Genomic DNA, 57671 nt, shown 5'->3' with positions numbered 1-57671 from the left:
AAATCTTTCTCGTAAAATAATTTCCTTTAATTCCATCTGACACATCGTATAGAAAATGATCATATCTACGATTATGACCATAATCATCAGATAACTGTTGATCAGAATTTTTACGGCCCTTTCTGATATGATATCTGCTTTTGCACTCTCCGAATCATAATGAAATCTTACGGTAGAATCATAGTTTCCTATATATTGGTGTGCCTCTTCTTTCTTTTCCAGTAACTGGTCTATCCGTTCCAGCATCTTATTTCTATTATTTATTCCTGATTTTACAGATATCAACACCAGTTTTGTCGGCCCCTGGATCATCGTTGCTTCTCCGTAATAGCTCTTTGCATCTTCGGCTAGAATTCCCCAGATTGCATCTGTTTTTTTCCATTCTTTTTCTGCCTTTTCAAAGTATTTATCCGAAAATACAACGATGTTCTCACTTTTTTCTGTACTATAGCATCCGGTCAGACTCCCTATTTCTTCTCCGGTTACCACTCTTTCTATATAAGTATTTTTCCTGTTTCCCCAGTCATACCCTGCGGCTGGTACACCTATGTGAAGATTTGGCCGGGATTTTCCATAAAACCAGTCCATCGGCTGTGCTTTTACGGAACGATCCTGCTGGTGTACCAGGTAAACCTTTTTTCCTTCTGCGTCCAGATCCATCTTTTTGGCTTTATAATCTTTATGGACTGCTTTTTTTAACCTGTGATATGTCGTCTCTGAAATTCCAATCTCCTGTCCCTGAATCCGTTGTTCCGCTCCCCTTTCGTCACGTTCTGTTTTATCTGCCGTTGCAACACGCACCATCGGATATTCCTCAATATGGATATCTGACTTATATGTTTCTTTCAAATTCTTTAAAAGCTTTTCATCCTTATCATCTGCAATACACATAAACTCATATGGATATAATGATGAGACCGGCTCTGCGGTAGCCGTACTGATTACCTGGAATCCAAAATAAAAACAGACCAGAAAATTCAGTATAAAGAACAAGACTCCATATCTTACAACCGTTTTAGACCGGTAATACAATTTATTGCGTTGCAGCAGATGACGGTAGTAGTTTCTTTCCTGCTTGTTCCGTATATAACTTAATATCAATGCCATACCACTTCGCAATATCAGATATGTTCCGGCAAAGAACAGACCAAGCAAATATACACTTTCATGATTATAAATTTTTCCATATTGTACTACGGCATAACTACAGCAACAGATTCCTATTACCAGTTTTCCACCCGTAAACTTTCCGGTCAGCTTTTCTTTTCTTACACTTTCCTGTGTACTGGTTATGATTCTAAAATCTGCTTCCAGTTCTTTCATAAGTAAAAAACTCAGTCCGTAAATTCCAAGAGCGAACAGACAGATTACCGGAAACGTAAGCTTTGAATAACTGCCGGTCTTTCCTTCTATACCGACCGTATCTGTAATAAATTTCCGGAATATCAGGAACATCCCTTTTCCAACAAAGAAACCAATGAACGTTGCAGCCACATAGCAGATACCTGCTTCTGTCCAGATCATCTTCCTGGTATCTGACATTGATATTCCCATTCTTTTTAATAGCATATACTGTGGAATACGTTTTCCAAGATAAGAAACCATTACCGTAATGATCAGAACGATAGCACAGAATAATAGCAACATTCCCGCATAGACAAATTGACGGCTGATTCCATCTTCCTGTAGAAGCAATACCTCACTGGAATGCTTCGCCGAAAGGATCTGATAACACATACTTCCGGAATATGCAATTGCAACGATCAGCATCTCACAGATAATTAACAATATTGTTTCTTTTCTGTTATACAGCATGTTTTTCCAAATGACTGTCTGGAATAAATTATTTTGTTTCTTTTCCGCCCGTAGATCTTTTATTCTCTGCATATTCCAATCCCCCTTGTTATTTTCTTAATGGGATTGTAAGCCTTCAAGTTGCTTGAAGGTCAATAGAATATACAGAGAATCCCGGAACAAACAATCACTGTGTCTTACTTTCTTTTATCATTTGCACAAAATATTCATGTACACTTGTGTCATCATTCAGCTCTGGATGAAATGCTGTCGCAAGCTGATTTTCCTGTCTGGCCGCTACCACTTTTCCATCTACTACGGCCAGTGTCTCTGCATTTCCATAGACATCAGCAATATATGGCGCACGGATGAATGTCATTGGAATCTTTCCAAGTCCTTTCATCTCATCTTCTGTGTAAAAACTTCCAAGCTGCCTTCCATAAGCATTTCGCTTTGCCAGAATATTCATCGTACCAAAGCATTGGACTCCATCTTCCACCTGATCTGCCAGCAGGATCAGACCGGCACAAGTTCCAAACACCGGAAGTCCGTCTTCAATCTTCTCTTTTAATATATCGTAAATATCCAGCTCAATCAGAAGCTTTCTCATAACGGTGCTTTCCCCGCCCGGAAGGATCAGTCCGTCAAAAGAACGATCCAGATCTTCTTTTTTACGGATTTCGAAATGTTCCACGCCCAGGCGGTCCAGCATCTGTCCATGTTCTAAGAATGCTCCCTCCATTGCCAAGATTGCAATCGTCATCTTATTTTCCTCTTTCTGCCATTAATAATTCAATTTCCTGTTCGTTGATTCCCACCATTGCTTCGCCAAGATCTGTTGAAAGTTCAGCGATCAGTTTGGCATCTGTGTAGTTCGTAACTGCTTTCACAATAGAAGCCGCACGCTTTGCAGGATTACCAGATTTGAAGATTCCGGAACCTACGAATACACCTTCTGCTCCAAGCTGCATCATCAGTGCCGCATCTGCCGGTGTCGCAACTCCGCCTGCTGCAAAGTTTACGACCGGAAGCTTTCCATTTTCATGAACATATTCCACAAGATCAACCGGAACCTGTAACTGTTTTGCTGCTTCGAATAATTCATCTGCTCTTAAGTTTTGGATGCGGCGGATCTCCGCATTCATGGCTCTCATATGACGTACTGCCTGTACAACATCTCCGGTTCCCGGCTCGCCTTTTGTACGGATCATGGATGCACCCTCTGCGATACGGCGGAGTGCCTCGCCGAGATCTCTTGCACCACATACAAATGGTACTTTGAACTCTTTTTTATTAATGTGGTAAATGTCATCGGCCGGTGAAAGTACTTCGCTTTCATCGATATAATCAATCTCGATTGCTTCCAGGATCTGCGCTTCTACAAAATGTCCGATTCTGCATTTTGCCATAACCGGAATGGATACCGCTTCCTGAATGCCGCGGATCATCTTCGGATCGCTCATGCGGGATACGCCGCCTGCTGCACGGATATCTGCCGGGATTCTTTCCAGTGCCATGACTGCACATGCACCTGCTTCTTCTGCGATCTTTGCCTGCTCCGGAGTTGTTACATCCATGATAACTCCGCCTTTTAACATCTGTGCCAGCTGCTTATTTAATTCATATCTGTTCTCTTTCATAATTCCTGTACCTTTCCTATCTGTTTTCTGTGAATTTTCTTTGAGTCTTATCATACGCTCATCTGGTATTTTTTAAACAGCCAGTTTTCATGCTTTTGTGCATGCCAGTTTCACATAAAAAATACAGCAGACTTTTGCCTGCTGTACATTTTCTTGTTTTTTATTCATTTACATTTACAGATCCAGCTTGCCGCACTTCTCTTCATGATTATTTACCAAATCTGCAAGTGTCACACTATCCACATACTGGTCGATTACTTTCTTAAGTCCTTCCCAGAACTCAAGTGTGGAACACTGATCCTGTCTCTCGCAGCGATTCGGCACGTCATCCAGACACGCAATCGGCGCAAGGCTTCCTTCCGTTGTACGGATAATATCTCCGGCTGTATATTCTTCCGGCTCTTTCGCCAGCATATAACCACCGTTATTGCCACGATAACTTCTTACATATCCGGCCTTTGTCAGCATCGGCATAATCTGTTCCATATATTTTAATGTAATTCCCTGTCTTGCCGATATGTCTTTCAGACGAATATATTCCCCATTTGCATTCTCTGCCAGATCAATCATAATTCTCAGTGCATATCTGCCCTTTGTTGATATCTTCATAGTACTTCACCTTTCATCCGGGTCTCTTCTCCCGGTTCATCTCCTACTTAATTACTATGATATCACATTTTTTGACAAATGCCAATCCTCCGAACCATTCGTCCGTTATCCTTTTTCGCCTTTTTTAATCCTGGAATGTCTTTAAAGCATCAATTGTTCTCTGAATCAGATCTTCCAGTGTCCATCCAAGCATATCCGCTCCGCGTTCGATGACTTCTCTGGAACATCCTGCTGCGAAATTCTTGCTCTTGTATTTTTTCTTTACAGACTTTAATGTCAGATCCTGTACACTTTTTGACGGACGCATCAATACAACAGCTCCGATCAGACCCGTCAGCTCATCAACCGCATACAATACTTTTTCCATCTCGTGCTCCGGTTTGATATCCACTGTAATCGCATAGCCGTGACTCGCCGTTGCATGGATGATCTTCTCATCGATTCCCCGTTCTTTCATGATCTCCTGCGATTTGATACAGTGTTCTTCCGGATATTTTTCAAAATCCAGATCATGTAAAAGTCCTACGATTCCCCAGAAATCTTCCTCATCCGCAAACCCGAGCTCTCTTGCAAAATAACGCATCGTATTCTCTACCGTCTGTGCGTGCTGGAGATGAAATTCATCCTGATTATATTCGGTTAATAATTCCCATGCTTCTTCTCTTGTCATATGGCAGTCCTCCGTTTATTTCATGTTATTTTTGTGTTCCTTTATTATATGAACATAGTTTTCTTTCTTTTCCTATATGTTTTATATGATATCACGGAACTGCCATTTGTCAATTCCCAGCGTGATCGATACCGGGATATTCAGGAAACTTACCACGGATACGCCTTTTCCCTGCATAATTCCCGTAAATGTCGTAAACAGCATAATCACATATACATCATCCACGGATGCTCCGACCAGAATCAACTGTGGGATTCCTTCTTATTCATCTTTTTTAAACCAGGACAAAAGATCTCTCCGCATCAGTTTCTCCATCAGATTCAGATTCGGGTCCGAATGCTCCAACTCTCTGGAATAGCGGTATACCGTATCTACCACATCTTCCATCTCCAGCATCTTCTCGTTCTTCAGCCACTGTGCCATCAGAAATTCATGGATCAAAAGTACACTGACTACGGCCATCTGTACCTTCACATATGCCTCTCCGTCATAGACTGCACCGCAGAAATAGGTACTGATGAAATATACCAGAAGCTGCTCATACCAGATCTCATAGTCCGGCATGTGTGTATTCAGCCATGTGTGGAATTCCTGCTTATTCTTTGCATACTGTTCTTTGTACTTTGTACATTGTTCTTCACTGTCGCTGCAACCAATATCTCCGTAGAGTAAACTTTCTGCCTCAAGAAGATGCGGTTCCCAGTCATCCCTTAAGCGTTCCATCAGATACTGATTCCGGAACATTTTCTTAATAAATGCATAGTTCTCATCTTCTGATAATTTTGCTTCTACAAACTGTACTGCCTTCTCTGTCTGGTATTTTTCAAATACATCATCAATTGAAAAGATATCTTCTCTCTTGATCCGCACCTGCAAGTCATGTGCAATTGCCAGTACCAGACCAACCCGCAGGTCCAGCCTCTTACTTCGATCCTGAAAAATATCGATCATCACTTTTCTTGCATCTACCAGTTTTGAATACAGAAACGGGTCAAAATCATCATATTCTTCTTCCTTGTTACTTTCATAAGTCAGAAAACGCACCGGTTCCTTTTTACCAAGCAGAATTCTTGCTACCTCCGGACAGGATACAGACAGCGTCATCTCCCGGACATCTTCGAATTCTTCTACGTGTCTCGGATACATCTTGCAGGTCCGGCACAGGCTTTTCTCTCCGAGCGCAGTATACATATCACAGAGATTCTCATCATTTAAAAAGGCACATCGCTTATTCTTGTCCTGCTTAAATGTTCCCTCTTTCCAGTTAATGGACCGTCTTAATCTTTTTCTGAATGATCCGGTTACTTTTTTATATTTTTTCAGTGCTGCTTCGTCTGCCACGATCTGCCATCCGGCACAGCAGGTATCTTCACATTCTCCTGCAATACAGGAAAATTCATGATAATAATCCGGGATTGTATATAACATTGATTCTTCCTCCAGTTTTTATACAAAATCAATTCAACTTTGAGCATTATACCACATAATTTTTTCTAAAACAGCCATTTCGTTTGAACAGGTGCAAAAAGCACAAAAAAGCCCCCGGGCACTTTAGGAGGAAAAGCCCGGGGGAATCGCATAACTTACATTAGTATATAAATGGATTCTCAAGAATTTATTTTTATTATTATCTCAGTTTATTTAATAAAACTTACATGCTTACAGATCTCTTCTGTAGCAGCATCTTTCTTCTTATTGTATTCAACCTTTCTTTCTTCAAAGAGGTTGTCTCCGTTTGCATCGATAGAAACGATCAATGGTCCGAATTCTTTTACGCGGCAGTTCCAGAGTGTCTCCGGCATACCAAGATCTCTCCACTCAGCTCTTACGATCTCTTCTACTTCTGTAGCAGCTACTACAGCGTTACCTGCAGGGAATACGCAGTGGATTGCTCCGAATTCTTTACATGCACGCTCTGTATTTTCTTTCATACCACCTTTACCGATGATCACACGTACACCAGTCTCTTTTACGAATTCATACTCGAATTTTTCCATTCTCATACTTGTTGTCGGTCCTACAGATACCATTTCGAATTTGTCATTTTCCAGTGGACGGATGATCGGTCCTGCATGAAAGATTGCGTTGTTTCTTACATCTACAGGAAGTTCTCTTCCTTCTTCTACCAGACGGCGGTGTGCAACGTCACGACATGTTGTCATGCTTCCGTTCAGATATACGATGTCACCGATCTTGATATCTTTTAAGTCTTCTGCTGAAATAGGTGTTGTTAAGATTTTTTTACCGTTCTTTACTTCTACCATTATAATTCTACCCCCGTATGTGTTGTAATTGTGTAGTTCAGGTCCTTATCAAATACAATATGTCCTCTTCTGTGGCTCCAGCATCCTACGTTAACAGCTACACCGATTGTAGATGGGTGACGTGCTGTATTCTCGATATTAACGCCCATTACAGAATATTTTCCGCCCATACCCTGTGGTCCAAGGCCAATTGCATTGATTCCGTCTTCAAGAAGGGTCTCCATCTTGGCTGCTCTTTCGTTCTCATTGTGTGATCCGATCGGACGCATCAGTGCTTTCTTAGAAAGAAGTGCTGCCGTCTCAACAGATGTTGCCACACCTACACCAACGAGAAGCGGAGGGCAGGCATTCAATCCGTATGTTGTCATAACGTCCATAACGAACTTTGTAACTCCTTCGTATCCTTCACCCGGCATCAGAACCATAGCTTTTCCAGGAAGAGTACATCCGCCCCCTGCCATGTATGTATAGATCTCACATTTGTCTGAGTTTGGAACGATATCCCAGAATACAGTCGGTGTTCCTTTTCCTACGTTCTTTCCTGTGTTGTATTCATCAAATGTCTCTACACTGTTGTGACGGAGAGGTGCTTCAAATGTTGCTTTCACAACAGCGTCTTTCAGAAGTCCTTCCAGTTCGTCGATAAGTGGGAATTTTGTTCCACATTTTACCCAGAACTGTAATACACCTGTATCCTGACAGCTTGGTCTGTTCAGTTTTACAGCAAGTTCCTGGTTCTTGAACATGGTGTCATAAATTACCTTTGAAAGCGGGCTGTCTTCTTTCTCACGCAGCTCTGTTAATTTTTCAATGACATCATCCGGCAGTTTCTTTGCGATATGTGCAATAAATTTTGCCATATAATCTGTAAGTTGTGTTACCTGTTGTTCTTTAGACATTTTCATATCCTCCTTGAAATTCTATTAAAAATTTTTAGTTCCTATCTATATTCCCACAACAGTATTGTGATGAAAGACAGCGAAAACTTTTATCACAAACTGTCATAGGATGTATGTCTGCTTTCATCTTCCGTTTTTATGGAGATTAGAGGTCAAATACTTCCTTATGTTTATGGGAAGAATGGATAGAAGATTGGAAGCAAGATCATACTTACAATAGTTGCTACTACGATCATAGGAATACCTGCTTTCGCATAATCCTTGAACGTATATCCTCCTGCCGTTACTACCATGGTGTTGGCCGGCATTCCGATTGGTGTTGCAAATGCACAGGAGCCTCCGATTACACATGCCATCAGTACGGCACTTGGATCTGCACCCATGCCCTGTGCGATGGATACTCCGATCGGAGCCATCAGTGCTGTCGTTGCTGTGTTTGACATAAAGTTTGTCATGATACAGCAGAGCATGAAGATTACAAATGTTAATATGTATGGTGAAGGGTTATCTCCCAGCATTCCGATTACTTTATCTGCGATCAGTTCTCCGGCACCGGTTGCTTCCAGTGCAGACGCAAGGGAAAGCGTACCTCCGAATAAGAAGATCGTCTTCAAGTCGATGGAAAGAAGCGCGTCTTTCTCACTGATAACGCCTGTAACGATCAGTGCAAGCGCTCCCACGCATCCTATGACACATAACTTAATACCAATCTGCTCTTCAAAGATCATTCCCAAAAGTGTTAATAACAGGATGATCAGTGAAAGGTTCTGTTTCCACTTTGGAACATTGCTGAAATCTTTTGTCTCATCGAAGATTCCCTCACTGCTTGTGTCCACTTTATCCGGCAGAAATTTGTATCCAAACAGTGCGAAGAAAATAATTCCTACGATCAAAATCGGAAGTCCTACTTTCGCATAATCGAAGAATCCGAATTTCAATCCGATCTTCTCCATAGATGACTGTGCGATCATGTTACCAGGTGCACCGATCAGTGAAAGGTTACCTCCCATGGCTGCTGCAAATACCAGCGGCATTAACAGTCTTGATCTTGAATATCCTGATTTTGCAGCAATACCGATAACTACCGGAATCAGGATCGCGGCTGTTCCTGTGTTGGAAAGGAAGCCGCTCATCACTCCGACGATCACCATGATCGCAATGATCAGCTGCCTTTCTGTCTTGGCAAAATGTGTAACCACTCCTCCGATCTTGTTCGCCATTCCCGTCTCAAACAGTGCTCCACCGACAATGAACATTGCAACAAATAAGATTACATTGCTGTCGATGAATCCCGAGAATGCAGTCTGCCAGTCCAATACCCCTGTGACTACCAGTCCCACACAGACAATCATCGAGGTTACCCCAAGCGGAATCTTTTCAAGCATGAACATGATGATTGCAAATGCCAGAAACAGTAATGTAATTGTTATCTGACTCATCTTCATTACCTCCTTGTAATTATTTCGTTCGATTTACTCTGATACAAATTTCTTTTCTTATCTGATATTTGATATGTGATTTTGTATCCAAAGCTTGATTATAAAATACTCCTTACTGAGAAAAATGTCAATAGGCTTTTTGACATTTTGGCATATGTTATAAAAGTGTTTATCTACTTTTGTTCAAAATCACAAGAGGATACTTTCATTGTATACTTTGTACGTATTTTTTCGGTTTTTGACAGCTATAATCCCGTACGAAAAAGAACAGCTCCGGCACTTTGACCTGACCTGTTCTTTTCCACGATTCCCTAATTTTCTTTTTTCCGCTTCCATCTCTCTACTGCGGTCAGAACTCCGGCCGATATACCAGACATTGCTGCCAGAACTGCAATCGGTGCTACATCTCCTGTCTTGACCGGATAGTTCCGGTAAATGGCCGTTTTTCCCGTCGGAGCTATCTCCGGCGCCTGTTCTTTTACCGAATTCGTAAATATAATCTCGTACGATTTTCCTTCTGTTCCTTCTTTTTCACCCCAAACTACTGCTTTTGGTTCTCCTGCTTCTGTACTGGTCACCCGTACCGTCACATCATATACTGCCGTATCATAAGTAACATCTGTCACATTAGCGGACTTCTGATAAATCTTATAGTGATAATCTTCCGGTTCTTCATAGCGTATCGGTCCGAAACTTTGCTTCTCGTCTTTTCCGATCTGAAGTTCTGTCCGGTCCGGCACTGGTATGCCAGCTTTCTCCGGCTCCAGCACGATTGTTCCTGCCGCACCTTGTACACTTACCGGAATCTGGATCTCCACATTCGGTGTTCCGGCATACACTGGAACTGCCATTGTACTGCCTATCCACATAAATAACATTACGCCCGCAGCTGCTATTTTCTTCACACTTCTATATCTTAGAATCTTCACTGTTTTTCTGCCACCTCCCTCTCTAATTTCCCGATCAGAACTACACGACCATTCGTCTCTGCCTCCGAGCACGTTGATAAAGCAATCAGCGAATTCTCATCCGCCACATTTACATCACGATACTGGACTGCATTCGCCTGAATATAATCAAGCAGATCCTTCAGATTCTCCTTGCGGTATCCATCCGGATGGTAAATCTTTGCATCCGCTGCAGTCACTTTCATACAGGCAAAGAACCGGATTTTCCGTGTTGCATCTGTCAGATAGAGCTTTCCTTTTTGGTGCGTTTCAAAATATTCTTTATTCGTGAAATCTGCCACATCCGCAAACATTCCACCATTTTTCATGTTGTGTCCATAGACCAGATTATATGGATCGGAGAAATCATCCTTGTTCAGGCATGACAGAAAGATTGCTCCCGACAGTTCGAATTCCCCATATACATTCTTATTAATATATTCCATATCATCCTGCCCCTGCACCACCGGATAATCGATGTTGGTCTTCGGAACCTGAATCCAGGCTTTCACATCCGGATTCAATTTTTTCAGATCTTTCAGCGTCGGGTTATCCTCTCCATCATCTGTCGGCCGAAACTTCAACAGTTCTTCATCTGCAAATGAATTGGCATAGATCTTATAAGTATCCCATAACGAATACACTCCATAAGAAAGCATCAGAAGGATCAGGATTCCTGCCATGATACTGAGTATTCGATTACCTACTCTTGCTGCCATCGCTGCCTTTTTCATTTCGCCACTTCCTCTCTAATGCTTTCTTATATCTTCTATCTGCTTTTTTCGCCCAGCCGATTAGTCAATATCCATATCTTTTGCACGTTTTCTTCTGAAGAACAGAAGGCTGGATGCAATTGCTGCACCGATCAGTGCGATATATGGAGCAACATGAAGGAAGATTCCGGTTGGAGAGTTTGTTGTTTTATCATTTACAACGGTAATGTTCTTGTCACTATTCCCTGTAATTGTTCCTGTTGTTGTCAGTGTTTCTACATTATCAATAGTTGTTTTATATCCATCATCTGCATAACTAGCCTCTGTTACCGTATATTCATCTGTCTCTGACAATCCAAAGATCTTTGCTGTCTCATTATCTTTCAATGTAATTGTCTTAGCCTCTCCCGACACCAGTGTGGTCGGAGCTTTTCCATCTGAAAATGTTACATAATACTGCTCTCCTGCTGCTCCGTCTACTTTTATAGTAAATTTAAAGTCTTTATTACGATTTCCCTGATTACCGGTAACCTCTTTCTTTACGGTCAGATCTTTCAACGTATCGTGACGACTGCTGTAATCATTCGTGAAAACTCCCCCATCCTTTGACTTCGAATCAGTCTTATCTACAAACAGATAAGAGCTGACTTCCAGATTTCCTACATCATCGGATGTTACATACACATCAAAATACTTCTGTTCTGTGGTATAAGCAACACCTTCATACGCATTTCCGTCCTTGTCCGTTGCAACCTCACTTACTACATAGCGGAAGATTCCGGGTTTTGCATCCTCTCCTTTTGTGAATACAGATTCATTAACATTAAGCTTTGTCGTTCCTACTGTAATTTTCTCATTTCCAATATCGCTGTCCGCCGGTACCGATGCAATGACATCCTTATCCAAAGTTACCCCATTTGCCGGTCCTGCATATATTGCCTCCTGATTCTCACTTGCCGGCACTGCCGTTCCTGGAGCAACGGTAAATTTAAATGTAGTCTTCGGTGCATATATATTACTTTCCTTCGTAATCTGTTTTGTGATCATCGGATTTTTCTTAACTGCTGCTTCGGCACTTGAACTTTCTGCCGCTGACACCTGCATTCCGAGCATTGCTGTCATCATTATTCCGGCAGCCGTAACAGTGGATACTTTTTTTAACATTCTTTTTTCCATCATTTCTTTTCCTTTCTTTTTCCATGTTCTGCAATCATGTTACTGATTTTACAGGTTCGATCTGCGAAGGACGGTAATCACTCTTCCCTTTATATCCTTTGCATTGACCGCACCAAAGTATCTGCTGTCTTTTGCACCTTCCCGGAAATCACACAGAATGAAATACTGGTCTTTCTTTACTTTCACCGGATAGGATATGCCATCCACATAGGCCGGTGTCTTATAAAAAATATCCGACTCATTCACAATGCTTCCGTTGATCTTCAGTTCATTTTTGTCTGTAATCTCTACCTTATCTTTCTCTCTCGCCACAATACGCCCTGTATACAATGTCCCCTCTTTTTGGAATACCACAACATCCCGGTCGGAATATTTCCGTTCCAGCCTGTAATATAAGAGCAGATCTCCGGCACATATTTTCGGGGACATATCCTGATTCTTCGCAGAAGTCATTCCAAAAATCACGCCAAACAGGACCGCTAGCATCACTGCCAGCATGAGTAAACGGGTAAAGAACAGTATGATCTCTCTTTTTTCTTTCATATATGCTCCTTGTCAGATGTTATTCTCCTGTCGGATCTCCCCATTTGCGGATTCCGTATACCAGCCCGAAAAATGCCAGCATTCCGAATGCTACCCCTGTCATGACCATATACGGAGCCGACGTCTGCCGGATTCCGGTTGCCGGCTGTACTTCTTTCGTATTCGTAAATGTCAGATCTGTATTTTCTGATAGAATATCCGAAAGTTCTTTTTTACCATTGTCCAGTTTCTGTTCCTCTTCTTCCGAAACTTTCTTTGTAATCTGCACATCATAGTCTTCCGGTTCTTCGGAAACGATATATTCTACACCATATGGCATCGTCATCTCGATTTTTTCCATATGCCTCAGCTGGAATGTATAGACTCCATTTTCTACCGCAACTGCGTTTTTTAATTCTTCCTCACTGACTGGATTGCCCTGTGCGTCATATTTCACATAGCTGATTCCACCTGTATAGGATTTCCCGTTCAGCTTTGTCTGCACCTTGAACCGAAAGGCGTGGGTACGGTCTCCCATGTTGCCGCCGACTCTCTTTGCAATCGTCAGTACGCGGTCACTCCGGATATACCGGTTGACGAATTTTGCTTCCGATGTTGTACTTCCTGCAATCTGCCCAGATATTTCCTTTGTATCCGGTGATACCGTCAGATCATATCCATCAGGTACGACATCATTTTCATTTACCTTATATGTTGTTCCCGGTGTCAGATTGGTAAATGTATATTCGTATGCGTTGTTTTCCGCATTCCATACCAGTCCGTCTGTATTCAACTTCAGTTCTTTTGTCTCTGTTTTTCCGTCTGGTTTCGTCAACTCACAGGTAAAGGACAGGTTCTGTAATACCTTCTGCAATGCTTCCTGGTTATCTTCCAATCCTGTAATGGCTTTCGAAATCTTTAAATTGCCCGGATGCACTTTTATGACTGGTTTCTTGTAATATTCTGTATAGTTCTGTTCTCCATACTTGTACATCAGTACTGCATGTTCATTTTGGTTCGAATAGAATCCGGTGCCTCCTGCATATGTTCCGGTTCCTGCATCTGCCTGATCTGTGTAGCCTGATGTTCTGTATTTTTCATATGCCGTTTCTGTCGGCTGGATCTTGGCAATGACTTCATAGGTATAGCCTTCCTGCAGTTTATAGTCTGCCGGAAATTGCATTTTAACGGATTTTGATGCAGAATCATAAGAAGCCGTGATTCCAAGATCTGCTGCATTAACCGGGTTTCCGGATGCATCAAAGATCTGTACCTGTGGTGCAAGGACATTTCCATCTGCTCCCTTCACCATCTCAACATTATCACTCAGCGGATCGGAAATCGTGACATTTGTACATGCCAGTTCTGTGATCTGTTTCTGAATGTCATCGAATGCCTTGTTCAGATTCGCCAGCGTTGTTCCGGCATAAGATGCATGTTTTCCGGCTTTGACTGCTGAATTGGCAAGGTCGGTAAGTTTTTTGTAATTCCCTGACGGTCCTACACCGACCGTGAAAAAATAATCGGTCTGCATATCAGCGACTGCATCTTTTCCTGCCTTCAGACTCTTTCCATCTTCGTCGCTGCTTCCATTGCCTTCTGTATAACCGTCTGATCTATATCGGAAGGTTGGATCTCCATCAGATACGAAGATCACTGCTGTCTTGGCATTCTGTCTTTTCCCATTCAGCAATCCTTCCGCACTTCTGATCCCGGCCTGATAATTGGTTCCGCCGTCCGATTTCGGAGAAGTCCGATTCGTGATCGCAGATGCCTGATTCGTCCAGTTTACAGCAATCTCTGCATCATTCCATGCCTCATCCCTATATCCACCAGGCCGATAGTCACTCTTATTTCCACTAAACGTCACAAGCGCAAATCTGACATCCAGATTCTCATTAGCCGCCAGTGTATTCGTCATGCTGTTAATTGCCTGACTTGCCGCAGTCCTTCTTTCCCCGTTATTTTCCCAGCTATTCTGACTGTCATGATCCATCGGATAAGCCATACTTCCGGATCTGTCCAAGACATAGATGACATCCAGCGGCGCTTTCGAAGACTCACTGTTTACTTTTCCTTTTACTGTTAATTTCAGATCGTAGGTTCCATCTGCATTCTCTGTCACCGTCTTTTCATGCTCCAGAGACATGCCCGAATCCGACGACTCTTCTCCCTCAGCATGCACCTCCCTGATACTCCCTCCCACTGGCAACAGTACCAGGATCGCAGCCGTCAGTATGGTAATGATTTTCTTTATGCTCTTCCGGCTGATAGTATGTCCCATAACGCTCCTCCATTTCTGTTTCATTTGAATGTGGCTGTTTTTCTTTACCCTCATAGTATTCTTATGTAGGAGGATGGGATTTTATTCCAGAATTTCTATTTAATGCATTAAGCCAAATCCCCGAACCGTAATAAAAGATTACAGTTCTCCATTTAATTATTATGGCATGCGAAACCGCAGGAATAAACTTACAAGGTCCTATCCTGTGCATACGGACTCATGGTTGGCAATTCTTAAGTAAAAAAGTTGACCGTTTGCTCACAAAAAATCCACTGTCTGAGACGAATGTCGAGTTTGGATTTTTTGTGAGCTTGTTTTTAGGTCAACTTTTTTGCTTTAGAATTTCCCCATGTTGGAGTCAGCACAGGATAGGACCTTGTAAGTTTATTCCGATCGGTGATAGCCGCTATAATGCATTAAATAGAAATTTTATTTATAATATGTCAGCATATCATCCCGGCTGCGCATAATATGATCGTACATTGTTTTCTGCGCAGTCTCTTTGTCATGCTTCTGGATTGCTTTCAATATCTTTCCGTGTTCTTTAATCGACACTTTCGCATAATCTTCCTCGGATACCATACTTCCCATGGACAATCCATTCCATAATTCAGAGATCATATTTTTCATCTTCTGATTACCGGCTGCAGTCCAGATCTCGCTATGGAATGCGTGGTTCAGGTCTGTGTATTGTCTTAAATTACCTTCCCGCAGAGCCTCTGCGGCTTCTTCATAAACAGATTCAATCTCAGATATATCTGCTTCCGGGTCTGCCGCCAGTGCTGCCGCTGAACTTTCCAGAATTGCGCGGAGCTGATAGTGTTCTTTTATGTATGTTTCGGTTATTCCAAGTACGACAGCTCCCTTATTCTTACGAAGCTGGATCAGTCCGTCACGCGCTAAGATCTGAAAGGCTTCCCTTACCGGCATTGCTGATACATTTAGTTGAGTGGCGACGCTGTCCAGCGAAAGAACTTCGCCTTCCTGCATCTGTCTGGACAAGATTGCCTTTCTGAGTTCCGCAGCTACTTTTTCTTTGGCAGACGGCATTTTAATCGGTTTTAATCCGTTCATTCATTCATCCCTCTCTCTTCGTTAACTGCCTTCGCCAGCAGTTTGAAATATGCATCCAGAGCTTTCTCTGCTTTCTTTAATTCCCCATTTTTCAAAAGTTCTGTCAGCTTGTTTCTTTCTTCTTTTATCTCTTCTTTATGACGTCCCGTTGATAGCGCAAAACGGATATAACTGTCACTTGCATTTCTCAAAAGTCGCTTAATATATTCATTTTCCACCAAGTCGCACATTGCTTCTGCCGGCTGCACTTCTCCCAGTAATCCCGGTGTCGTAAGCCTTTCGTACAATTCTTCCGTCTTTTTACTATGCTTGAGACTGTTCAGAGCTTTCTTTGTCATCTCTGAAATCATGCTGTAGATCAGACAAATCTGTTCTTCATCCAGTTCTGTTACGGTAATTCTTCTGGTTGCCAGACGGATAATCAGACCCTGATTCTCCAGAATCTGAAATGCTTCCCGGATCGGGATTCTGGAAGCTTCAAATGCTTCCGCCAGTTCTTCCTGTTTTAACTGGCTTCCCCCGGGAATTCTTCCAGATAAGATCTCGTCTGCAATCTGTTCCGCCATATAATCGCTTAATCTTTTTTCTGATATATCTTTCATAATTTCCCCTTTAAATTATATTCTTATAACAATAATGTATCCAAAATCACGCAAATTGTAAAGAGGTTTTTGTCTTTCTACAAATATTTTTTCATATCCTGAATCAGTTTTTCACACGTCTTTTCAAATTTTTTTGCCAGTGAAATGCTTTCTTTTTCTGCCTCCGAATAACGATTTAATTTCTCTGTAATGGATTTTATTCCCATATTGGCACCATCAATCATCATTTCTGCTATTTTCGAAGTGTCGTCATTGAACATCATCTTTACCTCGGCACTGATCCATGCAAATGTCTCTGCTGCCTTTTCTGAAAACTTTTCTTCCTGAAGCTTTCCTTCTGATAATCTTATCGATTCTCTCTCCATCTTTTCATAATCTTCTTTATATTTAGAGAATAACTCCTGCAATTCCTGGTTTTTCAGATATACTACCAGCTGCTCGATGCTGTTCACTGCCATCCTGCAGCCCGAATTACACTCTTTCAGGATCTCATATGTTGATGTGTCCATAATACTTCCTCCTTTTTCAGATAGTCTGCTATCTTTTTATAGTTTTTCTTTCTTCATTACATGATCTTTCTTTTATAGTATTTCTCAAATTTTATTTTTTATGTCTTTAGACTAAAAAAGCCCTTGCAGATATCATTTTTATATCCGCAAAGGCTTTTCTTTCTCTCATATTCTTAATTTACCATAAAATAATTCAGACTGATTTCATTTGACGCAACATCCGCAAGGTTAACACAACTGTTTCCCATACGGTCGATCAGATGCAGGATATTTGTAAATGGTGCTGTCAGGCTTGCTTTACATTTTCCTTTATTGACACGCTGTACATGCGCTTTTCTCATCTTCAGATCCAGATCCATGATCTTATCTTTCCGTTTTATCAGCTTCTCGATCTGCACTGACTCATCTCCCTGTAATGCCTTAAGTGAATCATTGAACATCTTCTCCAGTGTCTTCAGACTCTTATGCAGTTCATCCATCGCTTCCGGCGTATATTTGTACCGATTGTCTACCTTTTCCCGTACACATTTTGCAACTTCTACGCTCAGCGTTCCCATACGTTCCACATCGCTCAAGATGTACATGAGACTCGCCGTCTGTGCTGCCTGCTGCTCTGTCATTGTTCCGGCCGAGAATAGGGAGGCCAAATATTCTGTAATCTGATCCGTCAGTTTCTTTATCTGTACTCCTTTTTCCTGCAATGGTTCCAGTTCATTCATGTCTTCTGTTTTGACGATTGTGATCGTATCTGCCACAACCACTTTCACCATTTCACTCACACGAAGGATTTCCTTTGCAACCAGCTGAAGTGCTGCTGCCGGCTGGCTGATGATCTTGTCATCCAGAAATACAGGTTTTGCAGGATTCATATCGACTGCTTTTCCATCCGGAATCAACGTCATAACAATCTTTACCATCACATTGATCAGACAGACCCAGATAAGTGTCATTGTAATGTTGAATAATGTATGTGCATTTGCAATCTGTCTTGAGATCACTTCAATCTCCGGTCCTTTCGGAGAAATGTGCTGGATCAGTACTGCAAATGGTTTCACAAACCAGATAAATAACAGACATCCGGAAATGTTGAAAATACAGTGTGCAACTGCGGTACGTTTCGCATCTTTTGTCTGACCAATACTTGCCAGAAGTGCTGTAATTGTAGTACCAATATTATCTCCAAGCAGGATCGGAATTGCTCCTGCAAGTCCAAGCATACTTGTCACGCCGTCAGGTCCCGGCTGTGATGCAAAGTTCTGCAATACTGCGATCGTTGCACTACTACTCTGTACCACCAGTGTCATAAGCGTTCCGACAAATACGCCAAGTACCGGAATATGTGCTACTCTTTCGATCAGGTCCGTGAACACCGGGCTGGATGCCAGCGGTTTCATGACATCTCCCATGGTCTCGATTCCAAGGAATAACAGACCAAATGCAAAAATTGTCTGACCGATACTTTTCACTTTTTCAGATTTCGCAATAAACGAAATGATAAATCCAATAAAAATAATGATATAAATGTAATCGCTGATCTTAAATGCAATAATCTGCGCCGTCATTGTCGTACCGATATTTGCACCAAAGATGATTGAGATTGCCTGCGGCAGACTCATAAGTCCCGCACTGACAAATCCGATTGCCATAACGGTTGTCGCACTACTACTCTGTAATACCGCTGTGGTAAGTGCTCCTGCGATAACCCCAAGTACCGGGTTCTTAGTCAGAAGTGCCAGGATGCTTTTCATCTTTTCTCCTGCCGCTTTCTGCAGGCACTCACTCATCATATTCATTCCATAAATAAAGACTGCCAGGCCTCCTAAAAGCCCGAATATTATCTGCAATTTTTCATTCATAATATTTTCCCATTCTCCTTCATTCGTCTTCTGTAGAACCTGCCGCCGGCAGTTTCTTTCGAACACATGATGTTCCCTCGACGTTACGGGCTTATTGTAACGAAGGTGTATGCAGCCTATATCAAATCTATGTTAAATCTATGTAAAATTGTACCCGGAGTTTATATTACATTAAATTCTATGAAATTATTTTCGAAAAAATGTAAAGGAATCATCAAATGTATGCAAAATTATCTGAATACTTAAGATGATTCCTTTTTATTGTTTACTCCTATTGTTTCTAATATAACGGTTCATTCTCCATCAGATATTGCAAGAATGCCTCGCAGCCTTCTTTCACATCGTCATAAGTCACATCAAAATTCCCCGTGTACCACGGATCTGCAATATCTCTTGCATCTCCTGCATATTCCAGTAACAGATGTACTTTTTGCTCCGGATCTTTCCGGATGATGCGGTTGATGTTGCGAATGTTCCACTGTTCCATGCCGATCAGGTAATCGAACTCTTCATAATCTTTTCGCGTCATCTGACGTGCTCTGTGATTCCCACACGGGATTCCTTCTTCTCTTAATTTGTTCTGTGTCCCATAGTGTACCGGATTGCCATCTTCTTCGTTACTGGTTCCGGCAGAGTCGATGTAGAAAGATGACTCCAGATTCGCTTTTTTTACTAAATCTTTCATTACATATTCTGCCATGGTGGAGCGACAGATGTTGCCGTGGCAGATGAAGAGTATTTTTATCATTGTTTTATTTCTCCTTGATTTGCCCCGGAATGCCCTGTTTTCCAAGGGTTGCTGGGGTTATGGTGATATGCTCTGAAATTACAGATTGTGGCAAATCAGAGCAGAATTGAGCAAGTTGTTACTCCCTGTTAGTAGTAAAATTGGTAGTAAAACGAAGATTCTTACTACTAAGAATCAATCAGATATTTTCTTTATCCCCAACCAATTGATCAATCAAATTTTCTTTCAATTTTATTTCATGAATCTCAGGAAAAGAATAATAATAAATAGAGGCAATAATTATTTGATTTTCACTAAAATCACGCTTTAAAATATTCATCATCAAATCAATATTTTCTTGATCAATTTCCTTTCCTCTTGGAGAATCAAGAATAATTGGTAATTTTATTTGTAGATGTTTTTCAAGTTCCACAATATATGCCATCTTAAATGCAAACACCGTTTTATGAAGCACAGCTCCTGTCAGTTCTTTTAAATTCGATGTAAATAAATATTTTTTAGTAATGCTTTCTGCATCTCCAATGCCTAATTCTTTTGCATATTTCACGATTGTTTGGTAAAGGGACGAAACAACCACATTATCACTTCTTGATATTTTAGCAATCTCATCGCGAACACTTTTTAATTCTTTTTCGATTTTTTCAATTTCCTTTTTTATCACAATTTGATTCATTGGAATAGACACAATTCTTTTATCAAACGCAGCAGCAACTGACTCTGATTCAAAAAAAGAAAGTTGGCCGTTTTCTTTTTCTCGTTCTCGTAGTATTTTTTCCATTTTAGAAACCACTTCAGCCAATTCACATGATAATATTTTTTTCTTTGCTACCAATAAATCAATTGCATCATTTAAACCAACTATATTATCTTTAGTTACGGTTATGCACTGTCCTTCATCAGTTCTTACCAGTAATTTCATATCTGCAACAAATTCTTGAAATTTTTTATTTCCAGATATACTCTGATTAACTCTGCTAATTTCCCTCCTAATCGAAGACTGTTTCATTCTTAACTGTTCAAGTTCAATGTCAGTTTTTTCTTGATATGTATCATCAATCAAGCTATCTTCATTTATACTGTCCCTGTATTGCGCTATACTGAACATTTGTTTATATTTAGATAAGTCTGCTACAAGCCTTTTTTCTTTTAAAATTAACCCAGAACAATCTTTACCCGAAATTCCTCTAACAAGTTCATCTATATTAAAATGTATACTTCCAATAACTACTCCTCTATTTAATAGCGTCCACCCTTTCTCCTGATCAAAATAAAAAGTTCCTAACAAATTATTTAAAATTTCTTCATTTTCCGTATTAAATATTTTTGAATGAAGCTCCCTTATTTGTTCTGGTAATACATATATTTTTTCCTCATTATCACAAACAAACGATATAGTCGAATTACTTTCTCTGGTTAAATATACACACTTTCTATTATCAAGAACCAATTGTACTTTTACAAAACATTTCTCAAATTTTATTTTTTTTGTACTTGGTATCGAATACCCTAATGCATATAATATAAATCTTACTAAAGTAGTTTTTCCGCAACTATTTTTTTCGCTATAAATCAAATTTGCATTAGTTCCAAATGAAATATTTCGTTCAAATAAACCATCTCGAATATAAATTGATTTTATTAACACAATTTCACTCCTTTCTTGATTCGATCTATTGTAAAGCGTCTTTTTATGATATTATGTATGACAATTTTTGCAAGTGCCTCCTGTATCTCTTCTTCCACACCATCAACGGCAAATTCTGAAATATAGTCTTTCCACTGAATTTCTATAAACTCATTTAATTTTTCACTTTGCTTTTTTTCTGTCTTAAAATTGTTATAATCACTTAAAACTTTTATAAAAAACTCGCACTGCTCACAGTGTGAATTAATTACCTCAGAATACCTATTTACCACTTCTTCATACACGCCAGAATCAAACTGCTCCAGAAATGAATCTTCACATTGTTCAATTTCTGTTATTTATACAAGAATGGGCCATATAATATCTTTTTTTGTCAATTTTATAGCCGAATCTTTTTTCCCGCCATTATCAAATACTTGCCAATGCCATGTTTCTAACATCTTCCTTCCAATTCCAGAAATGCTTATATTCAAATTCCCCATAAAATTGTTTATGCATTCCATAATGACTTTATATCTTTCATTTTCGTCATCTGTTTCAAAAGGTAAAACTTGTATTTTTAATTTATCAGTATCAAGCGGTTTCTCCATTTTTGATAAATATCTGTCAACAATCTCCTTAGCCGATGGCGGTAATGTATTATAATTCCTATGTGCATGCCCGTAAAAAACATTTCTAGACTTATCATCATTGAAGGGATTGGGTGAATTAGTAATTACAATTAATTCCTTTGCATCAACCTTTTCTCCAGCCTCCGATAATGATGTGAGTGCTTTTTTTAAATTTTTTCTCACATTAGCAAAATCGGAACTCGCTTTTTCGACAGCTTTCGCTTGAGCCAATATCATCTTTCCAGAGGAAAGCTCTAATTCTATATCCTCATAATTACCTTCGAGACATATTTTTTCCACTTCTTCTATATTTTCCAAGAAAAGAACTATTGCAGCATTAACCTGAAAATCGAATCCAAAAACAACCGCATCTGCTCTACGACTCCTTTCCACCCTTCTTCACCTCCGTTTCACATTCTATTTTATATTATATCGTCATTTTCACTTCTTTTCCACAGAAAAAACGCCCCAGCCTAAGCAAGAGCGTCATCCTTCTTCCATATTATACAACTTTAAACATTTTCTGCGACATCGGTTTCTCCTTCTTCTGTTCAACTTCTGCCTGTGCTTTCCTAAACTCTTCCATCCGTTTCAATTCTTCCTCTGCATCATCGAATCCGATATGCGTGTACACATTCATTGTGACCGATATATCCGAATGCCCCATGAGGTACTGTAACGTCTTAGGATTCATTCCCGATTTTGCCATATTTGAGCAATAGGTGTGTCGGCATACATGAGGTGTGATGTTTGGCATCTGCACCCGATAGATATCATTGTATCTCCCAACCATATGATTGAATCGGTGCTGCCAATGCATTGCAACCAGTGGCATTCCATTATCATCATAGAATAGAAATCCGCTATATCCGTCTATGGATTTTTCCACTTTTGGTGCATTTCTATCCTCTATGAAAAAACAGAACAGAATGGAAAAATCGTAATCACCGCCTGTCTGGGCAAGGGCGATGTTCCGAAACTCAACCGTGGATACGGCTTGGACGGAAATGAGCTCTGGCTTTCTCTGAATAACCTGTACCAGAGTATCCGTGGAAAAGATGACTACACTGCTGCCAATGATATCATTTCTTGGTGTCAACAGTACGCACACCCCTACTATGCCTCTGAGGACATTGAAGAATATCGTTGGGATATTGAAAAGGATACGGAATACTGGGATTTTTCCACTAACATTCTTGGTAATTTCACTTTTGATGTTCACACCATGCGGAAAGATCTCGAAAGCCTGTACCGGGATACTCTTGTCATCCTGATGTTCAAAAAGTGTCTGGAACGGCTTGACGTTTCCACGGATCTTGCACAGATCACATGGACAAATGAATTTGCAGATTTTAATTCGTTTCCTATGCAGAAACATCTCGGTAAAATATCAGCTTACCTAAATAAAATGAGTGGCGTAACCATGAAGTTGGAACTGAATGAAAATGGAGAATTGAAGGTCATGCCGGATTTCCATTCTGTTTTTGATGCTGCCCGATTCGCTCTGTCGCAATATGTATCTATCCCTACAGATTACCCCATTGCTTATGCCGACCGTGTGGGCGTTGCCACCTGTGAGTGTTGCGGCCGTCTGTTCATCAAAAACGGGAACCGCCAGAAATACTGTGACAATCCAGAATGTAAAAAAGAACGAAACCGTAGAAAATCCCGCACTGCTTATCGCAGAAAGATACAGGAAGAAAATGATAACCGATGGGCATGACCACGTCTGTTTTCACACTGGGGCAAGATGTGGCAAGTAATACAGGTTATTTTCTATATAGGCTCTATAGGAATAACCTAAATCATCTGCCACAAGCTGCCCCAACTGATTTTTCCACAGAAAAAGGGCATCGGTTCATCACCGACACCCAGTGTCATTTTATCCTTATTCTCCATAGCGAAATGCTGAATTTCCTGTAAGATTCCTAAGCAGAATCTTTCTCGCTGTCTTATACTCTTTCCCGATAAAGCCAAGTCTGAGCAGGAAACAGCGGAAAGCGTATTTGTCATTGTCCGTTTCAGTCGGCTTTGATGATACTCTTTTTGCATCTCTTGCCATATCACACAGCCTTGAGATAAATTGTGTGTAGGCTGTAATCTCATCGCCATCTGCTGTGTACGGAAACCATGTAAAGTTTATTTTTTCCGCAGTAATCTCAATTTCTGTGCTGTCCGTCCGAAATGCACGTTGAAAAAGTGTCTGCTTATTTGCTGTGATTTTCTGCAAATTTTCCAATGCTATATCTGTAAGGCTTTCTCTCGAAATCACTATTGTCAGTTTGTCCTGCTGCACTGGCACTTCTTCCGTTATTTCCGCATCGTCTTGAAATCCACGCTCCCGTAACTGCAGAATCAGGTCTTCCACCGTTTCTTTTTCTGTTCCCTCCGGGATATGCAGTACACCCTCTTTGTCCAGTCGGTATCCTGCAATATCGTATGCACAGCTTGGTACCCGTTCATAATGCGGTGCTGTCCCAAGTATGTTTCCAATCTCCTGTGCTAGTTTTGGTTTCTGCTTCGATTCCAATGTGAATCTGATTTCATTCTTCATAATATGTACCCGCCTTTCTTTATTTGGTAGTACATATATCACTCTGACCGCACAGAATAGCAAGACAATTCTGATTATATTTCTGCCAAAATGTACGCAAAAGAACTGTGCTTTTTATGCGGCTTTTTACATGTTTTTTCTGCGCATTTCGGTACTATCTGGCAAAACCAAATCGGCTTTAGTGATGATATTCAGCGGATATTTTCACATAAACTGACTTTTGTGGGTATCCCCCCTGTTTAATTCTGCGAAAATTCGCACGAAGGGGGCCATCGGTCTTGAAGCGAAAATATTGTAGAGATTTAAACTCCCACTCCCCATTCTTTAGCACTTCCTATCATATACTGTACAAGTCATCAATTTTTTTTCTCTTCTCCATAACAGTATTCTTCAAAGAATTAATTTCTTCTTCATATTTTTGTATGTCTTGTTCCAGTATTTTAGCTAAGTCAATATTAATTTTTAATTGTAAAAGTTCTTTTGCATCCATACGGGCATGTCGTTTTCCTGATTGAAGCATTCTCATTGCTTCTCTCATTTGTGGTAATGATAACAAATACCCAACAACTCTTGGACTTGATTTTTTACACTTAAGCCCTACCCATTCCGTTGTTCCTATTGCTTCTTCTTCCGGATTAATTATACATTTTCCCAAATAAGGTTCAAGCTTAGAAACAACCAAATCCGCTCCTGAAAATTCCACCTTATCCGATCCAATCATCGATACTTCTGGTACTTCATCATAATTAACACCACCACACAACGGGTAAACACTATCTAAATCAATCAACTTTCTATCGTACGCCAAATCACCTTTCTTTATTTTATTCAATTCAACAATTTTTACATAGTTGCCAATATCATTCCATGCAGCTCCTCTAGCCACTAAACTAATTTTTCCTTCCAGTACATCCCATAACCATCTATACTTCGCGTCTAGTCGTAATGTACTTCTACTAAATATTGCTTTTAATGTTGTTTCAAAACCATATCTTAGTGATTTTTGACTTTTATTTCCTCTGTAATTAAACAAAACCTTAGGCAAATCATTCTCTGTTATCAAATCTGATAGGCCCTTTCTTCGTTTATATCCAATTGCTTGAGGTTCTGCCATAAATATTTTTTCATCCAGCAAACCGCAATCATCAAAAACTTTTTTTAGTCCTTCAACTCCTTCCTTTTTTGTCCATCCACTTTCTTTAATTTCCTTTTCTATCCTATTTACTTGTTCCGTACTTCTTTTCTCTGCATAAATAACACAAGTTTTTACACTTGTATATGGCTTAAAAGTTAAATAAGGAAGGGATATAATAGCCTTAATTTTAAAATGTGATAATAGATATATTCTAGTATCCAATTCTGTTGGTGTATCGCATACAGATTCTGGAAGTACGCAACAAAAAACCCCCTGTTCTGGTCTTAATAATTGGTACCACCTTTCAATAAATAAATCTTCTGATATCTTCAATTCACCTGAAAATGCCTTCTCAACTGATTTTTTTTCGTCTGGAGTTAATTTCAGTGAAAACGGCGGGTTTGAAAGTACAATATCAAACTTTTCATTTTGATACTCTTCATGCATTTCTAAAATAGTAGGTCTATCTTGTATACAATAATCTGAAAAAGGAAGTAGCCCACTTGTCACAAAGGTATTCATACTTCCATCTCCATGTAAAATCATGTTTACCTTTGCCGCCAACCCTAAATCATAATTATTCTCAATCGCAAATAGTGATCTCTTGGCCCAATTAGTATGTGTTTGACCAGAAAATTCAGCTTCAAATGTTTCCAATGCCCTGTCACTTAATCCTGCTTTAAAAGTTCCATTTTCATACATTTTTTTTACTATCGACTTCATGTAAACAATTAAGAAAGTACCCACTCCACAAGACGGATCGATTACATTTGGCATCCTATGAATTCCTCTACCATCAGGCTTCTCTACAAGAACTCTTTTCGCATGCTCTGTAATATCACATAATTCTGTCATGAACTCAACCAGCTGAACAGGCGTAAAAAATTGTCCTTTAGTTTGCGTGAAGCCATGTGCAACTATTTCTTCAAAAAAGCTTCCTAATAAATCTCCTCCGTATACATTCTTAGTTAAAGATATTCCTTCTAGCCTTTGCACCACGTAAAAGACTTTTGATGGTTTTATTCTGGCCTTATCAAAAGCAACATTATCACTTTTTTCATCTAATAAATAAGAACTTTCCGCTTTTTTATATAGTACATTCATTCTGTCCACTAGTGCATCTGGACTCTCCACAATATTGCCTATATAATTTACTTGAAATTCATACTTATTTCCTGGTCTGATTTCTTTTTCATCATAAATTTTACACAGAAATAATTTTGTGATAACTGCAAATACGTCATTATTATTTGTTCCACCTCCTCCCCAAATAACATTATGTAATTCTTCTGTCAATTGCTTAAAAAACAATTCATCAGAAGTCTCGTCTAATGGAATTGACGTCTCCGTTTCCTTTGGAACACGCGCATAACTTTTTTGAATTACAGTTCCATACCCCTTCGGAATAGCATTTCCTGCTGGTTCTCCTGCATCCTGCCACTTGTCATATTCTCCATACTGACTAGTTGATATTACCAATGTGTTAATTGCAGGCTCTCCACTATCATTAAACACAACTGTTGTCCATAGCAAATAATCAGGTCTCTTTATTTTTTCAAGCTTACTTGATTGAAAAAGTTGCCCTTTTATCAAATATCTTTCTGATATATACTTCTGCGGCGTTTTTAGCTCAAAATATAAAAAAGGAGACCCATCCTCATTTCTAATAACAATATCTGATCTGCTCCCTTTTGCTCCCTTTTTAGGTCTTCCCGGTGCTTCATAAACTTTCTCAATATCTATATATTTATTTTCAAATTTATATCCGTACTCTTTCTCCAACTTCAGAAGTAAAACAGCCCTTACCATTTCTTCGTCATTTAAGTTAGTCGTTGTCCCCTTAAAGTCTGGTGCCTCTGGATCAACATTTACACATTTAGGATTATATGTAATCTTTCCTTTTCCAGTCTTTTCATCAAATGTAATTGAGGAAATTATATCAGATTTACTATCCTGAATATATTTTATATATAATTTTGGTTCAAAAACTTTCGCCATGTTGTTTCTCCTAGATTATTTTTTTAATTGATCAATCACACGCTCTGCTTCTTTCAGGGCAGTTCTTCGTACAAACTCACTATATGAAGCATATGCTTCTATTCTAGCCGCCTGTTTCAATTTTGCTAATTCCTCTTCACTCACTCTTATACTCATAGAAATAGTTTTGTTCATTCCCAAGCCCTCCTATGTCAAAAATTATATCATTTGTGTGCAACATTTACAATACAATTCTCCACGTCCTCAACATAGAAATAGCCACTTTTCATAGTAGTTCTACTAGCAAAAAGCGGCTATATATCAGCATTTACAAATTATTTTTCATGATTTCCATATAGTTTTCTGGAAATCCAATCAACTTCAAATCAATATCATCACTATACTCACTTATCACATTTTCCACGGTTTGAATCAAAGATTTTTTACTACTCTCATCTGGTAATCTTTTTAATAGGACAAGCGTATACGCAAATAATGAATTATTCTTTATTTCTGAATGTTTTCTCAAAAATGACGTTGTAAACTTTGCCGGAGGATTAAAATCTGTATTATACATTCTAGCCGCATGCGCACATTTGTTTCGTAAAACCGATAAACAATGAAGATGATTTTCTAATGTATCTCTTCCAACACCAACCATATGAGCAATGGCATCTTTTTCTGAATAATACATAGAGCTGTATAATTTAGACATATTAGAAAAAGACATTAATTCCACAATAACCCACAATGGCATTTTACTAGAATATTTCATTTTATGATGCTTCACAATTAGGCTATCTTTATAATAATTTTTCTCCCTGCTGAAATTTTCCATAACTTCCCTGTAACCCTTTTTGTTATAGAAATTATTCTCATCATAATGCTGATCATACGGAGTCTCCGTACATTTAGCAATTGAAAATCCATATGCAATCTGCGTCCTATAATATACTTCTGCTTTTTCAATATACCGCCGAAATGTATCACGTAATATTTCATCCACTTTGTATAGATGATATACCGTTTCAAATGTAGTTTCCACTATATAGTCACTACCAGAAGGGGCTTGTCTGAATTGTAAAGCATAACCCGTAAAACGATAATAATTTACTCTTTTCAAAATATCTTTTGCTTTCTCTCTGTCTGTGATAATCATACCATGGGCTACTAACTTATCCAATTGTTCATCGAAGGTCAATGGTTTTTTCAAATCCATAAAATCTCTCCTTAACGTAAAAAAGCTGAGCACAAGTCTCAGCTTGGTCCCCAATGCCAAAAAGACTTCGGGCAACTCTGTTACATATAGTATATTCAAAAAGCAAAAAAATTGCAATAGTTTTTATTATTTTCTTAGAAAAATCTATCACATTGAGTCTAAGTAGTCCATTACTACTAAGGATTTCTCCCCACACCTTTGACTTTATCCCAATTCCATCCATGAGCCTTAGTAGTCGAAAACGTAGTATTTTCAATGCTTTCCGCCATATTCTGCCCTGTGTTGCCCCACTTTGCGAAGATATGCATTATCATAAAACTGGAGTGCCGTGGCAGATGAATAATACTTTTATCATAGTTTTGTTTCTCCTTGATTTGCCCCGGAATGCCCTGTTTTGCAAGGGTTTCCGGGTTTCATGTAGTTTACTCTGAAATTACAGATTGTGGCGAATTGGAGCAGAATTAAGCAAGTTATTACTACCTGTTAGTAGTAAAATTGGTAGTAAAATGGAAAGGGTTACTACTAAGGATTTTAGCTAATTTATTCTACTAAACTTTTCGACAAGATAATTTACAAAGAATTTTAGAGCTTTCTATGGTTTCGATACTCTATTATTCCCCAAAACAGTCCGAGAATAAACAGCGTGACCACAATAATAAAGCTGTATTTGAATGGTACACCAAAATGTGCTTCTATGACATCAAGAGTTCCGATAGCACTGAGTAAAGAAATAATGTATAGCAGAACATTCAAAATCGCAGAGTTTCTGCTTTTCTTTAGTTCATTTTGTGCAGTCAAATAGGATATTTTTAGGTGAAGAGCTTCTGCATGTTTTTTGTAAGGCTCGCTTTCCTTAATGTAGTTCAATAAATTATGAGTTTCAATTGGAAGATTAGGAGAGCAAAAAAGATTCTGCAAGTAAATATCATTTCGTACCGACCGCCGAAGATCTGTTTCATTTTCAAGGTTAGAGTTTTGAAAAATATGAATATAGAGTTTTAGCGATTCCAATATAATGGCCGAATATAAAATTGGTTGAAAGTTATCACAATCAAAGTCAGAAACTACACTACAACCAGCTTGTGGATAATATTGGTATATTTCCACTGTACTAATGTCCTTAATTGGTTCAGCAGGCACTTTCGTATCAATGAGTTTGCAAAAGTAATCTGAAATATTTTCAATATTATTCGAAAAGACCAATGTGTCATGCACAAAGAAATATTCTTGGGAACGATAACACTTATTTGTCAATTCCCAGATAAACTCAGAAATATTTTCATATATTATTTCAGAAATTTTCATTCCTGCCTCGACAGGTTTCTCTTCATCAAAGAATTGATATTTCTCCACAGACAGTAGGTTGTAGTTTTCTGCTTTTGCCCCGACATCATCTTTGGCAAGTGGTTTTCCTGTTTTGTAGTTTATGACTTCAAAAACAATGAACAAAACACTGTTCATCATAAAGGCACCGGCATCAATTTGATACATCTGACCATTTATCCAAACTAAAAATGGCTCTAGCCAGAAAGTAAATTCGATTTTGAAATATCGTTCATCAACTAAGATAGATTGTGCGTGCCTAAGATTGATATAGAAACCGGAATCTTTCAAAGAGTCACTTGCATCGTTTTCTTTTTCAGCTGAATCTTTTGATTTGAAGGAAAATGTAGTCGCTTGATGTACATAATCATATTGGGCCGTTACCTCCATTTTCCCATCAACAGAAGTAATAGTCTCGTCTGTTGCCACGAAAGAAAGATGATGCTTTTCCAGTAAGGATTGCATCTGCTTCTTTTTGTGCGGGATAACATTACGAAGTTTTCGTAAAAACCAGTTTGTCGCTTTATACTGTGTCGAATTATATGCACTTAAAAATAAAACAGTATCATCCACTTGCAATGACCTCCGATCTCGTCAGTAAAATTTATATTATTAATTATACAGCCAAATGACATACACAACAAGCATAGTGCAACAGATAATACTGTTGCTTATTTTTTTGATAAAAAGTCCTTGACAACTCGTTTCGGGAGAAACAGAAAAGTCTATGCCACAAAAGACAAAGGGAAAAGAAGTAATTATGAAATAAATATCTATCTATTCTTTTGATCCCATTTCCATTTATAAAATTACCCAAGTCCATCTGCTCAATACCATATTCATCATAATGGCAATCCACAATTTCATCGTTATTCTCTATTACGAAATTTTTTATAACCTTAATATCAGTTCCCAATATTTCAGCAACTGACATATACATCTCATTCTTTCCCAAAGTATTTAAGTACATCTTTCCTCCATTTCTCAGCCGGAACATATTCAATAATATTTTCAGGTGCAATTACTGTATCAGGTTTCATATATGCGAAAATCTGTGATGCTGAATCACCAAATGCACTTTCTACTGCTTTTGATGTCAACAATCTTCTTAATGCTGACCAATTATTTTGCTTATCATCCATATATTCCCTTTCATTTTCATAAAATGTAAAATAAGCAAAATCTTTTAATTTACTTGTAAATTTAACAACATACGATTTACATATCTTCTTCCATTTCTTGTCAATCCCCTTTGTTACCTCATTCAAAGATGATAGTGTATAGAAAAATTCTGGAGTTTCATGAATAGTTGAATAATCATAAATATCCTTACAAAACAAAAATGCATTGATTTGAAAATCATAATACAATTTATGTCCAATTCTATATAATTGCTCTCCTCTTTTCGAGATCACATCTAAATTTCTATATTTTTCAAAATCCACATCATATGAAATGTCATCTATGTGCATCAACTTTTTTTCAATATCAAAGCGTATATGATTTTCATCTAAAAATCTGTTCAATTCTGTGTCATTACTTAATACCCACTGCAAATTGCGTAATCCATACTTCTTTATATCAGCACAATCATTGCTATTGCTTGTTACTTGAAATGCCACAATCTCAAGATTTTCTACATCTATCTTTTCTATTATCGAATGGTATTTCTCATAGAATGTATCAAAATCGTTGTGACATTCTATTATATAAGTTTCTATAAATTCATCCCGTTTTATATGTAATGCTTTATGCAACCAATAATATGCTACATCTGGATTTGTAATATCATAGTACATAAGATTCCTTCTTTCTACTTATGCTATTTTTTTACTTAACGATACACACCAATACTCCTAAAAGTCGAAACTAGCTTAGTTGGACACACAACTGAATGATAACAATTTCTGTTTCTAACTTAATATTTCTTGAAAATACTCTTTTAACAAATCCTTGTGTTTGAAATAACATTCCAATACATAACATAAAAACTGTTCATCCTTCTGAGGTAAATCATTTCCGTGTTCATCTTTTCTTATGACCTCACATCTATAATCGAAAGGTATTCTTGAATTATCAATTTTGAAAGATTTCATTCTTGTCTTTGCTGTACCTTTCTGTGTTGCATTTTTCATTCTATTTTCATATTCATCTACTGTATAAAAAACATATTCATGATCTAAATGCGTAATATAAGCACACTCCTCGTTCATTTCATATTGTAGATGTACTACTTGAGTCACAATCATATCATTATAGATTTCAAACTCTTTGCATAATTCCTCGAAAGTAATATTTTGTGGATCAATCACTACCCACATACAATTTTCATATTCTTTTGAATATAGCCTACTTATCGAATAGTTCCCTAGATTAACAAAATCAAATACTTTCCCCCGTTCCAATGCCTCTGCTATATACTCACAATACAGTTTTCCATTATATCCTGGCTCATTGAGAAGTCTTACCGAGAAATCTCTTACAATTCCGCTAGACATCATATCAGCAATTTTTTCAAGTAAATTCAAAGGAACATTCTTTGTAAAGAAAGTTTTGTTAATTTTTCTATCGTAAATGCGGGGAGGTTCAATAGGAAGTAATTCCCTCTCATCATCCACTGGAACTATACCATATTTAAAGAATTGATTTTGTTTATCCAGATTGCCCTTATATACTACCTCTAACTCGTTTAGATCACTGCAAAATGGATGTTTTCTCTGGTAATCATAATTATCAAAAGAATAGTAAATGAATAATAAAACTCTTATTTCTGAATAAGATATCTCCATTACATCCTCTTGTATCCATCTACAATAATTACTAATCCAATCATCAATCGTATCACGAGACAGTTCATCTCTCTGCCTTTTATAGGACTCCATCTGCATTTTATTCATAATATCAGGTTGTTCCAGCCCCTCAATCATCTTAATATGACGTTCAAGGTTAATTTTGATTTCATCATACAAAGCTTGATCTGTTACTCCCTCTTTCAAAACTTGTAAAGTAAAAGCATCTTTTTCTCGAAATTTTCCTAATACAATTCCATTATAATAAGCAACTTGTTTCTTTACGTTCCATTCATGTGCTTCTGGCATCCAAAACTGATATACATATTCTTGCTGAGTAACTATATATTCCTTTAATAAGCTCACTATGTCATTTCTCGAATTAATCATTTCCCATTACCTTCTTCATTTAATTAAGAAAATCGTATACAGCTCCGCATACATCTTATCATCTTCAAACTTCACATCATCGAGTAACAAAGTCTGGAATAACACTTCCCGGACTCTCTCTAATTTTACCATAGCAAGCTCCGCTTCCGAAAGTCCCTCCGGCTCTATATTTTCCAAAGCCACCGCTTTTCTTGCAGACAGGCAGTATGTATATAAAGCCATGATATATCTGTCAGACATCACAAAGGCATAGGTGTCCTTGCCTTTATAATTGTATCGGCACTTTTCCAATTCTTCCTCAGATATGGTAAAGAAGCATCTTACTGTTCTCCAATACGGAAATATGCCGCCGCTTCCTCTATAGATAATGTATATTTCTTCCAGTATGGTAAATGCAAAAAATTTTATTTTTTTGTTTTTGTCTCTCACATATACAAAAGAAGAACGGTATTTTTACAGGGTGTTGAAGAAATTTTTTTATTTTTGTGCAAAAAACAGCTATAAGACTCCATTTTTTGAAGTATACTTGGTAACCGTACCGTTTTCATCGACAGATTCCGTCACATTATCATTTCCGTCATACTTAAAGGTGCTGGATGCTCCCAGTGGATTTGTCTGAGAGATAACCCGGTCTTTCTTATCGTAAGCGTATTTATATGTAGCTTCCTCTTCTTCTGTCATGGATAACTGGTTGCCGACTTTATCGTAGGTAAAGGTTGTTTTATGACCTTCCGCATCCGTTACCGCTGTAATGCGGTCCATAACATCATATTCATAAGATGTGGTACTTCCGTCTGCTTCAGTAAGTTTCAGGAGTCTGCCGTACTGATCGTACTTGTATGTTGCTGTCCTGCCAAGTTCATCGGTCTGTGTCAGTACATTTCCGGCACCATCATAAGTATAATCCATGCTGTTTCCACCATTGTCGGAGGAATGGATCAGGTTGCCTGCTCCGTCATACTGATAGGTAATTACGAGTCCCTGTGCATCCGTACATTTTACAAGCTGTCCGATGGCATCGTACTCCATCAGCACCTTGTCTCCTGTCGGCAGTATTATGGATGTGTTATTTCCCTCTTTATCATACACATAGCTGTACGCATTGCCGAGGGCATCTGTCATCTTTGTGCTGTTACCCTGTGAATCGTATTCGTAAGTAGTCTTTCCTTTCAGGGCGTCCACCGTCTGTTCCAGATTGTCGGTGGAATCATATTTCATTGCTGTAATGTTGCCCTTTGCATCGGTTGCCGATGTCATGTTTCCATTACCATCGTAAGTCATGGTACTGGTATTTCCATTTTCATCGGTAGAGGATACCAGATTTCCATTTAAGTCATACTTCATGGATACGGTATATCCAAGGGCATCTTTGGATGTAGTCAGATTTCCTGCCTTGTCGTAAGCATAAGTATCTGTTCTTCCCTCTTCATCGGTAGAAGATACCAGATTGCCTGCTTTATCATAAGTATATGTGGTAGTTCCACCTTCTGGGTTGGTTTCACTTAAGCGGTTTCCTGTATTATCGTAGGTATAAGTCCAGGTTCTTCCACTGTCATCTGATTTTGATACCAGATTGTCTGCCGCATCATAAGTATAAGTGGTAACTGCACCTAATTCATCTGTCTCTTTAGCGAGCCTTCCGCAGTTATCATATTCCTTGGAATGGCTGCTTCCATCTCCATAGGTAATCTTGGTTTCATTTCCTAATGCGTCATATTCATATTTGGTTATATTACCAACTGCATCTTTGGACTGAAGCACCTGTCCAAGAGAATCAAACTTGGATACGGTTGCATTTCCATTTCCGTCGGTATATTTTTTCAGATTTCCTGCTTTGTCATATTCATAGAGCTTTGTTCCAAAATCTTTATTACTCTCTTCTATGACACGTCCCATGCTGTCATACTTGTAAGTAATTGTATTTCCTTTTGCATCGGTTGCTTTGACCTGCTGATAATTCTTATCATAGGCGTAGCTGATCTGATTTCCTTTCGGATCCGTACCACTGGTCATGTTGTACATCTTATCGTAGGTATAAGTGGTAGTATTCCCCAGTGCGTCAGTACTTGCCGTAATATTTCCCACACCATCGAGTGTATAAGCGGTCACACCGCCATCGGCTGCTGTCTTGGAAATCAAATTGCCATTCGCATCGTAACTGTTCGAAGTGACATTTCCAAGTGGATCTGTCATGGTAACTGCACGATTCATCGCGTCATACGTGAATCCCCATGCTGCTCCGTTTCCATCCACATATCCGGTCATGTTCGGTCCGTCATACGAATATGTTGTTGTGACACCTCTGCCGTCCGTCTGGGATACCATACGATGTTTGTCATCGTAAGTATAGGTAATGGCTGTTCCATCCGGTTTTGTAGATGTGACCATATTTCCATTACCGTCATAACTGTAAGTAACCGTTGCTCCGTTATATCCGGTTGCACTGGTCAGCTTATTCTGCTCATTATAAGTATAGGAGGCTGTCTTTCCATCCTCTCTTGTCTCCGTTGCTACATTACCAAATGCATCATAAGTGTAAGTTTTTGTTCCGGCTGCTGTCGTTTCGGAAGCAAGCTGATTTTCTGCATTATAAGTCTTTTCACAGGTTGTTCCATCCGGATATTCAATGGATGTTGTGCGGTACTGATCATCATAATGATAAACGGTCTTATTTCCTTCGTTATCCGTTGTTGTAGTAGAACTTTTTCCGTACTTGAAAGTTGCCGTTCCTTTTTCTGCATCAGTCTGCTCTACAACTCTTCCTTCTTTATCGTAAGTATTCTTTACAACCGTATTGCCATTCTCATCTTTCCAGCTTGTCATACGGCTGTCATCATCATATTTGTACTCTTTTGTTGTTCCATTCGGATCTGTTACAGATATCAGATTTCCCTGCTCATCATATTTGTAAGAAACTTTTCCACCATCTGGAAGAGACAGTTCCTTGATATGCCCGAATTTATCCTGTTTTACCCCGAATGTTTTTCCGGATGGTGTGGTAATCTTGCTCAGATTATAATCATCGTCATAATCCAATACTGTCTTAAATCCATTCACATCCGTTACATAACGTAAGATTCCGTATTTATCAAATGACCAGACGCTCTGATCCGCATCTGTCAGTTCCCATCCGATGTAGTCATGGTCTGTATCTTTATAGCTGACTGCTTTTAAATCGTATACATAGCCATCCGGAGCAGTGTAGCTTCCATCTTCATTCTTATCAAAGATCAGATAACTTCCGTCCCCTCTCATATACAGAAGGCTTCCGTCCTCCATCTGAGAAAGCGACTGGTCATAGTTAAAGCTCCATCCACGTCCGAACATGGAATGTTGGTCTGTTCCTTTGGAATTGTAGCTTCTTGTAATGGAGAATTCCCCATTCAGCTCATTCATCGTCGCATCGGACTGATCCATGTAGAAGTTACCAGTATTTAAGTTGACTGGTTCAAATCCAAATTCACAGTGCAGTCCTCTTCCCATCAATGCTCCGTCAATCCGCATCTTATCCTGATCGGTAAGCGGTGCAGGACTATATGGAACATTTGTCTGTGGGTTACGGATAAAGATCGTGTTGTTTGCAACTACCAGTGCGTCCATAACCTGATTGTCTTTCATAATGTTCTTAAGCGGAACACCATAATATTTTGCAATCTTCGGAAATGTATCAAACTGCTTCACTTCATAAATCACAAAGCTGTCACTGGTCACTTCTTTTCCCGTTTCCAGTTTGCCATCGATTTCTTTTGATGCTTTTGCTTTTATTTTATAAAGTTTATCTTTTGTCAGTCCTGAATACAAAGCACTCTGCCAGTTGGAATCTTTGCTGTAATACTTATTCGCCTCCGGGAACTGCTTATTGTATTCAGTACTGTCTGGATAGGAATACAATGGTTTTGCATCTGTTTCGTGATGTTCTTCATTTTCCTCATCTGGAAGCAGATAATATTCTACTGTAGATTTGCTCTTTGCAATTCCGTCTGCAAATACGGCATCAAACTTCAGCTTTCCATTTGTATTCTTTTCTGTCATCGGGCGAAGCAGGATCGTTGTTTCATCCAGTGACATATCACGCAGATATGGATCTTCAGCCGGTGACCACTGGATGCTGAGTTTCGGTCCATAAACGGATGCCCTGTTATTCAGTACCTCACACTGCATAGAAGCTCCAAGGTTATTTGCCTCGGCAATGGCTACCAGTGCAAATCCGTTATTCGCATAAGTTCCCTGCACCCAGTCATTGACCAGATCTTTGACGTCATAATTGATATAGCTGTTCCTGCTGGTACTTGCATTCTGTACATCCTGGAACGTAAGATTTACTGGTTTTGTTTTCCATGTGATGGAGGTGTTCCACGACTGATCTACACGATAAAGTCCAAACTGGGATGCACCACCACTGTATGCAGTTTTCTGACTGACTGCAAATGTTGCACTGTCAATTTTGGAATCTTTCGGAATCTGACTAAAATTTGAATTTACTTTGATATAAGTCCGGCAGTTCTGGTGTGCTGTTCCAAATCCTGCAAGGTTTCCAGACTTAATACCATCATCAAATCCGACATACGGATAATTGTTATCTCCAATCTGGCTGGTTGGACTTCCCTCTTCCACACCAATCATGTTAAAGGAACTCTTCTGGATTTCCACTGGTGTCGGGTCGATTCTGACCGGATACTGACGATCTTCTGCAGAAAGCCAGTCCATATCTGGTTTTACGGTCAGGATTGTTTTCCCATCTTCTTCCCTGAGTTCCATCGTAATCAGGAAACTGATCTCTCCGGCTGCATCTTCCATAGACGGTGCTTCCAGAAGATACTTTGCCTCTTTGATTGTTTTTCCTTCTGGATAAATGTATACCTGATTATCTTTTACTTCAGCCTGATATCCCGGAATCTGAAGTTCATATTCATACGATTCTCTGTCTGTTGGCTGCTGAAGTACGATATCTTCCTTAATGCTGGAATCCAGTACCGTATACTGAACATCCGCTCCTTCATAGACTTCATTATAAAGGATCGCATTGTCCTTAATAACGGAATGTGTATAATCTCCATCTACCGGAATGATCCCGATTCTGGTCTTTCCATTTTCAATCGTTACACCATTCTCTTCTGACATCTGTTCTGGAAGAAGAATGGCATAGTCATTAGCCTTGTTCTGATAAATCTCAGTCTTCTCTTCCTTTTCTTCATCTGCCGATACGCTGCTGGCCTCCTGTGCTTCTTCGGACGCAGGAGTGTCTGCTTCTTCCGGCTTTACAAGAGTATTATCTACCAGTTCCGTATCACCATCTTCGTTCTTATAAGTTCCGACATAACCACCATAAACGGTTGTATACTGCTTATCTCCGGTCTTATAAGTTTTGGAAACGGCGTCATAATCAATCAGTTCACCTTCCGGTTCTTCCGGAATCGGATAGTAATCCTGTGGTTCTTTCAACTCCACTTCTTTTTCCTGCGGATTTTCTTCTGTTTCTTCCGCTGGAGTTGTCTGTTCTTCCTGAGTCTCTGTATTTTCCGATGGTGTCGTTTCATTTTGTACGTCCGCATCAGACTGCTGACTCTTGTCTTGTTCTCCAGATGTGGAATCTGTTATCCCGGCTTCCTCTTCAGTCAAAGCCTCTGGTCTGGAGAAATCTGCATTCTTCTGTACATCCTCAATGGCCTCTTTTGCCTGTACAAAAATAGGCTCTGTTCCCTGTAGTGCCATCAGGAGTGCAAGTACTAAGGCTATAGCCGACTTTCGAAATCTCTTCATAGTCTCTTTCTCCCTCTTGTAATCTTTTTCTATAATTCCTTTACAAAATAACCGCTACCCTCCTTTTTTCTGACTTTGGCACTACTATAATCTAAAAAATCACAAAATTTTCATAAATGGTAAAAATGCCCCTTGAGGTGGCAAAAATAGACGAAATCGGTCGAAAAAAATAGTAAGACACCATCGCCTTACTATTTTTCATCTAATTTCATATATAATAATATTTTCACTTGAAAGGATTTCTCCGTATGGCAGATCTCCATCTGACCATGATATTTTTCTACTACGAGTTTCACATTTTGTAATCCTATTCCATGTCCTTCTTTCCTGCTTTTCGTTGTCAGATAAATTCCATTCCGCACTTTTGGTGTATCTTTTATGCTATTCTCAATCTGGATATTCATGATTCCTTTTCCATAATACATCTGAAACGATAATCTCCTTTCATCTGAAGCTGCTGTCCCACGAATAGCATTATCCATAAGATTTCCCACTATTATACTTATATCAAATAATTCTTCCCCTATATGATTCGGTATTTCTACAGAAATCTCCGGATTTTCAATTACTGATTTCGAATCTTCCAAAATATAATTCAGCAGATTATTCATATTACGGTTTTCTGTATATAAATGATGACATAAGGCTGTTCCGGCTATATTCTCCATTTGTTTCAGATACGATAGAATCTCTTCATTTCCTCCCGTTTTTGCCATTGCCCCTATTGTTGTAAGATGGTGCTTGTAATCATGATGTATCTTATTCAGCCTGTCCTGTGATTTCATCATCATCTCCAGTTCTTTTGCATACTGGCTCATCTGAATTTTCATCTCTTCCTGTTTTGCTGTTTCAATATAACTTTTCTGAACCTCATCGTGCAGATAGAAAATAAACACATTGATAAACAGTAAGAATAATACAATCGTAGACCGCACACCTCTTCTGTCTGGCAGCAATATCCTGATACAGACTATAATGCTGATCACCGGGACAGAAAGCATAGCAAGCCAATGACGGTTCTTTATATAATAACTTCTCTTTACACCTACTTTTCTTTCAATAATGACTTCCAGTAAAAAGAATATAAAATTTCCCATTACAATAGTTCCCGGTCCCATGTGATGATGCACCGGATTTCTTGCTACCGCATACCGTTGAAAGAACACGATTGGAATCCCATCACATAAAATTCCCATAATATATACCATAAGTGTATTCCAGACATGATGTTGCCAGTCTGCCTGATATGCCACTGTTATAATTAACAGAGCTATCAGCTCAAAGATCAGATCTCCGTACATCGTTCCCCACTGCATGCTTCCCCAGCATGAAAGCAGATATGCACAAAAATATGCAAATAGCTTTTGTGTATCCTCATTTTTTGGATACAGGATGGTATTGTAACGGAACACAGTATAAATCCAGAATAATTTACTTGTCAGATAAGTGATCAAATGGATATTCATAATCTTTTCTTCTCCGTTTGTAATAGTCTTTCCCTGACCTTCTTGCGATTTGCTTTACTGATACTGAGACGTGTCTTGTCTTTCATAACCACGTTGTCATATTCGTAATGCTCCACGTGTTCCATATTGATGAGATAGGACTTGTGAATCAGTAAGAAATATTCTTCTGTTACATCCGCTACATCCTTTAATTTTCCTCGATATTCATATTCTTTTTCCGATGTCACGATATGTACTCTTTTTCCCAGACTATAAAAATACAGGATCTTGTCATAAGAAATCTTGTGGATTCCTTTTGTATCCGTATATTCAAATATTTTCTTCCGTTCTTTTAACAGTTCCCGTAATTCAACCTATCACCCAGAAAAGTTCTTCCTCTCGGATTGGCTTTACAAGAAAATCAAATGGATGAATACGGAATAATTTCATAGCATATTCCTGATATGTTGAAATATAGGTAATCCGCAGTTCTTTTCCATAATTTTTCTTTCGTATCTCCGTTCCGATATCAATTCCATTCTCATGTTCCAGACAAATATCAAGGAATAACATATCGTAGGATTCTTCTTCCAGCCTGTTAAGAAGCTGCTCCGCAGAATAGTATATTTCTATAGATATCTGACAGTCATTCGCTTTCCCATAATGGAGCAGCTTCTGTTCTAACCAATTACATAGGATGATGTCATCATCACAGATTGCAAGTTCTAGCATATTTTCTTACCCTCAGTCTTTCGTAACACGACAAATGGGGAAAAGAATCCCCTTCAATTCTTTTCCCGAATGGACATCACTAATTTTGTGTCATTTTTCCGATGCAACAGCACCACTTCCTTTGCTGTCTTATTTTGTCCTCTATATAATAAACACTTGAACAAGAAAAAACTGTCGCCATTTTATAATTTATTTATATTTTTTATGTTTTATTTATATTTTATCCAAATATTACAGCGATAACTAATAATGTCACCCCCTGCATTATTCTTTTTATTTTTAGCGTCATTTGATAAAACATCAACGTTTTTGATGGCAAAAAGGGAACCTGCAAAACCAGATTCCCTTTAAAATACATGCTCTTCTCTAAAAGGATGATAAATCCACCATCCTCTGCTTATTTTTAAAAACTTTTTCCTTTTTTACAATACTTATAAATATTAAATGGTTTTTCTTTTTTTTCAAATAAAATCCCTGTTGTTTTAATAATTTTTATAAGTTCATCCGACTCCATATCTGTCGTTTTAAATATAAATATTTTCTTTTCATTTGTTATGAAAAAAAAGAAGTTTTTATATAAGAACATTCTATCAATATTTTTAAATTCATAAATTTGATCTTCATCTATTTTAATTGCGTTTTCATCGATATCCACCGTTTCATATCCTGATCTACCCCAGACAAATTCATGAACATTTTTTTCAAAATTTTTACCAATCATTTGATACCAAATAATCCAAGCCACACAAGCCACACAAGTTCCAATCCCTATTCCAAACATCAAATAACTTTCCGACAGATAACAATTAATCGACAGTAAAAATTCTACAGGTGTAAAAATATAGATAATCATTCTACTTTTCTGTCTTGTTTTAAATAATTGATTAGGAATTATAAACCCAAGCGAAAGCATTCTTTCTAATTCTTCCCTATCCTCATCTGACACAATTGATTTAATATGCATTCTTCTTAATCCCCCTTTTGCCAGAGGTCCTCTTTATAAAATCGAACCTCTGGCCATTGTCTCTTTTATTCTTTTACAATTTACAGCGCTTGAATCAACAAACCAAAAACAGTACCTGCTCCAGCTGAAAATAAAGCAATAATTGACGGAATTGCATTTACAACTAATGCACCCGCAAGAACTAATATTACGGCTCCTGCCAGTATATTACTATGCTCTTTTGTGAATTCTACAACATTAAATTCAAGACCACTATTAGAATTTAATGTCATTGTAAAAATCAAAGCAACCGATATTGTCCACTCTTTTTCCTCTTCTGGCAGCAAATCTGATGTACTAAATACAATGGAAAACTCTACACTATTGGCAAAAACATTATTTATTTCAAAAGCAATATTACCAGATTTAACCGATAAAGCAATTTTTTCTATCGTATTTCCAAAGTTATCTGCTCCCTCTATACCTGTATCTGATAAATTTGATGAAATCTCCATAATTTGATTTTTGCAAGTTTGTGTCAATTCTCCATCATTTCCTATATCCACTTTTATATTATAAATTTTACCAGTTGAACTTTCAAGCGATGTGGATATTTTAGTAGAAATATCAATTGCTCCTTGAGGACTCATCATTGTTCCCAGTGAAATTTCCTTATCATACTCCACACCCACATCCATAATTTTATTCAGATAACCAAGCGGCTCCATTACATTATAGACATATTGATTTCGTGCTATTTTTACCTTTGCCCGAAGATTTTCTTGCGCTATTTCCTCATCTGTTTTTGTCGATACGGCATCGAACTTTTTAAATCCAGTATCTCTCCCTGAATATGCATCTTTATCCAGTGGGAACGAAGGTGATGAAGAAAATGAGTTCAACTCACAAAATTGATCAAATGCCCAGTTCTTCGGCATCGAATATCCCAAATTACAGCTAAATCCAGTTGACATATCTGCCACAAATGATTTACTTGCCAATCCTGCTTCATAAACTTTAGTACATACATATCTTGGTGCATAAATGCCGACTTTATAATTTTTATCATTTGTCGAACTGAAAAAGATCATGTGAATCTGTTCAAAATAAGGTATAATAAATGTATCAATCTGATATGAATAACAATCAAAATCCACTGCAAAGTATATAGTCGTTCCACTTGGTATACCGATTCTCTCGGCTGCTAAAATTGCTGTCTGTGCATCAACACTTCCCTGGGACGGATCCTTAAAATAGTTTAATTCATATCCTCCATCCTGATATATCGGGAATACCGATAATCCTGCATTTTCAATGTTTTTCACTTCTGTTGATGTCAAATATTTCGGTGTATGTTCTTTTCCAACAGAACCTGTCAGATAACGTCCTACATGAGTATACCCTGCATTTTTTATATCTAATGCCTGTTGTTTATTTAATACTGTTGCACAGTCACACGCTTTTGCTGCCCTGTTTGTATCGCCTTTACTCGTAAGCAATGATTTCATAGTAGAAACATTTACTTTTCCTTTTGTTACAAGTCCAATTCCTGTCAGACCATAAAACTCCTGAAATTCTGACACCTTTGACTCTGTAGTCGAATCAAACACGCCATCGAATCTTCCCGGATTATATCCGTTAAAATATAGTCCGTATTGAGCAATCTTATTAAATGGAACATATTTCGTCGAGTTCTGTCCGTTCTGTAATGTACCCGGAAACGCATTTGTTGTTGCATCGCCAAAATTAACTGAATTCAAATCTGTAATTAATTCAGTTGTAACTCCTTCAGCCGCCTGCAATGCACCAACTAAAGACAAAATTGTCTGTCTTGAGGCAATTCCATCACAAGGTCCAACACCAATAACATCTGACCAGTCACTATTTAATTGCTGTTGAATAAGAACAATATTGGAATCCCCACCAGAAACCTTTGTAAACCAGTTTAGGGATAACAATCCAGACCAAACTTTCCAATCAATTTTGCCCGTAACTTCCAGTCCTGCATTTTCCTGCATCTTTTTAACTGCATTTACTCCTGATGTATAATAAATTCCAGTAATTCCTCCAGCAGCATATCCTTTGCAAAACAGAGCACACTGAATCAAGCATACATTAACCTGCGGAGTATCATTCGGATCCATTTTTGTAATAATGGCTAACTTCTTCATGGTATTAATAGTAAGTGGTCCAACCGTTCCTGTAATCGTTGAGATTCCATTCTGAATCTGAAATGCACGAATGATTCCCTGCATCACGGCTGTTCCGGTCTTTCCATCTTCATCCAGTTTTACCCAATCCTTATGTCCACCAAACATCGCATTTAAATATTTTTGTGCTGCTTTTACATTCTGATCACTCATATTCACTACCTCCTAATTCAAGTCAATTATAAAGATTTCTAACTCTTTATATGTCTATCACTAAAAGTTACAATAACAATTTATCAATCAACTGTGCCTATTTTGTGACTATTTTCCAAAGCATTCATTAACTTCCTTATAAAATCCTTAACAAATTATGAAAGAAACCATCAATTTATCACCCCATATCCCATGATTGAGGCATAATCCACCGCATAGTTCCTCTGTCGCACCTGATCACTGGAGTTTCCTTCCACTGTGTAGACTCTTCCACCTTCACATTTTTCCACGATTCCTACATGGTCCGAATTTCCATCATGATCCCAGTCGAAGAAAATAATCATTCCGGCTGATGGAGTTGTTCCACCACTCTGCCATTTGTTCTTTCCCTGAAACCAGGTAACACCGGAACTACACAATGAGAACTTCGGAACTTTTCCACTTTCGATTAAGCCACTTTGATCGGCACACCATGACACGAAACAAGCACACCATTCTACATGACTGTCAAATCCATACCAGCTCCAGAACTTCTGGCCACCGCTGTTCCCGATCTGCCCCATTGCTACCGATACAATCTGCTGACTTCCAAACAAACCAGCAAACAGGCTGCCACCGGAATAATACCGCATCACATGGGGAACGTATTCGGGATCTCCATAGCTGCTCCATCCATGCGAAGCTGCCTGCTCCTGTGAAAATTGTAAAGCATTGGCTTCTGTGTATCCGCCTCTTTGCAATGCCCATCCTATGTACCCGTTTCCATAGTTATATCCCTGCCATGCAAGTTTTAACTTGTCCATATCCTGTGGGCTGCTACATCCTGCCTGACTGATACAGTCTGCAAAGGTCTGTACTCCCACCTCTATCGAATAATTCGGATCGGTAATAGAACCGGGGCTGTGTGAAAACCTTGTATTGTACGGACTTTCCGAACACTGCATCGGATCTGTTCCTCTTCCCCCGGATTCCTGCATCATAATCGCCTGTATCGCAGACACATATTCCGGAATGCCATATTGGGATGCGTACTGCTGTATCACCGAAGTATAAGCCAGCACCTCATCACTTAGAGATTCGGAGTTTTCCGAACTACTGCTGAAGGCTGCTCCTGCAATGATTCCTGCAATCAGAATAAATACCAGAAGAAATGCACCGCCTCCGGCAGCAATCCATTTTCCCATTTTTTCAAGAGCTACTACCCCTTTTTGAATCGCTGCTGTAATTCCCTGTACGGATAACTTTGAGCCTTTTCCTGTTACCTGAAGGACTGCTTTTCCACTTTCTGCCGATGCCTGTGCTGACTTTCTTGCCATCTGGGCTGCTCTTGCTTTCTGCATCGCCTGAAGACTTTTTTCCATCTGCTGTTTCTGCATGGATGCCTGTGTCTTTATTTTTTCTTGAGACAGACCGGATACTTTTACCACTCTCGGTGCTGCTTTCACCTGCCGTTTACCATTCTCCTTGGCAAGTGCTGCCTGCTCCGGTTTCAACTTGATTAATTTCTTTCCGCTTTCTGCCCCCTGCTCCATTGCTTCTTCGGCAGCTTTCGCTTCTTCCTGTCTGCTTTTTCTTTCCTTTATCTTCCTGTAGGTCACTCCAGCAAGTTTTTTTCCACCTTGATATGTGGTTTTCCCTATACTTTTTCCTGCCACACTCGCCGCTCTGTACTGTACGGATTCTATTTTTTCAGTTCCATACTGTGTTGGGGATTCTGACTGCCCACTGCTTTTTTCATGTAGTTCCCTTGGCTTTTCTTTTGCTTCCAGAACCGCTGAGCGAACCAGTTCTTTCGGAAGTCGGGCAGCCGGATTTCGAATCTTCGGATTCTTATCCCTTACCCGTTCCTTGATATCTTTCATCCGGTCACCCTCTTTCCGTATCTCTTATCTCATCGGGCAACATCCCGATGTTTCTTTTTTTCCTGCTGTTTCTGCAACTGCTCCACCTGTCTGATTGCCTCATTTACCAGTGGATGTTCGTTGTAATATGGCACAAGTTCCAAGTCTCCCCTGTCTTTTGATGACAACGGTAATGGATATTCCATGTCTGAATAAATTGATTCTGGATCATGAATAGAAAACTCAATAGCCGGACACATATTGGCAGATGTTCTACAATATTTCTGGTACTTTTTATATGCCTCTTCCAGCGTTCTGCATTTTGTATATTCTCCTAAATCATGGAACTCACCGCACTCTGCAGCATAAAAAGTTATCGTTACTTCTTCTTTTTTCTTCATTATGATTCTCCCGGTTTTGTTGTCATTAGTTTATAAAGGTCTGTATTCTTTGGGAACGTATTCTCAAATGGTACGATATTCCCAGAGCAACGGATTAGGCCACTGCCAACCGATACATTTGTAATATAGGACAGTTGGTTTTCGGAAATATTCAAAAGAGCTGCCAATTCTTCCCTGTCTGTACTTGCCTGATTCAAAAGAATCAAAAACTCACTGTTTGCCAACATCAGTCTTGCAGTGTCCGATTTCAGAAGTTCCTCAACATTTTGGGTTAAACCTGTCACGAATCCATTGTATTTTCTGATTCTCTTGTACAGTCGGTAGAAGAAATTTGCACTGTATTCATAGCGGAATAACAGATAGAACTCATCGGCAAATATCCATGTCGTTTTTCCTTCTTTCCAGTTCTGAATTACCCTGTTGAAAATACTGTCTAAGGTAACCAGCATTCCCAGTGGCATAAGCTGTTCCCCCAGTTCCCGGATATCATAATCCATGATCCTGTTCTTCTTATTCACATTGGTCGGCTGTGCAAAGGTGTTCAGGCTTCCATTGATAAAAAGTTCGGATGACAGTGCAAGTCCCCTTGCCTCTTCTTCCGGCTGTAACATCAACTGTCGGTACATATCTTTCAATGTCGGAACTTCTCCGGTATAACCACTTCGGATATAATCCCGGTACACATCTGCAGCACAGCGGTCCAGGATTGACTTTTCTTTTGCTGACAGGTTTCCTGCTCCAACCAACTGTTCAAATACAGACAGAATAAACTCCGATTTTTCAATCAGTGGATTCTTTTCATTGCCGTAGGCTGCGTCCATATCCATTGCATTCAGGTGATTGTCTGATGTCGCAGATACTTTTACAACCTGTCCACCCAGAGCCTCTACTAATTTTGTGAATTCGGACTCCGGATCAAGAATCAGGATATCGTCATCGGTACTCAATGCCAGATGCACAATCTCTTCTTTTGCCGAAAAGCTCTTTCCTGATCCACTGACGCCCAACCGGAAACTGTTTCCATTCATCAGTTTCTTCCGGTCGGCTACCAGAAGGTTCTTGCTGACTGCATTCTGCCCATAATAGATACCGCCCGGCTGCAGGATTTCCTGTGTATGGAACGGGATTAAAACAGCCGTTGATTCCGTTGTCAATGTACGCAGGGCATTGATCTTTCGCAGTCCGTAAGGAAGCACTGTATTGAGTCCGTCCACTTGCTGCCACTTTAATGTTGCCATCTGGCACAGATGCTTTCTTGCTATCGACAATAATAATTCCGTATCGGAATCCAACTGTTTTTTACTGTCTGCCAGATGTACCATTGTCAAAATTCCGAACATCATACGCTGGTCTCTGGTTGTCAGATCATCGAGCATTTCCTTGGTTTCTTTTCTCTGAAGTTCCATATCGTATGGTACGATTGCCGAGAAGTTATTATTAGCGTTCTGCCTTCTCTGCCAGTTGGTCACGTTGGTTTCCACACCAAGCAGTCGGTTCTGGATTTCCCTTACCGCTTCATCCGTAGGGACTGGCAGGATATCAATCGACAATATCAGATTCCGGCTGAAGTCACACAGTTCTGAAATCATGTCATCTTTAACATAACTTGCATAATCCTGCATATACAGGACTCTTCCGTACCTGTCACCGATTTTAAAATGGTCACGTTCAAATTCCATAGAATCCGGACACATCCAGTCCTTGAAACTTGTTCCCTTCTTGGCAAATTGTTTCAGATCAAACGGAAATGCCTGTGGGACATCTCCCTTGAAGAAGTCCCTGAAAATCTGGAGCCGGCTCTCTGCGTCCAGTCCTTCTGCTGTGGACGATAACTTTGCCAGATGTGTTACGATGTCTGTTCCGATACGTGCAAAATAGGTTCTTGCATCGTCAATCGATCTTTTATGTACACTGACAGTCAGATACCGTTCCTGATAGATGCTGTTGTTTGTTCCTGTAATCTTAGACAGGAGCATTTCGTTGTATTCTTCCCGATAGTGGTCCAGTCCATCTTCCTTCATTGGAAGCAGGATTGATTTTTCAAATTCTTCTTTATTGATTCTCCGGTTATTGATGGTAATTTTGGCAGAAATGCCGGAATCCAGTGAATTTAAGAGTTCGGAATAATCCAGAAACATTTCTGTCTTATTGTCCTTACTCGCAATATAATAGTTGATATCTGTAAAACGATATGTTTTTGAGAATTTCGTTCCCTGTTGAAAAATTCCATCCGGCCAGATTCGCTGGATGGGAATTGCCTGTTGGACTGATTTCGGAACTTTGAAGCGTTCCTTATCCATCCGAAGTGCCTGACTTAAGGTTTTAATCAAAGGCATCACTCCTTCCCTTGCGTTTCTTTCTCTGTTTTGCTTCTGCTCTTTGCTCCCGCTCTTTTATGATTTCCGCTCCATCCTTTTGATTCTTTTCTCCCAGCGAGATGGTCTCCTGCATGCAGGAGTAGTGGATATCTTCCGACTGAAACACCAGTTTCTTCGGATACAGCAATTCGGATTTGATCACTGCCCATAAAAACTGTTCGGCTGTCATACCATGATATTTGAAAAAGCCACAGGCAGCAAATGGAGTAGCACCAAGCACACACAGCCATCCGGTTATTTCCTGTCCGGTAATTTCACGCATTCCAAAGTAAATTCCGATTGCTGTAAGAATCGCAAGAACAGAACACACACATTGTCTCAGGTCCAGTCCCATAAACATGGATTCCTGATAGTCCCGGATTTCTTTATTCATCTTGACTTCCATAACTTATCGCTCCTTTCCTCTGCTTTGTTTCTTCGTTTTCTGTGGTTTTTCTTTCGGTACTTCTATCCCGGCAAATCTACAGTGTTCTGCAACGCCTTCCGGATCAAATTCCGCAAGTCTTGCTAGATCAAACGCTACCTTCTGATAGGTTGCATATCCTGATCTTCCTGTTTCATTCAACACTTTTCCTAGTTTATGTTCCTTGATAAAATGAAGCATATCCTTGGTAAAATCTCCTGTTATAAAAGCCTCATTTGGCTCTAAGAACTGATAGGGCAGATTAATGGTTACATCTCCAAAATTTTCCCATTCTCTCCCTTCCTTATGGCAGAGTCCTACATATAAATTTCCATTGTTCCGATAAGAGCTCACTCGTATTGCTACTGTCTCACGTCCAAATTCCCAGTTATATCTTAATGTTTTCTTTATATCCATATTTTTAACCTCCAAGTCCCATCATTTCTCTGACAATACGGTCAGATGCCTTAATTGCTCCAACCAGCACCAGTAAATTAAATACCAGTTCTCCGACATAGTTCCACACGATTGTAACTGCACTCAACTCCGTATCTCCGACAGCCGGAGGGCTTGCTGCATAAGCAGAAAAGATAATACATGCCAGTGCAATAATTGCCCCTTCCAGACATACGCCTACATAAGAACGGATAAAGTTCTTTCCAATGGACTGCGTGGGTTCTCCTGCAAATGAGGAAATCGGAATCGGGGCGATTGCCGTATACATATAGATTTTGAACATTCTGCCATACACTGTCAGGATCATTACAAATGACAATACAGTGATCAGCAGACTGCCAAGCAGTGTAACAATCCACAACGGAATGGATTCCAGCATTCCCACGCTCTCAATCTTATCTACAATCTCCGTTGGCAGTTCCGTCACGCTTCCTGCCATACTGGAGCCACTCATTACGGTTGTCACGATTCCCTGCACAATGGAAAACAGTGCCTGCATAAGTTCCATCCCGTATGTAATTGCTCCCTGAGCAAGTGCAAACCGGATAAATGCTTTTAGCACATGTTCCGGCTTTTTCAGATCTGTAAAACTGCCACACGTTTTAATGATTCCGGCTGCGAAAAATAATACCAGTAATCCATAAGCAATGGCTGTCAGTGCATCATTAATATTTACCATAATCCGCCAGATGCCGCCGCCCTTAAAAGTTGCCGGATTTTCGGTCAGCAGAGTCCACAGTTCTGCCATCTTTTCACTCCATGTGGATAGTGCTGAGTTTAGATTCTGTACAATCCAGTTATCACTCAAAAACTCTCACCTCCTTAAACATATTTTTGAATACAGGAGTACCTTCCGGCACTCCTGCTGTTTCCTGATATATTTTTTCAAAGAGGCTTACGCCATAATCAAATCGAGGATTTCTTTGGCGAACGTAATAATTACCCCTCCGGCCAGTGTCAGAAATCCATTTGCCCTCTGGCTTGGATCATGGCTTTTTAAAGACAGACCAACCTGCACAACACCAAATCCAAGCAAAATCAAACCGATCGCACGAATCAGAGAAAAAATAAAGGTAGACAGGTTATTGATAACGGACAACGGATCTCCGGCTGCGAATGCGGTCGTTGCTCCAACCGTTACGGTCAGTACCAGTGCCATATAAAGGCTCATCCACTTTTTCTGTTTTCTCCCCATCGGCATCGGGGTTATCATTTTTTCAGTTGTATTCTTTTTTGTTCTATTTTTTTCTCCTGTGAGAAGTTTCTTCAATACACATCACTCCAATCCATCAAAAAACTGCTATTCACCAAGGATGTCCTCGGTAGACAGCAGTTCGTAATCGTCTAATCTGTTAATGTCAATCTTTAGGTCGTCGTGAGCCAGTGGTGTTTTCGCATAATCATAAGGCGATGCACCACCGTCCTCTGTGTATCTGAAATTCACATGCTTTTTTAAATCATATTTATCGTCCATGATCGGACGCTCCCCACGAATAAACAAAATCGCTTTGCGGTTATCTAAAAGCCGTATTTCATCCGGTGTTAAAAGTTCCCTTCCTGTCTGCTGATAATTCACCGAATAGCTGCCGCTACGCCCTTTTGTCTGTCCGTAGGTATTGGTATCCAATGTCTCTTTTCCCAATAATTCCGAGACATACTTATGTCCTTCTTTTTCATTTCCACCCAGATATAAAAATTCATCGCAGTTGCCGATCAGACTCTCATACGAGTCTTTAAATAAGGCTTTCATCTGTGCAATGTTCTGGATGATGATACTGCAGGAAATCCCTCTGGAACGCATGGTTGCCAGAATCTTGTCAAAATCATCCGGCAAGGCTACGTTTGGCCATTCATCCATAATGCAGTGTACCGGAATCGGAAGCCTTCCTCCGTACTTCCGATCTGCCACATAATACAGTGTCTGAAACAGATTACTGTAAATCATGCCGACCAGATAATTCATGCTGGTGTCTGCATCCGGAATACAGCAAAACAGTGCTACTTTTTTCTCCCCAATACTGTATAAGTCCAGTTCGTCCGTACAGGTCAGGTTGGCGATTTGTTTCAGATTGAACGCTGCCAGACGGACACCAACCGATATCAAAATAGACTTTGCGGTCTTTCCAGTAACAAAATGTCAATAGTTTTTTAATCATTTTTCTCAAAAAGGCAAAAAAATAGAACGTATAGTTTATTTCCATACGCTCTATCTCACATTTCATATTAAATTTTGAATTCTACAAATTTTTTATATTTCGTTGTCAATATGTTTTCTACTCTAACGCCCCTTTTACTTTTTTGTGGGAAATGCACCGCTCCTCCCGATTGGCAAGTGCCTTCACCCTGCCTTCTAACAGAAGTTCCCTTCCTTTTTCATTTCTTGTATACACACAGTCATAATTTCCGATATACGGATGCATGCATTTTGCAAAACGTTCCGCATCCTCCTTCTTTTTCGAAAAACAATTTGGAATGGCATAGAAACCATTCAGTCCTTTGTGTCCCTTCTTTTTCACAAGTATGTAACGCTGGTTGTCGATCACATCAAAAAATTCATTGACACACTGTGCGAACAACGCTTTATCCCTGCCGCTTCCACCGGACAGATAAATAATATGGTTATCCGGTCCGTTTGATTCTGTCTCAACTTTACAGTGTGTTTCTTCCAGAAGCTGTTGCTCCTCTAATGCTTTGCGGATTCCATTTCCAAATGCCTTTAATCTTTTTAGCGGACTTCCCAACATGAAAATTTTCGGGAAACGTATCATAATTCCAGCCAGTCCGGCAGCAATGAAGAAGTAACAGGTTCCGGCCAGGATACCATTTTGGGACGCTGCAGCAACAATACCTGCCCCAATTGCCCCGATCAGACACAGAATTCCTGACAGGATCATTGTAAGAATCGCATCCCAGAAAACAACACTTGTGACAAATTTGTCTTTTACTTCTGTCTCATCCACAATATCCATTTTGTCATAGACTGCAAGTGCACTGTTCCAACGTTCTTTTAACGTATCGCGCTGCCCCGACATTTTCAGCATTTGTCTGTTAATCCTGTCAATATTCGTTTTATTAAATGGCGTTTTAATAACTGACAACCGTTTCATTCCATTTTCAATCGTATTTTCTGTATAATGCAGACCGAGAAAATGTTCCATCCTTCGCTCCAGCATACTGTAATCTTCACTGATCTGATTGTCATCTGCCTTTAGCACTTCGTTCCACGGTCTTAAACAGACTAAATGCCAGATGTTACTTGTTTTTTCCGGATGTTCTTTCATCACACGGATGGCACGCCCTCTCATCTGGTTGCTTAACATAAATGAGCCTACAAAGCTTGCAAGGATCAGGGAATTGATACAAGGAGAATCCCATCCTTCCCCTAACAGCGATTTTGTACCGATCAGCACCTGCATATAGCCTTTTGAGAAAATATCTGTTACCGCCCCTGTGAGAAAATGTGCATTTCCAACCGCTGTCACTTTAAGATAATCTGTTTCAGAAAGATTTCCGATCCTGCTGAATGTAACTTTTCCGCTCATTCCGATCGCCTGCTCTAATGCTTCTCTTGCCTCTGCCGGAATGATCACAATCGTTCCACAAAGCACCCCAAAACGGATTTGTTCGTTTTTCTTTTCATTGTCACGACGGAGCATCTCAAAAAACGGAAGCACTCCAAGTGAGTTAACATCATATTCTGTATTTCCAATTGCTTTTTCATATTCTTTCCGGATGTAATCTGTCAAAACAAGCAGCCTCAAATCCTGACCGGATGCCTCATATTCATGGAACACAATATCACGGATGCTGTTACATTTTCCAAGGGAATTTGTGAGCATTTTTTCCACTGCCGCACTTTTCGTCATGACGACTTTTTTCTTTTCTATCAGACCGTCGGATTTTAAATCAGCAATTAGCAATTCACGATATGTCTTGTCACACAGGTATGAATCCACATCATCATACAAGAATCCCTGTAACAGACGCTCCATCCATTGCACATTCATGTCCGGTAATTTTTTTGCCCCCAAAAGCCTCTGTAATCTGGACGGAATTGCAATATTTTTGCTCTGTAAATAAATCAACAGTGATGCCAGATATGCCGGATTATCCAGAAGCAGATCATCTGAGAGCTGTCCACTGAACCCCTTATGGCTTCTTACGTACGTAAGGAACTGAGTATCCCGCATGATTTTTTCTGTCATTGCTTTACTGCGTTCTTCAAAACGTCTGACTTCCTTCTCTTCTTCTTTTGTTGGATAGTTGAAGTAAACATAATCCTGATGCGGACAGAGGCTTCCCTCTTTTACGAGCTCCGGTATCGTAATCTCTTCATCGATCTCTCCACACATATTCATGTACCGCGTCCACATAGCCGGTGTGGAATCATATGGTGGTGTTGCTGTCAAAGCGATGATTTTAAGGTTATTCACCTGTTTTTTGAATTCTTCTAATGCTTTCCACCATTCACTTCGCAAGTGGTGGCATTCATCCAGACAGAGTACTTCGATCCCAGCCTCTTTCATCGTCCCAACCAGATCAAAACCGCTGTAATCTACTTCCTTTGTCTCTGTTTTCGCCGGGCACTCGTCTGTGCCTGTGCCACTATCCTCACCTGCATCTTCCTGTATTCCCTGAAATCTTGTCATGGCACTGTGTAATGCCTGATAGGTTGCAACCGTGATCGCCTTTGGCTGTTTTAAATTCTGTGAAAGATAATCTTCCCCCTGTATGCCCTCACATAAAAAAGCTTCCTCAATCCTTGCGATCCACTGCTCCCGGATCGTAATGGATGGTGCCAAAATCAGTGCTTTTCCGTTCATCCTGCGGATCAGTTCAATTCCCAATGTCGTTTTCCCGGATCCGGGTGCCGCTACAATATGTATTTTTCCATCTGCCATGTACCTGTCTGCGTGTTCCAAAACCCTTGCCTGATACCTTCTCCATGTTCCTTTAAACTCTAAAATACCTTCGTAATTCATAATCATCCATTTTCCTCTGCTTATTCCACTTTTTCTGTGGTCTGTAACTATTATATACAACTGCCAATTTTCTTACAAGAAAGATTCCGTGTCCAATAAGAAGTATGCCTATGTTGGGATATTTAAATCATTCTGCATCCTCAAAGCAAATGAATTTAAATAGAATTTCAGGTGTGCCTGTGATAAAATATTAATAAGTTTAACAACTGAAATTTGACTGTATCATTTTGTTCATCAAATTTATTATTCATAAGGTGTCTATTTTGATCCTAAGAAGAAATGAATTTTAGGTCTTGTATATTCATCAAACTGATCTTCTGTCTCTGTATCAAATGAACAAGACAAACTGATAGGCGCATCCTGATCATAGAAACGGAAACTCTTATAAAATGTCCCATTTAGAAATTCATCTTTAAATTGTTGTGGAATAGCCTGATAAGATAATATCTCAGGATTAGATACGGATACATTTAAATTCTCAAAAGACTTTTGTAATGTCGCAAAATCTTTTTCTGTCTGCATTAAATTCTCTTCTAAACTCTTATTAATATCCACACCTTCTACATATGAGATATTGATGATAGTACCACTATTATTGACTTGAACATGAACATAACAATCAGTAGCACCTGAATCTCTTAAATATCCCATAACAGTATAACTTGATCTACTACGTGATTCATTTGGATTGTCTGCATGTACTCTTACACATACAGGTTCTAATGCCTTTTTTACTATTTCTACTTGTTTTGCAGAAGCTGCAATTCTTTGATCCATTGCCTGCTTTCCTTTTATATATTGAGGTATATAAGTACCGACTACAATAAGTATTGGGATAACTGCAAAGGCAATGAGTTGTTTTTTTATATCAGGAATAGGGATTCTATAAGCATGTGCCATGTTCTCGGCATTACTTCCTGCTTCAGATAACATATCTATAGATGTAGAGACTGTACTTACTGCACCAGCCACCTGCATAGCACTTCCTATATTCTTTGCAGTATCATTATCACTTTCTTTAAGGAATCGACCAACAGCTTGTGACGCCAAAGCAGCAGATACCTCTTTAGAATAATCTGTTTCTGACTGTTTCACATTTAATCTACCTATAAGAGATTTCCATTTCTTACCGTTCATTCCAAACTTAGGGGCAAGTGCACAGAAACAGAATATAATAACATATATAATGACAAATCCTAATGCAGTAAACATCCCTGTAGGCTGAAAACCTTTGTTTTGGAATACTAAATCATCTATCATCTCTAATGGTACTATTAATGCACATTGTACAAATGAAAAGATGAGTGCAACCACTGCAATCTTTGGATATATACAATATCTTTGAATCATTTTTTTCTCTTTATTGTTAATCATGGATATCACCTCTGTTTCTAGTATAACTTATTTTTATGCAAAAAAAGAGCGATATTTTGCTCTTACTATATTTGTTTCTTAACTAAAAGGAAATTACGAATATTTTGATGTTTAATACCATACTCAAGTTTGATTGTATCATGGTTCATCCTTGACCCGTTAGAGGGCAACGCATTTAATCCGAACAGCTCATTTAAAATAATATTATTCCTTTATAATTCTACAAACTTGAATTTTGTCTGATTACCAATTATCTTTTGTAATTTATAGCTGCATCAAAAAGAATACCAATACACTCAAGAGTATCGTTACTATTCCCATTATGATAAACATCATGGAAGTAAAACTTTTTGAAATTGGTCTATCAACATAGCACTTTTTAGGATTGTTTGGATTATAATAAACTGTCATCTTACTGTTGATAGGCCACAACTGCTCTGCAAGTTGACGCAAATTTGCAATGGATCCAGTTTTTACATGTAGCCAGCCTTTTTCATCTTCATAGACTTCTGATTTCACCGGTACGGGTACTCCAGATATTTGCGTTGTTTTAATTCCACAAAATATTTTCTTTGTTTTATAACAAGTTCCATTCACAAAGTACTCCACGATTGGATACACCCTTCCATTTCCCGGAAACCCATATTGTTTAACAATACCGTCTGTCTGCTTTGTACACAATTGATTCTGTCTTTTTACAATGATATTGAAAGTAACTCCTAGTAAAACCAATATTACACCAAGACCTCCAACTGTCATCAATTCTAACCATGCAATTTGTATTTCTGTCATAGTTTCATCACCTCAAATTCCAGTTTTCTTGATTCTGCAAACTTGAATTTGTAATTACATTCCATACATATTGGCATTCTTTACAATCACTCTATCTCCTTTTTCTAATTGTTCCTTAGAAACTCCTCTTAACCCAAGTCCAACATGTTCTGTTTTATATCCACAACCATTTGATTTTCGTTCTTTTGTATGTATATCGATGTTAGTAATTATAGTCTCTAATACACCTCCATTTGTTTTATAAACACACGCATTTTCTCCTTCTCTACACATTCCTGTTGATATGTTTCCTGTGACAACTGTTCCAACCCCCATAATTGTAAATACATCATCAATAATCAATTCAAAGTCTTCTTTTAAACATAATGGAACATCTAATCTGTTCATATACTCTTTTTCTCGCTCTTTTTTG

The 57671-nt window shown here is 39.1% G+C and carries 49 protein-coding genes and 3 pseudogenes (1 of these 52 running past the window's edge); 1 reads left to right on the top strand and 51 read right to left on the bottom strand.

Going from position 1 to position 57671, the window contains the following annotated elements:
* The 24 genes and pseudogenes from GT508_RS06350 to GT508_RS06240 form a co-directional block, all read right to left on the bottom strand.
* On the bottom strand, positions 1-1887 hold the 5' portion of the coding sequence (locus tag GT508_RS06350) for an ABC transporter permease (RefSeq protein ID WP_161143809.1). The gene continues 276 nt to the left of window position 1, outside the view; 1887 of the gene's 2163 nt are visible here — the first part of the coding sequence; the start codon lies at positions 1885-1887; its stop codon lies beyond the left edge, outside the window.
* A 94-nt stretch (positions 1888-1981) separates the two neighbouring features.
* Entirely contained in the window at positions 1982-2557 is a 576-nt protein-coding gene (gene pdxT, locus GT508_RS06345) for a pyridoxal 5'-phosphate synthase glutaminase subunit PdxT (RefSeq protein ID WP_161143808.1), read from the bottom strand.
* Position 2558: 1 nt separating this feature from the next.
* Positions 2559-3434, bottom strand: a complete 876-nt coding sequence (pdxS, locus tag GT508_RS06340) for a pyridoxal 5'-phosphate synthase lyase subunit PdxS (RefSeq protein ID WP_028086810.1) — start codon at positions 3432-3434, stop codon at positions 2559-2561.
* Positions 3435-3608: 174 nt separating this feature from the next.
* Entirely contained in the window at positions 3609-4043 is a 435-nt protein-coding gene (locus GT508_RS06335) for an RrF2 family transcriptional regulator (RefSeq protein WP_022416350.1), read from the bottom strand.
* A gap of 124 nt (positions 4044-4167) precedes the next feature.
* Entirely contained in the window at positions 4168-4713 is a 546-nt protein-coding gene (locus GT508_RS06330; RefSeq protein WP_161143807.1) for a hydrolase, read from the bottom strand.
* Between the two features lie 111 nt (positions 4714-4824).
* Positions 4825-4974 (bottom strand): annotated as a pseudogene (locus GT508_RS06325) (cation:proton antiporter); the annotation flags it as partial.
* The gene (gene fliB / locus GT508_RS06320) at positions 4975-6141 is read right to left on the bottom strand and encodes a flagellin lysine-N-methylase (RefSeq protein ID WP_161143806.1); all 1167 of its coding nucleotides are present in this window, start codon (positions 6139-6141) and stop codon (positions 4975-4977) included.
* A gap of 209 nt (positions 6142-6350) precedes the next feature.
* Entirely contained in the window at positions 6351-6977 is a 627-nt protein-coding gene (gene ttdB / locus GT508_RS06315; RefSeq protein ID WP_055282987.1) for a L(+)-tartrate dehydratase subunit beta, read from the bottom strand.
* Positions 6977-7876 (bottom strand): L(+)-tartrate dehydratase subunit alpha, encoded by a 900-nt coding sequence (gene ttdA / locus GT508_RS06310; protein ID WP_022416354.1) that lies wholly within the window; start codon positions 7874-7876, stop codon positions 6977-6979. Before ttdA ends, ttdB begins: the two co-directional genes overlap by 1 nt.
* A 170-nt stretch (positions 7877-8046) precedes the next feature.
* Positions 8047-9315: an SLC13 family permease gene (locus GT508_RS06305; RefSeq protein ID WP_161143805.1), complete on the bottom strand. Its 1269-nt coding sequence runs from the start codon at positions 9313-9315 to the stop codon at positions 8047-8049.
* Between the two features lie 311 nt (positions 9316-9626).
* Positions 9627-10244, bottom strand: a complete 618-nt coding sequence (locus GT508_RS06300) for a Spy0128 family protein (RefSeq protein ID WP_161143804.1) — start codon at positions 10242-10244, stop codon at positions 9627-9629.
* A complete protein-coding gene (gene srtB, locus GT508_RS06295) occupies positions 10241-10996 on the bottom strand; it encodes a class B sortase (protein ID WP_028086818.1) in 756 nt (251 codons plus the stop codon). Before srtB ends, GT508_RS06300 begins: the two co-directional genes overlap by 4 nt.
* A 60-nt stretch (positions 10997-11056) precedes the next feature.
* The gene (locus tag GT508_RS06290) at positions 11057-12154 is read right to left on the bottom strand and encodes a DUF7601 domain-containing protein (RefSeq protein ID WP_161143803.1); all 1098 of its coding nucleotides are present in this window, start codon (positions 12152-12154) and stop codon (positions 11057-11059) included.
* A gap of 45 nt (positions 12155-12199) precedes the next feature.
* Positions 12200-12694, bottom strand: a complete 495-nt coding sequence (lepB, locus tag GT508_RS06285; RefSeq protein WP_161143802.1) for a signal peptidase I — start codon at positions 12692-12694, stop codon at positions 12200-12202.
* A 19-nt stretch (positions 12695-12713) separates the two neighbouring features.
* Positions 12714-14957: a vWA domain-containing protein gene (locus GT508_RS06280; RefSeq protein WP_161143801.1), complete on the bottom strand. Its 2244-nt coding sequence runs from the start codon at positions 14955-14957 to the stop codon at positions 12714-12716.
* A 429-nt stretch (positions 14958-15386) separates the two neighbouring features.
* Positions 15387-16031: a GntR family transcriptional regulator gene (locus tag GT508_RS06275; protein ID WP_161143800.1), complete on the bottom strand. Its 645-nt coding sequence runs from the start codon at positions 16029-16031 to the stop codon at positions 15387-15389.
* Complete coding sequence (locus GT508_RS06270; RefSeq protein WP_028086823.1) at positions 16028-16633, bottom strand: GntR family transcriptional regulator; 606 nt, start codon at positions 16631-16633, stop codon at positions 16028-16030. The genes GT508_RS06275 and GT508_RS06270 overlap by 4 nt, the downstream gene beginning before the upstream one ends.
* A 77-nt stretch (positions 16634-16710) precedes the next feature.
* Positions 16711-17142: a hypothetical protein gene (locus GT508_RS06265; RefSeq protein WP_117597912.1), complete on the bottom strand. Its 432-nt coding sequence runs from the start codon at positions 17140-17142 to the stop codon at positions 16711-16713.
* A 173-nt stretch (positions 17143-17315) separates the two neighbouring features.
* Entirely contained in the window at positions 17316-18998 is a 1683-nt protein-coding gene (locus GT508_RS06260; protein WP_161143799.1) for a Na/Pi cotransporter family protein, read from the bottom strand.
* Positions 18999-19278: 280 nt separating this feature from the next.
* Positions 19279-19746, bottom strand: coding sequence for a low molecular weight protein-tyrosine-phosphatase (locus tag GT508_RS06255; protein ID WP_161143798.1), 468 nt, complete (start codon positions 19744-19746; stop codon positions 19279-19281).
* A 178-nt stretch (positions 19747-19924) separates the two neighbouring features.
* Positions 19925-21391: an ATP-binding protein gene (locus GT508_RS06250; protein WP_161143797.1), complete on the bottom strand. Its 1467-nt coding sequence runs from the start codon at positions 21389-21391 to the stop codon at positions 19925-19927.
* Positions 21385-21675 carry a hypothetical protein gene (locus GT508_RS14420; RefSeq protein WP_192934787.1) on the bottom strand — a complete coding sequence of 97 codons (291 nt, stop codon included), beginning with the start codon at positions 21673-21675 and terminating at the stop codon, positions 21385-21387. The genes GT508_RS06250 and GT508_RS14420 overlap by 7 nt, the downstream gene beginning before the upstream one ends.
* A 54-nt stretch (positions 21676-21729) precedes the next feature.
* Entirely contained in the window at positions 21730-22395 is a 666-nt protein-coding gene (locus GT508_RS06245; protein ID WP_192934786.1) for a hypothetical protein, read from the bottom strand.
* A gap of 109 nt (positions 22396-22504) precedes the next feature.
* Positions 22505-22921, bottom strand: a pseudogene (locus tag GT508_RS06240) (tyrosine-type recombinase/integrase); the annotation flags it as partial.
* 306 nt (positions 22922-23227) lie between these two features.
* Between GT508_RS06240 and GT508_RS14630 the strand changes: the two are divergent.
* Positions 23228-23725, top strand: coding sequence for a hypothetical protein (locus GT508_RS14630; RefSeq protein WP_227097394.1), 498 nt, complete (start codon positions 23228-23230; stop codon positions 23723-23725).
* Positions 23726-23890: 165 nt separating this feature from the next.
* Here the strand turns inward: GT508_RS14630 and GT508_RS06230 are convergent, their stop codons facing one another.
* The 27 genes and pseudogenes from GT508_RS06230 to GT508_RS06105 all read right to left on the bottom strand — a co-directional run.
* The gene (locus GT508_RS06230) at positions 23891-24556 is read right to left on the bottom strand and encodes a hypothetical protein (RefSeq protein WP_161143796.1); all 666 of its coding nucleotides are present in this window, start codon (positions 24554-24556) and stop codon (positions 23891-23893) included.
* A gap of 337 nt (positions 24557-24893) precedes the next feature.
* On the bottom strand, positions 24894-27689 hold the full coding sequence (locus GT508_RS06225; RefSeq protein ID WP_161143795.1) for a restriction endonuclease subunit M: 2796 nt from the start codon (positions 27687-27689) through the stop codon (positions 24894-24896).
* Between the two features lie 15 nt (positions 27690-27704).
* Positions 27705-27863, bottom strand: coding sequence for a type II toxin -antitoxin system TacA 1-like antitoxin (locus tag GT508_RS06220; RefSeq protein WP_118532274.1), 159 nt, complete (start codon positions 27861-27863; stop codon positions 27705-27707).
* A gap of 133 nt (positions 27864-27996) precedes the next feature.
* Entirely contained in the window at positions 27997-28887 is an 891-nt protein-coding gene (locus tag GT508_RS06215; RefSeq protein ID WP_161143794.1) for an Abi family protein, read from the bottom strand.
* Positions 28888-29469: 582 nt separating this feature from the next.
* On the bottom strand, positions 29470-30783 hold the full coding sequence (locus GT508_RS06210) for a hypothetical protein (RefSeq protein ID WP_161143793.1): 1314 nt from the start codon (positions 30781-30783) through the stop codon (positions 29470-29472).
* Between the two features lie 368 nt (positions 30784-31151).
* Entirely contained in the window at positions 31152-32009 is an 858-nt protein-coding gene (locus GT508_RS06205) for a hypothetical protein (protein WP_161143792.1), read from the bottom strand.
* 114 nt (positions 32010-32123) lie between these two features.
* Entirely contained in the window at positions 32124-33389 is a 1266-nt protein-coding gene (locus tag GT508_RS06200) for a hypothetical protein (protein WP_161143791.1), read from the bottom strand.
* A 15-nt stretch (positions 33390-33404) separates the two neighbouring features.
* Positions 33405-33611 (bottom strand): hypothetical protein, encoded by a 207-nt coding sequence (locus GT508_RS06195; protein ID WP_192934785.1) that lies wholly within the window; start codon positions 33609-33611, stop codon positions 33405-33407.
* Between the two features lie 98 nt (positions 33612-33709).
* Positions 33710-33787, bottom strand: a complete 78-nt coding sequence (locus GT508_RS15050; protein WP_227097410.1) for an excisionase — start codon at positions 33785-33787, stop codon at positions 33710-33712.
* Between the two features lie 100 nt (positions 33788-33887).
* Positions 33888-39149 (bottom strand): DNRLRE domain-containing protein, encoded by a 5262-nt coding sequence (locus GT508_RS06185; RefSeq protein ID WP_243144080.1) that lies wholly within the window; start codon positions 39147-39149, stop codon positions 33888-33890.
* A gap of 191 nt (positions 39150-39340) precedes the next feature.
* Positions 39341-40615 (bottom strand): sensor histidine kinase, encoded by a 1275-nt coding sequence (locus tag GT508_RS06180; RefSeq protein ID WP_055215245.1) that lies wholly within the window; start codon positions 40613-40615, stop codon positions 39341-39343.
* Positions 40612-40863 carry a LytTR family DNA-binding domain-containing protein gene (locus GT508_RS14625; RefSeq protein WP_237998139.1) on the bottom strand — a complete coding sequence of 84 codons (252 nt, stop codon included), beginning with the start codon at positions 40861-40863 and terminating at the stop codon, positions 40612-40614. The genes GT508_RS06180 and GT508_RS14625 overlap by 4 nt, the downstream gene beginning before the upstream one ends.
* 100 nt (positions 40864-40963) lie before the next feature.
* Positions 40964-41326 (bottom strand): LytR/AlgR family response regulator transcription factor, encoded by a 363-nt coding sequence (locus tag GT508_RS14620; RefSeq protein ID WP_226853957.1) that lies wholly within the window; start codon positions 41324-41326, stop codon positions 40964-40966.
* A 403-nt stretch (positions 41327-41729) separates the two neighbouring features.
* On the bottom strand, positions 41730-42290 hold the full coding sequence (locus GT508_RS06170) for a hypothetical protein (RefSeq protein ID WP_006426967.1): 561 nt from the start codon (positions 42288-42290) through the stop codon (positions 41730-41732).
* Between the two features lie 80 nt (positions 42291-42370).
* Positions 42371-44632 (bottom strand): glycoside hydrolase domain-containing protein, encoded by a 2262-nt coding sequence (locus GT508_RS06165; protein ID WP_007884642.1) that lies wholly within the window; start codon positions 44630-44632, stop codon positions 42371-42373.
* 170 nt (positions 44633-44802) lie between these two features.
* Entirely contained in the window at positions 44803-46494 is a 1692-nt protein-coding gene (locus tag GT508_RS06160; protein ID WP_161143790.1) for a lysozyme family protein, read from the bottom strand.
* 29 nt (positions 46495-46523) lie between these two features.
* Positions 46524-46874, bottom strand: a complete 351-nt coding sequence (locus tag GT508_RS06155) for a hypothetical protein (protein ID WP_006426970.1) — start codon at positions 46872-46874, stop codon at positions 46524-46526.
* Positions 46874-49204 (bottom strand): VirB4-like conjugal transfer ATPase, CD1110 family, encoded by a 2331-nt coding sequence (locus tag GT508_RS06150; RefSeq protein ID WP_199596345.1) that lies wholly within the window; start codon positions 49202-49204, stop codon positions 46874-46876. Before GT508_RS06150 ends, GT508_RS06155 begins: the two co-directional genes overlap by 1 nt.
* A complete protein-coding gene (locus tag GT508_RS06145) occupies positions 49197-49637 on the bottom strand; it encodes a PrgI family protein (protein WP_007884640.1) in 441 nt (146 codons plus the stop codon). Before GT508_RS06145 ends, GT508_RS06150 begins: the two co-directional genes overlap by 8 nt.
* Before the next feature lie 3 nt (positions 49638-49640).
* On the bottom strand, positions 49641-50072 hold the full coding sequence (locus tag GT508_RS06140) for a DUF4313 domain-containing protein (RefSeq protein WP_161143789.1): 432 nt from the start codon (positions 50070-50072) through the stop codon (positions 49641-49643).
* Between the two features lie 4 nt (positions 50073-50076).
* Positions 50077-50919 carry a hypothetical protein gene (locus GT508_RS06135; RefSeq protein ID WP_172590441.1) on the bottom strand — a complete coding sequence of 281 codons (843 nt, stop codon included), beginning with the start codon at positions 50917-50919 and terminating at the stop codon, positions 50077-50079.
* Between the two features lie 87 nt (positions 50920-51006).
* Entirely contained in the window at positions 51007-51324 is a 318-nt protein-coding gene (locus GT508_RS06130; protein WP_044927371.1) for a glutamyl-tRNA amidotransferase, read from the bottom strand.
* Positions 51325-51411: 87 nt separating this feature from the next.
* Positions 51412-52248, bottom strand: a pseudogene (locus tag GT508_RS06125) (VirD4-like conjugal transfer protein, CD1115 family); the annotation flags it as partial.
* A gap of 136 nt (positions 52249-52384) precedes the next feature.
* A complete protein-coding gene (locus tag GT508_RS06120) occupies positions 52385-55093 on the bottom strand; it encodes a DEAD/DEAH box helicase family protein (protein ID WP_044963264.1) in 2709 nt (902 codons plus the stop codon).
* A gap of 258 nt (positions 55094-55351) precedes the next feature.
* Complete coding sequence (locus GT508_RS06115) at positions 55352-56467, bottom strand: hypothetical protein (RefSeq protein ID WP_021738879.1); 1116 nt, start codon at positions 56465-56467, stop codon at positions 55352-55354.
* 264 nt (positions 56468-56731) lie between these two features.
* Entirely contained in the window at positions 56732-57259 is a 528-nt protein-coding gene (locus tag GT508_RS06110) for a DUF3592 domain-containing protein (protein ID WP_021738880.1), read from the bottom strand.
* Positions 57260-57313: 54 nt separating this feature from the next.
* Positions 57314-57671 (bottom strand): hypothetical protein (locus GT508_RS06105; protein ID WP_161143788.1); only part of this gene is annotated, 358 nt, incomplete at its 5' end.

Source organism: Dorea sp. BIOML-A1, from assembly GCF_009875615.1.
Lineage (GTDB): Bacteria > Bacillota > Clostridia > Lachnospirales > Lachnospiraceae > Dorea_A > Dorea_A amylophila.
Note: the sequence above shows the minus strand (reverse complement) of the source record. Positions and strands in the feature narration are given on the sequence as shown.

What these genes read in the sequence shown, in the direction of transcription:
- pdxT (WP_161143808.1), bottom strand. Translation starts at nt 2,557, where the DNA reads ATGACGATTGCAATCTTGGCAATGGAGGGAGCATTCTTAGAACATGGA.
- pdxS (WP_028086810.1), bottom strand. Translation starts at nt 3,434, where the DNA reads ATGAAAGAGAACAGATATGAATTAAATAAGCAGCTGGCACAGATGTTA.
- GT508_RS06335 (WP_022416350.1), bottom strand. Translation starts at nt 4,043, where the DNA reads ATGAAGATATCAACAAAGGGCAGATATGCACTGAGAATTATGATTGAT.
- GT508_RS06330 (WP_161143807.1), bottom strand. Translation starts at nt 4,713, where the DNA reads ATGACAAGAGAAGAAGCATGGGAATTATTAACCGAATATAATCAGGAT.
- fliB (WP_161143806.1), bottom strand. Translation starts at nt 6,141, where the DNA reads ATGTTATATACAATCCCGGATTATTATCATGAATTTTCCTGTATTGCA.
- ttdB (WP_055282987.1), bottom strand. Translation starts at nt 6,977, where the DNA reads ATGGTAGAAGTAAAGAACGGTAAAAAAATCTTAACAACACCTATTTCA.
- ttdA (WP_022416354.1), bottom strand. Translation starts at nt 7,876, where the DNA reads ATGTCTAAAGAACAACAGGTAACACAACTTACAGATTATATGGCAAAA.
- GT508_RS06305 (WP_161143805.1), bottom strand. Translation starts at nt 9,315, where the DNA reads ATGAGTCAGATAACAATTACATTACTGTTTCTGGCATTTGCAATCATC.
- srtB (WP_028086818.1), bottom strand. Translation starts at nt 10,996, where the DNA reads ATGAAAAAGGCAGCGATGGCAGCAAGAGTAGGTAATCGAATACTCAGT.
- GT508_RS06290 (WP_161143803.1), bottom strand. Translation starts at nt 12,154, where the DNA reads ATGATGGAAAAAAGAATGTTAAAAAAAGTATCCACTGTTACGGCTGCC.
- lepB (WP_161143802.1), bottom strand. Translation starts at nt 12,694, where the DNA reads ATGAAAGAAAAAAGAGAGATCATACTGTTCTTTACCCGTTTACTCATG.
- GT508_RS06280 (WP_161143801.1), bottom strand. Translation starts at nt 14,957, where the DNA reads ATGGGACATACTATCAGCCGGAAGAGCATAAAGAAAATCATTACCATA.
- GT508_RS06275 (WP_161143800.1), bottom strand. Translation starts at nt 16,031, where the DNA reads ATGAACGGATTAAAACCGATTAAAATGCCGTCTGCCAAAGAAAAAGTA.
- GT508_RS06270 (WP_028086823.1), bottom strand. Translation starts at nt 16,633, where the DNA reads ATGAAAGATATATCAGAAAAAAGATTAAGCGATTATATGGCGGAACAG.
- GT508_RS06265 (WP_117597912.1), bottom strand. Translation starts at nt 17,142, where the DNA reads ATGGACACATCAACATATGAGATCCTGAAAGAGTGTAATTCGGGCTGC.
- GT508_RS06260 (WP_161143799.1), bottom strand. Translation starts at nt 18,998, where the DNA reads ATGAATGAAAAATTGCAGATAATATTCGGGCTTTTAGGAGGCCTGGCA.
- GT508_RS06255 (WP_161143798.1), bottom strand. Translation starts at nt 19,746, where the DNA reads ATGATAAAAATACTCTTCATCTGCCACGGCAACATCTGTCGCTCCACC.
- GT508_RS14630 (WP_227097394.1), top strand. Translation starts at nt 23,228, where the DNA reads ATGCGGAAAGATCTCGAAAGCCTGTACCGGGATACTCTTGTCATCCTG.
- GT508_RS06230 (WP_161143796.1), bottom strand. Translation starts at nt 24,556, where the DNA reads ATGAAGAATGAAATCAGATTCACATTGGAATCGAAGCAGAAACCAAAA.
- GT508_RS06225 (WP_161143795.1), bottom strand. Translation starts at nt 27,689, where the DNA reads ATGGCGAAAGTTTTTGAACCAAAATTATATATAAAATATATTCAGGAT.
- GT508_RS06220 (WP_118532274.1), bottom strand. Translation starts at nt 27,863, where the DNA reads ATGAACAAAACTATTTCTATGAGTATAAGAGTGAGTGAAGAGGAATTA.
- GT508_RS06215 (WP_161143794.1), bottom strand. Translation starts at nt 28,887, where the DNA reads ATGGATTTGAAAAAACCATTGACCTTCGATGAACAATTGGATAAGTTA.
- GT508_RS06205 (WP_161143792.1), bottom strand. Translation starts at nt 32,009, where the DNA reads ATGTACTATGATATTACAAATCCAGATGTAGCATATTATTGGTTGCAT.
- GT508_RS06200 (WP_161143791.1), bottom strand. Translation starts at nt 33,389, where the DNA reads ATGATTAATTCGAGAAATGACATAGTGAGCTTATTAAAGGAATATATA.
- GT508_RS06195 (WP_192934785.1), bottom strand. Translation starts at nt 33,611, where the DNA reads ATGGCTTTATATACATACTGCCTGTCTGCAAGAAAAGCGGTGGCTTTG.
- GT508_RS06185 (WP_243144080.1), bottom strand. Translation starts at nt 39,149, where the DNA reads ATGAAGAGATTTCGAAAGTCGGCTATAGCCTTAGTACTTGCACTCCTG.
- GT508_RS06180 (WP_055215245.1), bottom strand. Translation starts at nt 40,615, where the DNA reads ATGAATATCCATTTGATCACTTATCTGACAAGTAAATTATTCTGGATT.
- GT508_RS14620 (WP_226853957.1), bottom strand. Translation starts at nt 41,326, where the DNA reads ATGCTAGAACTTGCAATCTGTGATGATGACATCATCCTATGTAATTGG.
- GT508_RS06170 (WP_006426967.1), bottom strand. Translation starts at nt 42,290, where the DNA reads ATGCATATTAAATCAATTGTGTCAGATGAGGATAGGGAAGAATTAGAA.
- GT508_RS06165 (WP_007884642.1), bottom strand. Translation starts at nt 44,632, where the DNA reads ATGAGTGATCAGAATGTAAAAGCAGCACAAAAATATTTAAATGCGATG.
- GT508_RS06160 (WP_161143790.1), bottom strand. Translation starts at nt 46,494, where the DNA reads ATGAAAGATATCAAGGAACGGGTAAGGGATAAGAATCCGAAGATTCGA.
- GT508_RS06155 (WP_006426970.1), bottom strand. Translation starts at nt 46,874, where the DNA reads ATGAAGAAAAAAGAAGAAGTAACGATAACTTTTTATGCTGCAGAGTGC.
- GT508_RS06145 (WP_007884640.1), bottom strand. Translation starts at nt 49,637, where the DNA reads ATGGAAGTCAAGATGAATAAAGAAATCCGGGACTATCAGGAATCCATG.
- GT508_RS06140 (WP_161143789.1), bottom strand. Translation starts at nt 50,072, where the DNA reads ATGGATATAAAGAAAACATTAAGATATAACTGGGAATTTGGACGTGAG.
- GT508_RS06130 (WP_044927371.1), bottom strand. Translation starts at nt 51,324, where the DNA reads ATGATAACCCCGATGCCGATGGGGAGAAAACAGAAAAAGTGGATGAGC.
- GT508_RS06120 (WP_044963264.1), bottom strand. Translation starts at nt 55,093, where the DNA reads ATGAATTACGAAGGTATTTTAGAGTTTAAAGGAACATGGAGAAGGTAT.
- GT508_RS06115 (WP_021738879.1), bottom strand. Translation starts at nt 56,467, where the DNA reads ATGATTAACAATAAAGAGAAAAAAATGATTCAAAGATATTGTATATAT.
- GT508_RS06110 (WP_021738880.1), bottom strand. Translation starts at nt 57,259, where the DNA reads ATGACAGAAATACAAATTGCATGGTTAGAATTGATGACAGTTGGAGGT.